This window comes from Streptomyces sp. NPDC028419, from assembly GCF_055565515.1.
Window position 1 is genome coordinate 1 of record NZ_JBVHUE010000054.1, and the last position, 42,507, is coordinate 42,507.

Genomic DNA, 42,507 nt, shown 5'->3' on the forward strand with positions numbered 1-42,507 from the left:
GTCGCAATCCACACCGAACCCGGAAGGCCCTCACCCATTCAAGACGCCTCAGCCGAGACCTCCATCACCCGTCCACAACCTCCCGAGGCAATACAACTAGGGCAGGGGGCCCAGACGCCAGCGGACCTCGCCGTCCTGCACTTCGGCGGTGGGCGCGAGTCCGCAGGCGGCGGCCACGGCCGCCGAGGCGTGGTGGTCCGGGTGGACGTGCGCGACCACGGTGTGCGCGAGGGCCGGGCCGGCGGGGGGCGCGGTCAGCGCGGCGACCAGCGCGCGCGCCGCCTCCCGGGCGTAGCCGTGCCCTTGCCAGGCGGTCCCGATGACCCAGGCCACCTCCGCCGTACCGTCCGCGACGGTGGCCTGTACGGTCCCGACCAGTCGCCCTCCCGCGTGCGACCGCAGCACCCAGTTGCCCCACAGGACGGCCGGGTCGGGGGAGCCGGCGACCTGGCGCGCGTAGCGGGCGCGCAGCGCGTCGAGGTCCGCCGGCGCACCGCCGATGAACTCGTGCAGCGCGGGATCGGCCAGTACGCCGACCATCTCCGGCGCGTGCTCGACCGCCAGCGGCACCAGGTCCAGCCGCCGGGCCGGGACCAAGCCGGGCAGTGCGGGAGGAGCAGGGGCGGTCCGCGGGCGGACCCGCTCCGCCGCGCCGGGACGCGGGACCCCGTCGACGCTCACGCAGATGCCGTAGACCCGCTCGCGGTCCGTCCAACCGTTGGTGTGGTCGCGGTCGTCGCCGATCCGCACCCGCCCCTGTGCCGGGTCCAGCGCCGAGACCAGGTGCAGCCAAACGGCGCCGTCGACCCGCGCCAGGACGAGGTCGCCGACCTCGATCCGGGACCGGTCCACCGGCGCCACGACCACCTGGTCCCGGTCGTGGACGAGCGGGTCCATCGAGGAACCCCCGGGCCGGAACCACACCGTCTCGCCGCCGTCGACCCGCGCCGCCAGGGCGTCCATCATGCTCATCCGGCCAGCGTGCACCACCGCCACCACGGGACGACACCGGATTTCCCGGCGCCGACCGCCGGGGCGCGCCGTGTTCAGCGCCGCGGTTCCACCTCCAGGAAGCGCCGGCGCCGCGGCCCCCGGTAGAGCAGGCACTCCCAGCCGTGCCGCCCGAGCACCTCGGCGCACGCCGACAGCCGCTCCTCCTCCGCGGCGGCGGCCCCGCCCCCCGGCGGCCCCACCCAACTCACCTCGACCCGCTCCGGTCCCTCCCCGGGCTGTACCCGGTAACCGGTGGCGGCCCGCCCGCCCGCCGCGTCCAGCGCCGACGGTGCGAAGCCGGCGGCTTCCAGTACGAGCGCCACCGCGCGCGGCATCCGCTGCCGCTCCCAGGGCGCGGGCACGGGGAAGGCGTCCGGCCCCTCGGCGGCCGCGGCGCCGCCGGCCAGGATCCGGCGCATCGTGAGCAGCCCTTCGTAGGCCGTGCGCACCTCCGCGGCCCGTGCCTTCGCCGCCGCCGCGCCGTGCGCCGGCGGCGGTCCGTCGCCCGTCGCGGGCTCGAAGCCGCCGGGTGCCGCGTCCGCCATGGTGTTCCGCCCTTCCGGTCCGCGCCGTCTGAGTACCTCACCCCCAACGACCTGAGTACGCCGCCCGATTCCCCGCGCGGTCGGTCCTGCTCGAATGAGGACATGACATCCGACGCCCTCAACCGAAGCCGCCACCCGCGCCTGCGGAACGTCACCACCGCCGGGTCCGCCGTCGCCGTGGCCCTGCTCCCGCTGATCGTGGGCGTGCTGGTGGCCAAGGGGATGGCCGCCGATCCGCACGCCCCGGTGAACGCGCTGATCACCGGTGGGGGGCCGCGCGCGGGGATTCCGCGGGCCGAGTGGCGCCGCCGGGGCCACCACGCCCGCACCACCCTGCGCCGGCTGCGGCGGGTCCGCCCGCTCCGCGCCCAGGAGCCGCTCCAGCCCGGATCCCCGCCGCTGCCCGAGCCCCCTCCGGGAGCCCCTCAAACGCCGGCGAGGCTGGAACGTCGGCCCCGCCCGGGGCTGCCCCTGCGCCGGGTCCGCGTGTAGGAGCGGGCCGTCGTCGGTGCCGGAGGTCCCCTCCGGGGGCGCCTCAATCGCCGGCGGGGCTGGAGTGGCGAGGCTGGAGTGTCCGGCTCGCCTGGGGCTGTCGCTGCGCTGGGTCCGTGTGTAGGAGCGGGTTGTTGTTGGTGCTGGGGGTCCCCTCCGGGGGCGCCTCAATCGCCGGCGGGGCTGGAGTGGTGGGGCTGGGGTGTCTGGCTCGCCCGGGGCTGTTCTGATTCAGCCGCGCCGGCGTTTGAGGCGCCCCCGGAGGGACCTCGGGGCTGGAATGTGGAGCTCGCCGGGGCGGCCCTGTGCCGGGTTCAGTTTCAGCCTCGCCGGCGTTTGAGGCGCCCCCGGAGGGTGGGTCGGGAAGTGGCGGGCGGGCTAGGCGGCGTCGGGGTGTTCGATGCCGCGCAGCCAGGCCGTGGCTTCGGCTTGGCCGCGTAGGCGGACCACGTGCAGCGGGGCGAAGCGGGGGTCGGCCGCGCGGCGGGCGATCTCCGCGCGCCGGGCGGCGTACCGCGACCACGCCCACCACACGGGATGGTCGGCCCGCAGCCAGCCGAGCCAACCCTCGACGTTGCCCCCGAAGACCCGCTCGCGCCGCACGGTCCTGCGCAGGGAACGCCGCAGCACCCGCCACATGACCACCCGCCGCGGGTGATCCAGCCAGACGATCGTGTCGGCCCGCTCCCACAACAGGTCGCGGACGGCGCGATAGCCGAGCGAGTCGAAGATCCACGCGTCCCGCTCGGCGAGGCGGGCCGTGTCCCGCACGAAGCTCCCGTTCACGCCCCACCGCGGCCCGGTGAAGTACAGCGCGTCCATCTCGTGGTGCGGCACTCCGAGCCGCCGGCTCAGCGCCGCCGCCAGCGTCGACTTCCCCGCACCGCTGATCCCGACCACCAGAACGCGTCTCATTCCGGCAGCCTACGCACGGCGCGCCCACGGGCCCCGACCGTTTACGCGATCGGTTCCTGGAGCTCGGTGACCCACTGGCTCCGGTCGGGCGGGCACGCGAGCGTCACCTCGCGGGCGTAGCCGACCGACCGCAGGTCCCGGGCGTCGAGCCAGCGCGCCAGCGCCTGCGAGGCGGGCATGACGTCGTCCATCGCGCCCCGGTGCACCACGGTGGCCGCGCGTTCCACGGCCGGGAGGACGACGATCCGCACCTGCCCGCCCAGGTCCTCGGCGCGGACCCCGGCCGCCACGGGCAGCGCCGCGTGCACCAGGATCGCCCCGCCGTCCTGGTCCGGCGCGTCCTCGTAGTACGCGACCCCGGGACCGGTGGGCGTCACCCGGGCCGCGTCCGCCCGGGCGCAGAGGTCGTCGAACAACGGCCCGATGACCGGCCCGATGTCCTGCGGGGCGTAACTCGCCGCGATCCCCGTCAGCTCGGCCACTCGCACGGCCGGCAGGCTCTTGATCACGATGTCTTCGGCGGACATGGTGCCCTCGCTCTCGATGGTCCGGAGCCTCGTCTCGACCTGGGCCAGCCGGTCCGCCGCGGCGGCCATGGCGCTCTCCAGTTCCGTACGGCGCAGCCGCAGCATGCCGCGCAACTCCTGCGGGTCCAGGCGCTCGTCGAGGATCGAGCCCACCTGCTGGAGGCTGAAGCCGAGGTCCTTGAGCGCGATGATCCGGTTGAGCCGCGAGAGCTGGGCCGCCTCGTAGTGGCGGTACCCGCTGTGGGGGTCGACACGTGCGGGGTGCAGCAGACCGATGGCGTCGTAGTGGCGCAGCATGCGGACCGACACCCGGCCGTGCTTGGCGAAGTCTCCGATGGTGAACATGACGTCTTCCAGTGCAAGGGCTGACACAGGGGGAGGGTCAAGTCATTGTCGCGAGCGGCCGCGGCGCGCCGCCGTCCGGGGCCGTACGCGCGGCTCAGAGCGCGAGGTTCATTCGCCGAAGCGGCCCACGCACAGGTCCACGACGGAGGGAGGGAGCGTGCCGTCGGCGGCCGAGCACAGGTCGTCCATCTCCTGCTGCCCGCTCACCCGGGCGGGCGGTGGGGCCGCGTACCGGCGGGGGTGGGACGGCGCGGTCTTGCGGGGGGACGTGCGCCGGGGCGCCGAGGGCCGCATCGCCCGTTCGCCGGCCCGGCGTTCCTCCGGGGACCCGGCCCCGGCCCCCGACTCGGACCCGGACCCGAGGTCGGCCCCGGGCGTGGGTGTGGCGGGCGACAGCGCGGGCCCATCGGTGCCGGTGCCCGTGTGGCCGCGGGTGTCGGTGTGCGCGCCGGGGGAGCGCCGGACGTTCCACGCCGGGCCCGGCACCAGGAAGAGCGGGCCGGGGGGCGCCCCGGAAGGCGAGGATCCGGTGCGGCCGCCCCGCGGTGGCGCGGAGGCGTCGGCGGACGGTGCGGCGGGGCGGGAGGAGGACGGAGCCTGGGCGCCGTCACCGACGGAGGAGCATCCGGTGCCCGCGAGGAGCACGACGAGGGACAAGGGGACGGCCCGGCGCAACTGCATCCCTCCACCATGCCGCACGCACGTCCTGGACGCGGGGGTCCTGTCCCGCTTACGGGTGACGACCCGTCGGCGCGCTGCGCGACCCGGCGACCGTTTCCGGCCGGGTGGAGCGGCATGTTCCGGCCCCGCCGTGGGGACGGCGTCTGGTTCGCGCTACTTTGGCCCCAGGGGCCACCCCCTGACCCTTGGCCCTGCCTGGAGACGACCGTGCCCCACCACCCCGACGAGAACGGCCCTGTCTTCGACGACCGGCTCCTCGTGCGCCCCTACGTCGCCCGCGGCGGGCGCTCCTCCCGCCGGGCGGGCCCGCGCCGCACGAGCACCCCGCTCTGGCCGCAGCACGACCCGGTCACCACCCCCTCGCCCACCGGGGCCGACCAGGGGACCTTCCCGGCGGACGCCACGGGCACGGCCCCCGTCGATCCGGTCCAGGTCGAGGTCCAGATCGAGGTCCAGGCCCCGGTACCGGTACCGGTACCGCCCGCGCCCGGGCGGCGCGAACGCGGTACCCGCTACTCGTTGGTGGCCCTCGGGCTCCTCGCGCTGCTCACCGCCGCCACCCTGCTCACCTTGCTCGACTCCCCGCCGGACGATCCGCCGCGCCCGGTCAGACCGCCCGAGGTGCCCGGCCCCGGCCTGCTGGCCCGCAGTCCGGGTGCCGGGGAACCCGACGCGTCCTCCACCGGGTCCACACGCCCCTCCGCGCCCGCCCCGTCGAGCTCCGCCCCGGCCGGTTCCGCGAGCCCGACGCCGAGCCGCTCCGTGCGGCCGGAGCAGCCCGTCACGCCACCGGGCACCCCGGCCCCGCCCGCCGGCGGCACCCTGCGGCCCGGGGACACCGGCGCCGAGGTGCGCGCCCTGCAGGAACGACTCTTCGCGCAGGGGTTCACGTACGTCTCCCTCACCGGCGTCTACGACGAACAGACCCGGCGCGGGGTCGGTCAGTTCCAGAGCGACCGCGGCCTGACCGGCGACCCCACGGGCGTCTACGGCCCCCAGACCCGCGCCGCGATGGGCGCCGGCTAGGCCGTCTCCTTCGGATCGTGTCGGCTTCAGACCGTGTCGGCCCGGCGTCGGTCGGGGTCAGCGGCCGCCGGCGACGCGCAGGATCGTGCCCGTCGTGTACGACGCCTCGTCCGACAGCAGCCAGGCGATGGCCGCCGCGACCTCGCCGGGCTGCCCGGGGCGTCCGAGGGGGATCCCGGGGCCCGAGCGGGCCGCGCGGTCCGGGTCGCCCATGGCCGCGTGCATGTCGGTGTCGATGATTCCGGGTGCCACGGCGTTCACCCGGATCCCGTCCGCCCCGAGTTCCTTGGACAGGCCCACGGTCAGGGCGTCGGTGCCGGCCTTGCTGGCCGCGTAGTGGACGTAGTCCCCGGACGCCCCGAGGGTCGCGGCGGCGGAGGACACGTTGACGATCGCCCCGCCGCCCGAGGCGGCCATGTCGCGGGCGGCCCGGCGGCAGCACAACAGGTACCCGAGCAGGTTCACGTCCAGCACCCGGCGCAGGTCCGCGGTGCGGGCGTCCGCGAGCCGGCCCAGCGGACCCGTCACCCCGGCGTTGTTGACCAGCCCGGTCACCGTGCCGAGTTCGGCCCGCGCGCGGTCGAACAGCCGGTCCACGTCCGCCTCCTCGGAGGTGTCCACGCGCACGGTCACGCACGCCGCGCCCCTCGCCCGCACCTCGGCCGCGACGCCCTCCGCGGCCGCGGAGTCGCTGACGTATCCGAGTGCCAGGCGGTGCCCGGCGGCGGCCAGGCGCAGGCAGGTCGCCGCGCCGATCCCCCTGCTGCCGCCGGTGACCACGGTGACCGGAACGGTCGGCCCTACGCCCATGTGCTGCCTCCCACGTGTCGGCCGGTCCGCGGACCGGAGCCTCCATGATCACCCGCCGCCGACGGCGTGCGGTCACCGGCCACCCGTCAACGACGGTCAGGTTTCGTCACATCGGGGTTCACTCCATAGGGTGAAGCCATGTCCGACGAGTCCCCCCTGATCCGGAGCCTGCGCACGGCCGTCGCCGCCGCGCCGGACGACGTCCCCCTGCGCCTACACCTCGCCGAGATGCTGCTCGCGTCGGGCCGGCCCGACGACGCCGTGGCCGAAGCGGCCGTCGCCCTCCAGTACGCACCAGCGGACGCCGACGCCCGCGCGCTGATGGTCCGTGCGATGGGCCTGCCCCCGGCCGGATCCGCGCCCGCGCCGGCCCCCGCGGCGCCGGCCCCCGCCACCCCCGCGGCCGAACCGCCCGCAGCCCCCGGCTTCGACTGGGCCGCGGCGGAGCAGGAACTCGACGGCGTCGTCGGCCCCCGCTTCACGGCGGACGCGGCGGACGCCGACGCCGGCGAGGACGGCCGCGAACGCCCCCTCACCAGCGAGGGCACGGGAGCGGACGGCGACGCGGCCGACTCGCCCTGGGACGTCGACGCGCCCGGGACCGTACGCCTCGCCGACGTCGGCGGCATGCAGGAGGTCAAGGACCGCCTCGAAGCGGCCTTCCTCGCCCCCATGCGCAACCCCGAGCTGCGCAAGCTCTACGGCAAGAGCCTGCGCGGCGGCCTGCTCCTCTACGGCCCGCCCGGTTGCGGCAAGACCTTCATCGCACGCGCCGTCGCGGGCGAGCTCGGCGCGAGCTTCATGTCCATCTCCCTCTCCGACATCCTCGACATGTGGATCGGCCGGTCCGAGAAGAACGTCCACGACATCTTCGAGACCGCCCGCCGTCAGGCGCCCTGCGTGGTCTTCCTCGACGAACTGGACGCGCTGGGCGCCAAGCGCAGCCGGACCGCCCACAGCGGTCTGCGCAATGTCGTGAACCAGCTGCTCACCGAGCTGGACGGGGTCGGCAGCGGCGCCCACGAAGGCGTTTTCGTCCTGGCGGCCACCAACGTCCCCTGGGACGTGGACATCGCCCTGCGCCGCCCCGGGCGGCTCGACCGGACCCTGCTCGTGCTGCCGCCGGACGCCGCCGCCCGCGAGGCGATCCTCCGCTACCACCTGCGCGAACGCCCCATCGAAGCCGTGGACCTGGGCAAACTCGCCAAGGCCACCGAGGACTTCTCGGGCGCCGACCTCGCCCACGTGTGCGAGAGCGCCGCCGAGACCGCCCTGCTCGACTCCGCCCGCACCGGCACCGTCCGCATGATCGGGATGAAGGACTTGCTCTCCGCGGCGAAGCAGATCCGCCCCTCCAGCGAGCCCTGGTTCGCCTCCGCCCGCAATGTGGCCATGTTCGCCAACGACGGCGGCATGTACGACGACCTGCTCGCCTACCTGAAGAAGAAGCGGAAGCTGTGACCGGACAGCACACCGGCCCCCCGCCCCAGGTGCGCGACCCGCTCGTCGAACAGGGCGTGGCCCTCGTCGACGCGGGCCGCGCCGACCGGGCGCTGGAGGTGCTCGGGCGACGCCTGGCCGAAGACCCGGAGGACCTCCTCGCCCGGGTCTGGTTCGCCCGCGCGCACTTCCAACTCCGGGACTACCAGGCCGCCTACGCTGCCGCCGCCGACGTGCTCGTCCGCGACCCCGAGCACTACGACGCCCACTTCGTCCGCTCCTTCTGCCTGCGCCGGGTCGGCCGCTACACGGACGCCCTCGAGGTGATGGAGCGGGCCGTCCGGATCGACCCGGACAACTGGCTCGCCCGCACCGCGCGCGCCGAACTGCTCATGCTCGTCGACCCCCGGCGCCCCGACGAGGCCTGGGAGGAGGCGCTGGCCGCCGCCCGGCTGGGCCCCGAGGAGCGGTACGTCTGCGAGGTACTGCTCTACGTCGCCACCGAGACGGGACGCGAGGAGGCCGCCGAGCAGGCCCGCCGGACCCTGCTCGGGACGGACCCGGCCAACACCTTCGCCGTGCCCTACCTCGCGCGCCGCGAGGCCGACAAGCCCGGGACCAGCGCGGCGCGGGCCGCCGACACCTTCGCCGCCGCGCTGGCCGCCGTACCGGGCTCGGCCGACCTGCGCGCGGGACTCGACGCCGCCGTCTACCGCATGCTGCGCGGCACCCGGTGGCTCGCCCTCGCCTGCCTGGCCGTCTCCGCGGTCGCCCTGGACGTCTTCCCGACCGAGGGCGAGGAGCCCAAGGCCCTGCCCCTGCCGATCGGCATGCGGCTGTGGGCGCTCGTCCTCATGAGCGCCGTCTGGGGCTTCGGGGCCTGGCGCCGCTACCGGCGGATGCGGGTCGGAGCGCGACTGAGCGTGCGTCCGCTGATCGCCCGTGAACCGTGGGCCCGGGTGGTGTTGGCCCAAGCGGCCTGGGCCACGCTCGCGGCCGTGCTCCTCGCGGTCGTCCCGTGGACCGAACGGGACGTCCCGCAGCTGGTGTTCTGGACCGGTCTCGTCCCGGCCCTGGTGACCGTGGTCCACGACCGGAAGAAGATCGGATGAGCAGCGAACCGTCCCGCCCGGAGCGCGTCGACGCGGGGGTCCTCGACCGGGCCGACGCCCTGCACGACCTCGGCCGCTTCGAGCAGGCCGCGGCGCTCGCCAGTACCCACCTGGCCGAACACCCCGACGACGCGGGGGCGTTGATCCTCCTCGCGCGCTGCCGCCGCTCGCTCGGCGACCTGGCCGGCGCCTTGCGGAGCATCGACGACGCCCTGCGCGTCGCGCCCGACAACATCTACGCCTGGCTGGTGCGGGTCGACGTCCTCAGCAAGCTGGGCCGCTTCGCCGAGGCCGAAGGGGCCGCGCGCCGCTGCATCGAGATCGGCCCGCTCTTCTGGGGCAGCCATCACTGCCTCGCCGTCGTCCTGGAGCAGAGCGGCCAGCGGAGCCGGCGCACCGAGGCGTACGTCGCCGCCCGGCGGGCCACCGAGCTGGAACCCGAAGCGGCCGCCGCCCACTTCATGGTCGGGCTGCTCGCCCACCGCCTCGGCGACCGGGCCACCGCCCGGCTGGCGTACGAGACCACCCTGCGCCTCGATCCGGAGAACAGCGAGGCCCACAACAACCTGGCCACGCTGCACATGCGGCGCAGCTGGTTCAGCCGCGCCGCCTGGACCCGCGCCGCGGAGGGCTTCGTCGACTCGGCCGCCCTCGACCTGGAGGACCGGCACGCCCGGTTCAACCTGGAGGCCATGGCCTGGGGGGTCGCGGCCGGCGCGCGCTGGCCCGCCCTGGTCGGATTCGTGCTCTCCCTCGGCTGCCGGGCCCCCGAGGGTACGGACGGCGCCACCCGGGCCGCCGTCACCGCCGTCGGGGCGGTGCTGATCCTCGCGCTGTGGGCGGGCTGGGTGCTGTGGCAGCGCGGGAAGATTTCGCCGCGGCTGCGCCGCCCGATGCTGCTCACCGCGCGCGGCTGCCCCCCGGTCGTGGCGATGGCGGTGGCCGTGGCGTCGATGGCGCTCGGTTCGGTGGCCGTCCTGGCGCTGCCGGTGCTCGGCGTCGGGCTCGTCGGCTGGCTGGCCGTGCCGCTCTTCTGGGGGCTGATCCTCACGTACTGGATCAGCCGCGCCGCGCTGAACCGGCGCGCGCCCTCCCGGCGCGGGCGGTAGGACGACCGCCCGCGGGCGGTGGGACGACCGCGCGCGGGCTGTGGGGCGACCGACCGCGGACGGTAGGACGATCGGGCGCGGGCCGTGGGGCGACCGACCGCGTGCCGTGGGACGACCAAGATCGAGTCGACACGCCTCGACGGATGTCCGTAGCATCGAACCCGCGTCAATCGCCCCATAGTGGGTGTTTTTGCTCCACATGGGAGAGTCCGTCACCACGGGAGTCCAATGTGAACGCAGCAACGAGCTACCTGCGCGGCCCGCGCGGTCCTCGCGGCCGAAGCGGTCGCCGGGTCCGGATGGCCGCCGTCGGCGCCCTCTCCGCAGCCCTGCTCGCGGCCGGAGCCGCCGGTACCTTCGCCTCCGCCGCCGCGACCCCGAAGCCGAAGCCGAGCCCCTCCGCATCCGCATCCGGCTCCGTGACGCTCACGGCCACCCCGACCACGGTGAAGGCGGGCGACAAGGTGACCTTCACCGGCCGGACCAAGGGCGTGCCGATCGGCACGAAGGTGGTGCTCCAGCACAAGTACGGCGCCAAGTGGACGACGCTGCGGGCGAGTACGACCGTCAAGCAGGGAAGCAGCTTCTCGCTGGACAACGCGTTCCGGGACAAGGGCAAGGAACAACTGCGGGTGATGGTCGGCGATGCCGTGTCGCCCACCGTGGACGTGACCGTGAACTGACCGCCGCGCAGGGCGGGTTCACATCCGTTGACAGCCTCCGCCCCGGCCCGGGATCATCTGGGAGAGCGCTCTCCCGCTCTCTCGGACGATCCGGACGAAGGGGCCCGCATGCGCGGCGGCGGTGGTGGCGGTGGCGTGGACGACGAGGAACGGCTCACGGCCCGGCCAGAGCCGCTGGATCTGCCGGACCTACTGGACCTCGACGGCCAGGTCCGGCTGCTCACCGGCGCGGACACCTGGCGCACGGTCGCCGAACCGGCCGTCGGGCTGCGGCCGATCGTCTTCTCCGACGGGCCGGCCGGGGTGCGTGGACCCGGCTGGGACGAGCGCGACACCGCGGCCCTGCTCCCGTCGGCGAGCGCGCTCGCCGCGCTCTGGGACGAGGACCGGGTGCACCGCCTCGGCGTGCTCCTGGGCGACGAGGCCCGGCGCAAGGGCGTCCACGTCGTCCTCGCCCCCACCCTCAACCTGCACCGCAGCCCCCTCGCCGGACGCCACTTCGAGTGCTTCTCCGAGGACCCGCTGCTCGCGGGACGCACCGGAGCCGCCCTGATCCGGGGCATCCAGTCCCGCGGGGTGGCCGCCACCGCGAAGCACTACGTCGCCAACGACTCCGAGACCGACCGGCTGACCCTGGACGCCCGGATCGACGAGCGGGTGCTGCGCGAGCTGTACCTCGCCCCCTTCGAGGCGGCCGTGCGGGCCGGGGTCTGGCTGGTGATGTCCGCGTACAACGCGGTCAACGGCGCGACCATGAGCGAGAGTCCGCTCCTCGCCGAACCGCTGAAGGGGGAGTGGGGCTTCGACGGCGCCGTCGTCTCCGACTGGGGCGCCGTCCGCTCGACGGCCGCCGCCGGATCCGCGGCGCAGGACCTCGCCATGCCGGGCCCGTCCGGCCCCTGGGGGCAGGCGCTGGCCGGAGCGGTCCGCGCGGGCCTGGTGCCGGCGGGGGCCGTGGCGGACAAGACCCGACGCCTGCTCCGGCTGGCGGCCCGGGTGGGCGCCCTCACCGCACCCGGAGCCGCCCCGGCGGAGGACCTCCCGGCCGCCCCCGGCGACACGGCCGCGGTGTTGCGCGACGCGGTGGCCGCCGGCGCCGTGCTGCTGGAGAACCGCGGTGTGCTGCCGCTCGCCGCGGGCCGGCTGCGCAGCCTCGCGGTCATCGGCGCGCACGCCGGCCGCCCGCGGGCCCAAGGGGGCGGCAGCGCCGAGGTGTTCCCGCATTCCGTGGTCAGTCCGCTGGAGGGCATCCGGGCCGCGCTGCCCGCCGGGGTACGGGTCCTGCACGCCCCCGGCCCGACCCTGCACGACGCGGAACCGCTGCCCGTCGCCGGGGGACTCTCCCGCGACCCGCGGACGGGCGCGCCGGGGGTGCGGTTGCGCGTCCTGGACGTCGGGGGAGTCGTGCTGTCCTCCCTGGGCCTGCCCTCGGGGCGGGTGCTGGAGCCCGAGCTGCCCCCCGGATCCGACACCGTCGAGCTGGCCGGCGTACTCCGTCCTCCTGTGAGCGGCGCATGGACGCTGGGCCTGGGCGGCTTCGGGCGGATGCGGCTCACCGTCGACGGCGAGGTGGTGCTCGACGGGGAGTTCCCGGCCGAGACGGACGACCCGGCCGTCGTGCACGTACGGCCCCCGCTGCGCACCGTCCGGGTGCGCCTCGTCGAGGGCCGGGAGGTACGGGTGTGCGCCCGCCGCCAGCTGGCGCCGGGGACCGGCCGGGCCACCGTCCTGGCCGCCGCACCGCCCGCCCCGGAACCGGCCGAGGCGCTCGCCGAAGCGGTGGCGGCGGCCCGCGCGGCCGACGCCGCGGTCGTCGTCGTCGGCACCACCGACGGCGGCGAGTGCGAGGGGCACGACCGCGCCGACCTGCGCCTGCCCGCGCCCCAGGACGCGTTGGTGCGCGCGGTGCTGTGCGCCAACCCGCGCACGGCGGTCGTCGTCCAGGCGGGCGGCCCCGTCGAGCTGCCCTGGCGCGCGGACGCCGGGGCCGTCCTGCTGTCCTGGTTCCCGGGGCAGGAGGCCGGCAGCGGACTGGCTGACGTCCTCTTCGGCCACCGCGAACCGGGCGGCCGCCTCCCGACCACCTGGCCGGCCGTCCTCGCGGACGCCCCCGTCCGCAGCACCCGCCCCGCCCCGGACGGCCGGCTGGCCCACCCCGAGGGCCTGCACATCGGCCATCGCGCCTGGCTGCGCACCGGCCGCGCGCCCGCGTACTGGCTCGGGCACGGACTCGGCTACACCGCCTGGGACTTCGAGACCTTGACCCGGCTCCCCGGCGATCGAGGCGCCCCCGTAGCCGAGTTCGCGGTGGTCCTGCGCAACACCGGTGCGCGGGCCGGCCGTCAGCTGGTGCAGCTGTACCTCGCCCGCCCCGACTCGGCGGTGGAGCGCCCGGTGCGCTGGCTCGCGGGCTGGGCCGCGGTCGAGGCCGGACCGGGGGAGCGGGCGACGGCGGTCGTACGGGTCCCCGCGCGCGCCCTGCAGCACTGGTCCCCGGGGGCGGCGACGTGGGTGACGGAACCGGGCCCGTACGAGGTCCTGGCCGGACCGACGGCGGGTGACCTCCCGCTCCGGGCGGTGCTGGAGGCGTGACGCGGGGCGCGACGCGGCCGGGGCGTGCGGCGGTTCGTGCGGCGGTTCGTGTGGAGCTCCTGCGGCGGTCCGCGCGGCGGTGCGCGGGGCGGTTCCTGCGGTGGGGCGCGGGGTCGGCCGCCCGGGGGCCGCGGATAGGGTGCCGCCATGGACACGGAGCGGGACGCGGGCCGGACCGGCGGCGCGGGGGTCGGGGCGGGCGCGGCGCCCACGCTGGAGGACGTCGCACGGGCCGCCGGGGTGTCCCGCGCCACGGTGTCGCGCGTGGTCAACGGCGTCCGCAACGTGGATCCCGCGATCCGGCGGGCCGTCCAGAGCGCGGTGGACGCCACCGGGTACGTGCCCAACCGGGCCGCCCGCTCCCTGGTGACCCGGCGGGCCGGGGCGGTCGCGCTGGTGGTCTCGGGGGCGGGCGCGGACGACCCGGGCGGCTTCGCGGCCCGGGTCTTCCAAGACCCCTTCTTCGGCCGGGTGGTCAGCGGCGTGGTGCGCGCGCTGCGCCCGCGCGGGGTGCATCCGGTGCTGATGTGCGCGGAAACGGACGCCGAGCGGACCGAGTTGCTCGCTTACCTCTCCCAAGGCGGCGCGGACGGGGCGTTGTTGGTCTCCACCCATCCGCACGACCCGCTGCCGGGGTTGCTGGCGCGGGCCGGACTGGCGGCGGTGCTCTTCGCCCGGCCCGAGCCGGGCGTGCCGTTGCCGTCGGTGGACCTGCGGCACCGGGACGGGGGCGCGCTCGCGGCGCGGCATCTGCTCGCCGGTGGCCGCCGCCGGATCGCGGTCATCGCGGGGCCCGGCGACGTACCGGCGAGCCGGGAGCGGGTGGCGGGCTGCGCGCAGGCCCTGGGGGAGGCCGGGCGGCAGCCGCTCGCCGTCGCCGAGGCCGACTTCACGGTCGAGGGGGGCGAGCGGGCCGTCCTGCGGCTGCTCGCCGAACACCCGGACCTGGACGCGGTGTTCGCGGCCAACGACCTGATGGCCCAAGGGGCCTGCCTGGTGCTGCGCGAGCACGGACGCCGGATCCCGGACGACGTGGCGGTGGTCGGCTTCGACGACTCCAGCGCGGCCACCGCCTGCCGCCCGCGGCTGACGACCGTGCGGCAGCCGGTGGAGGACATGGCGGCGGAGATGGTGCGGCTGCTGCTCGACGGCCCCGGGGCGGGCGGGAAGGCCCCTCGGGCCGGCACCCCCGACGGGCCGGTGCTGTTCGCACCGGAGCTGGTCGTCCGGGACTCGGCCTGAATCCCGACCACCCGCCGGCGCCCTGACCGGTTCCAGAAGCGCGGAGCCCGCCGTCCCGCGCGCGGAGCGCAACGATCCGGCGCGTGGCGCGCGGCGGGGGTGGTCGGCCCCGGTACGCTTCCCGCGACGTCGGAACCTGTCGTTCCGCCAGGTTCGGTCCCCGCGGGAGCCGTGGCGGCGGCCCGGCCGCAGACCCCGAGGGAGCGCCGCATGGAGTCCGAACCGCCGCCGCGTGGGAGCCCCGCAGCGCGGCGCGGGGTGCTGCACGTGCTGGGCGACCTGCTGTTCCCGCCCGGCCCCGGCGACGCGGGGAACCCGCACGGGGCGCTGCCCCCGCTGCTGATCGTGCTGACCTTCGTCAGCGGACTGGTCGACGCGGTCAGCTTCCTCGGCCTCGACCACGTCTTCGTCGCGAACATGACCGGGAACGTCGCCTTCCTCGGCTTCGCGCTCGCCGGGTACGGCGAACTGTCGGCCGGGGCCACGGCACTGGCCCTGGGGGCCTTCCTCGCCGGTGCGCTGATCGCCGGGCGGCTACGGCGCCGGGCGCGGCCGGCGGGCCTGGCGGGGCCGCTGGTGGCCGTGCAGGCGGTCCTGGTGGGCGCGGCGCTGGCCACCCGGGAGGGCGGCGGCGGGCAGCTCGCGGTCATCGCCGTGCTGGCCCTCGGCATGGGCCTGCAGAACGGCGTCGTGCACCGGCTCGCCGTGCCCGATCTGACCACCACCGTCGTCACCCGGGCGCTGGCCGGTCTCGCGGTGGACCGCTGGGGGCCGGCCTCGGTGCGCCGGCTGGTCACCGTGGTGACCCTGCTCGCCGGCGCGCTGACGGGTGGCGTCCTCACCCTCGACCACGGGCCGCGCCCGGCGCTCGTACTGGCGCTCGTGCTGCTCCTCACCGTCGCCCTGGCGGCAACCCGCGCCGCCCGCCCCCGGCCCGGCCCGGCGTCGTAGCGCCGGCCACTTGACCGTGGCGGCCAGCTTCAGCGGGCCGCTCGGCCGCCGCGGGTGGCCAGGGAGGCGTGCCAGCCGGGGGGTTCCGTCGTGGGGGTCGGGACGGGGCGGCGGCCGCCCGTGGTGAAGAACGCCGACAGCGGGAGGGTGGCGGCGCCCACCGTGACCGCGTCCGGGCCCAAGGAGCCGAGGTCGATGCTGACCCGGTCGGCGGGGTGGCGCAGCGAGTAGCGCCGGGCGTGCGCGCGGACCGAGGGCAGAATGTACGGCCCCAGCATCAGCCCGGCCCAGCCGCCGATCAGGATCCGCTCGGGCTGGAAGAGGTTGATGAGGTCGGAGAGCCCGGCGCCCAGGTACTCGGCCGTCTCCTCCAGCACCTCCACCGCCACCGGGTCCCCGGCGACACCGTGCGCCAGCAGCACCGCGAGGGCCTCCTCCTCGTCCTGGACCTCGCCGGCGCTCCCGCCCCGCTCGGCCCACCTGGCCAGCAGCGACTCGGCCCCGGTGTACGCCTCCAGGCAGCCCAGGGCGCCGCACCGGCAGCGCCTGCCGCGCACCGACACCGTCAGGTGGCCCCACTCCAGCGGGGTGCCGTCGGTGGACCCGCCCCCGGGGGAGCCGTCGGTGACCAGGCTGGCGCCCACGCCGGAGCCGAACAGGACGACGACCGCCTCGCGGGCGCCGCGCCCCGCCCCGAACCACATCTCCGCCTGACCGAGGGTGCGGGCGCCGTTGTCGATGAGGTACGGGACCTCCTCGGGCAGGGCCCCGGTGGCCCGCAGCAGGGCCTCCAGCGGGACCGCGTCCCAGCCGATGGTCTGGCCGTGCACCACGGTCCCGCCGGGGGCGTCGCGCTCGACGATGCCGGGGACGCCGATGCCGACGCCCAGGAGCCGGTCCGTACCGACGCCCGCCTCGGCGAGGACGGCGGCGATGCCGGTGCGGACGTGGTCGACGATCGGCCCGACGTCGTAGCAGCCGCGCGGCTGCAAGGGCAGTTCCGTGCGGGCGAGTTCGGTGAGGGTCAGGTCGAACAGCTCGACGCGGACCCGGGTCTCGCCGACGTCGACCCCGATCATGTGGGCGCTGCCGGGGGCCACCCGCAGCAGCGTGCGCGGCCGGCCGCCGTCGGAGTCGACGACGCCCGCCTCCTCCAGGAGGCCGTCGGCGACCAGTTCGCCGACCACGTTGCTGACGGATCCGGAGCTGAGCCCCGTGACGGGTCCCAACTCCTGGCGGCTCATGGGTCCGCCGAAGTACAACCGCTGCAGCACGGCGCTGCGGTTGCCGCGCCGCAGGTCCCGCACCGTACGTCCGTGACTGCCCGTCATGTGGCTCCTTCCGCCCTGACAACGATTCGCAACATACCCTTGCGCGACCCCTTGACGCGACCCTTTCCCGAGGCTTAACTCACGTCCTAAATTAAGGCCTGGACGTAACGGGCGGCCGCAAGGCGGCACCCGGCCTCCCTCCCGGCCGCTCGCCCGACCCTGTTGAAAGGGGCCGATCCGCCATGCGCAGAACCCGAGCCGCGGCCGTCGTCGTGGTCACCGCCTCCCTGCTCGCCGCCGCCACCGCCTGCGGCGGTGGTTCCACCGGCGACGAGGGCGGTTCCAACGCCGCCCCCAAGGAACTCACCTACTGGGCCTCCAACCAGGGCCCCGACATCGCGGCGGACCAGGCGACCCTCGGGCCGGAGCTGAAGAAGTTCGAGGAGCGGACCGGCATCAAGGTCAAGCTGGAGGTCGTGCCCTGGGCCGACCTGCTCAACCGCATCCTGGCGGCCACCGCCTCGGGCCAGGGCCCCGACGTCCTCAACATCGGCAACACCTGGTCCTCCTCGCTCCAGGCCACCGGCGCGCTGCTGCCCTGGAACGCCAAGAACTTCGACGCCATCGGCGGCCGCGACCGCTTCGTCGAATCCGCGATCGGCTCCGCGGGCGCGACGGGCCAGGACCCGGCCGCCGTCCCGCTGTACTCCATGTCCTACGCGCTCTACTACAACAAGAAGATGTTCAAGGACGCGGGCATCGACAAGCCGCCGGCGACCTGGGACGAGATGGTCACCACCGGCCAGAAGCTGTCCAAGGACGGCAAGTGGGCGCTGGGCGCGGAAGGTTCGAACCCCTCGAACAACATCCACCAGGCCTTCGTCCTCTCCCGCCAGCACGGCGCCGAGTTCTTCGACGCGGCGGGCAAGCCCACCTTCGACACCCCGGCCAACGTCGAGGCCGTCAAGCAGTACGTCGACCTGATGGCCAAGGACAAGATCATCGCGCCCGGCAACGCCGAGTACGACAAGAACCAGTCCCTCCAGGACTTCGCCAACGGCAAGACCGCCATGGTCCTGTGGCAGAGCGCGGCCAGCAGCTTCAAGGCCCACGGGATGAAGGAGGGCGACTGGGGCGTGGCCCCCGTCCCGGTCCCCGCGGGCGGCGCCCCCGGCCAGGGCAAGAACGTCAACTCGATGGTCGCGGGCATCAACATGGCCGTCTTCAAGAACACCGACAACATCGACGGCGCCCTGAAGTTCGTGCAGTTCATGACCAGCGACGAGGAGCAGAAGCTCCTCAACAAGACCTACGGGTCGATCCCGCCGGTCAAGGCCGCCCAGCAGGACCAGGCCTTCGCCACCGAGGACCTCACCGTCCTGCGCACCACCCTGGGCACCAGCGCCGCCCCGCTCCCGCAGGTCCCCGAGGAGTCGCAGTTCGAGACGGCCGTCGGCACCGCGGTCAAGGAGCTGTTCGCCGACGCCGCGGCCGGCCGCGCCGTGACCACCGAATCCGTGAAGGCCAAACTGTCCAAGGCCCAGCAGCAGATGGCGAAGTGAGCCCCTCCCCATGACTTCCGCCACCGCGGGGCGGGTACGCCGCACCGCCGCCCGGGTGCGCCGCACCGGACGGCTGCGCCGTACCGCCCTGCCCTACCTGCTGCTCCTGCCCGCCCTGCTGATGGAACTGCTCATCCACCTGGTCCCGATGGTGATGGGCATCTTGATGAGCTTCCGCCAGCTCACCCAGTTCTTCATCCGGGAGTGGTCGCGCGCCCCCTGGACGGGCTTCGACAACTACTCCCTGGCCGTCGACGTCGACGCACCCGTCGGCGAGGCCCTGCTCCGCTCGTTCCTGACCACCTGCGAGTTCACCCTGCTCTCGGTGGGCCTGTGCTGGTCGATCGGCACCGCCGCCGCCGTCTTCATGCAGGACGCCTTCCGCGGCCGCGGATTCCTGCGCGCCCTGTTCCTCGTCCCGTACGCGCTCCCCGTCTACGCCGCCGTCATCACCTGGGGGTTCATGTTCCAGCGGGACAACGGCCTGGTGAACCACGTCCTGTACGACCAGTTGGGCATCAGCGGTGAGCACACCTTCTGGCTGCTCGGCGACAACAGCTTCTGGGCGCTGCTCATCGTGTCCGTCTGGAAGGGCTGGCCCTTCGCCTTCCTGATCGTGATGGCCGCCCTGCAGAACATCCCCAAGGAGCTGTACGAGGCCGCGGCCCTCGACGGCGCCGGCACCTGGCAACAGGTCCGGCGGATCACCCTGCCCTCCATCGGGCCCGTCAACCAGGTGCTGGTGCTGGTGCTGTTCCTGTGGACCTTCAACGACTTCAACACGCCGTTCGTCCTCTTCGGCAAGTCGGCCCCGCAGGCCGCCGACCTGATCTCCATCCACATCTACCAAGCCAGCTTCGTCACCTGGAACTTCGGCACCGGATCGGCGATGTCCGTCCTGCTGCTGCTCTTCCTGCTGCTGGTCACCGCCGTCTACCTGCTCGTCACCAGCCGCGGAAGGAGCAAGGCCGATGCCTGAGGCCCGGCGCAGGTCCCCGCTCGCCCCGGCCCGCTCCTTCCGAGCGGTCCGGGCGGTCTTCCTCACGCTGCTCACCGGCTTCGTCGTGCTGCCCGTGTACGTCATGGTGACCAGCTCGCTCAAGCCGCTGGAGGACGTCGCCGGAGCCTTCCACTGGATCCCCAGCGGGCTCACCGTCCGCCCGTACGTCGACATCTGGCACACCGTCCCGCTCGCGAAGTACTTCGTGAACTCCCTGATCGTGGCCGGCTCGGCGACCGCCGCCTCCGTGGTCATCGCCGTCTTCGCGGCCTACGCCGTCAGCCGCTACCAGTTCCGCGGCAGGCGCGTCTTCACGGTCACCGTGCTCTCCACCCAGATGTTCCCCGGCATCCTCTTCCTGCTGCCGCTCTTCCTCATCTTCGTGAACGTCGGCAACGCCACCGGGATCGCCCTCTACGGCTCCCGCGGCGGGCTGATCCTCGCCTACCTCACCTTCTCCCTGCCCTTCTCCATCTGGATGCTCATCGGGTACTTCGACTCGGTGCCGCGCGACCTCGACGAGGCCGCCACCGTCGACGGCTGCGGCCCCATCGGCGCCCTGCTGCGGGTCGTCGTCCCGGCCGCGGTCCCCGGCATCGTCGCCGTCGCCGTGTACTCCTTCATGACCGCCTGGGGCGAGGTCCTCTTCGCCTCGGTCATGACCAACCAGGAGACCCGGACCCTGGCCGTCGGCCTACAGGGCTACTCCACCCAGAACGACGTCTACTGGAACCAGATCATGGCCGCCTCACTGGTCGTCAGCATCCCCGTCGTCGCGGGATTCCTGCTGCTCCAGCGCTATTTGGTGGCGGGACTCACCGCGGGAGCCGTCAAGTGACCACCGAACTCATCCGCCCCGGAAGGACCGACGTGAGCGAGCACCTGCCCATCGACCTCGGCGCGCTGCCCCGCGACTTCGCCTGGGGCACCGCGACCTCCGCCTACCAGATCGAGGGCGCCGTCGACGAGGACGGCCGCGCGCCGTCCATCTGGGACACCTTCTCGCACGCGCCGGGCAACACCGCCGGGGGCGACCACGGCGACACCGCCTGCGACCACTACCACCGCTGGCGCGAGGACGTCGCCCTGATGCGCGACCTCGGGACCAACGCCTACCGCTTCTCCGTCGCCTGGCCGCGCGTGGTCCCCGGCGGCGACGGTCCGGCCAACCCCAAGGGCCTCGACTTCTACGACCAGCTCACCGACGCCCTGCTGGCCGCGGGCATCGAGCCCTCCGTCACCCTCTACCACTGGGACCTGCCGCAGGCCCTCCAGGACCGCGGCGGCTGGCCCGAGCGGGCCACCGCCGAGCACTTCGCCGCGTACGCCGCCCAGGTGGCCGAACGGCTCGGCGACCGGGTCACCCAGTGGACCACCCTCAACGAACCCCTGTGCTCGGCGTGGATCGGTCACCTGGAAGGCAAGATGGCCCCCGGCCTGACCGACCTGACCGCGGCCGTGCGCGCCTCCTACCACCTGCTCCTCGGCCACGGCCTGGCCGCACAGGCCATCCGCGCCGCCGCCCCGGGCGCCCGCGTCGGCATCGTCAACAACCTCTCCACCGTCGAGCCCGCGAGCGGGAGCGAGGCCGACCGCGCCGCCGCCCGCCGGATGGACGGCCACGTCAACCGCTGGTGGCTCGACCCGGTCCACGGCCGCGGCTTCCCCGCCGACATGCGCGAGGTCTACGGCGTGGAGCTGCCGGAGCGCCCCGGAGACCTCGCCACCATCGGCGCGCCGCTCGACTGGCTCGGGCTGAACTACTACTTCCCCCAGTACGTCACCGACGACCCCGACGGCCCGGCCCCCCGGGCCCGCCAGATCGACCGACCCGCCGTCGCCCGCACCGGCATGGACTGGGAGGTCGACGCGGACGGGATCGAGACCCTCCTCATGCGCCTCACCGAGGAGTACGGCGCCCGCCGCCTCCACGTCACCGAGAACGGCTCGTCCTACCCCGACGTCGTCGCCCCCGACGGGAGCGTCACGGACCCCGAACGGACCGCCTACCTGCACGCCCACCTCGCCGCCTGCGCCCGCGCCGCCCGCCGGGGCGCCCCGCTGGCCGGCTACTACGCCTGGTCGTTGCTCGACAACTTCGAATGGGCCTACGGCTACGACAAGCGCTTCGGCCTCGTCCACGTCGACTTCGCCAGCCAGCTGCGCACCGTCAAGGCCAGCGGGCGCCACTACGCCCGCGTCATCGAAGCCCACCGCGCCGCCCACGACGAAGGCAGCTGACGGGCCCCCGCCGCGGCCACCGGAGCACGCCGTGCCCGCCCCGCTTCGGGGGACGGGCACGGCGTTTCGTGATGGGATGGGTCCGGGGGCCGTTCCACCAGCTCACGGAGAGGCGAGGCGCATGTCCGAGGACAACGAGGGCACCATGCGGGCGATGGCGTACGAGACGTACGGCGGGACGGAGGTGCTCACCGAGACCCGGTTGCCGGTGCCCAAGGTGGGACCCGGCGAGGTCCTGGTCCGGGTCAGGTGCGCCTCGGTCAACCCGGTCGACTGGAAGATCATGGCGGGCGGCCTGGACGGCCTCATGGACGTCGTCTACCCGGTGGTCCCGGGCTGGGACGTGGCCGGAACGGTCGAGGTCGTCGGCATCGACACCCCCGAGTTCGCCGTGGGCGACGAGGTCATGGCGTACGCCCGCAAGGACTACGTGCACGGCGGGACCTTCGCCGAGTTCGTCACCGTGCCCGTGCGCGCCCTCGCGCGCAAGCCCGCCGGCCTCGGCTGGGCCGAGGCCGCGGGACTCCCGCTGGCCGGGCTCACCGCGTACCAGCTGCTCACCCGCCTGGACACCGGCAAGGACGACACCGTCCTGGTGCACGGCGCGGCGGGCGGGGTCGGCTCCTTCGGCGTCCAGATCGCCCGGGCCCTGGGCGCCCGGGTCATCGGCACGGCCTCGCCCCGCAACCACGACCGGCTGCGCGAGCTGGGCGCCGAACCCGTCGCCTACGGGGACGGCCTCGCCGAGCGGGTCCGCGCCCTGGCCCCGGACGGGGTGAGCGTGGTCGCCGACTTCGTCGGCGGGGTCCTCGACGTCACCCGGGCGGTCCTGGCCGACGGCGGCCGGCACGCCTCGATCGCCGACCCGGGCGTGCTGGGCGAAGGCGGCGCGTGGATGTGGGTCCGCCCGGTCGGCAGCGACCTCGCGGAGCTGGCGCGCCTGGTCGAAGCCGGGCAACTGTCCGTCACCGTCGCCAAGACCTTCCCGCTGTCCGAGCTGGCGGCCGCCTTCGCGCTCAACCAGGACGGACACACCGCGGGCAAGATCGTCGTCGAGGTCTGAGCAGCGGTCCGGGCAGCCGGCCGCACGCACACGTGACCGCGCGCCACCCCGGCGGGAAGGAAGGGCGGCGCGCGGGGTTCACATGAGCGTGGCGGGGGCCGGAAGGATCAGGCGTACACGCCGAAGTGGAACAGCGAGTAGCCGTAACCGGTGCCGCGCTGGCTCATCTCCAGGCGTACGTAGCGCCCCGAGGCCGCGATGTCGAAGTCGTCGATACCGCCGTCCCCGGTGGACGTGGCGTACGCCGTGCGCCAGTTCTGCCCGTCGTCGGAGACCTTGATCGTGTACGCCTTCCCGTACGCCGTCTCCCACACCAGCTGGGCGTGCTTCAGCTGCTTCACCGCGCCCAGGTCCACCTGGAGCCACTGCGGATCGGCCCAACTGCTCGCCCAGCGGGTGTCGTTGCGCCCGTCGGTGGCCAGCGCGGGGGTGCACGGGCAGCCGCCCCAGGCGTCGTTCTGGAAGGTGGAGGCGCTGGTCGGTCGACCCAGCGCCACGTCCGTCCCCGACACCGGCGGCGGGACCACCCGTACCGAGCGCTGCTCCACGCCCACGTTGCCGCGCCCGTCCTTCACCTTGACGTACAGGATCCACACCCCGGTCTTCGCCGGGGCCGTGGCCCTGATGGTCCCGCTTCCCAGCGGGCCCGAGGCCACGGAGAGCAGCCCGCCGCCCCCGTCCACGTACGTGCCGCCCCAGAGCACCTCGTAGGACAGCGCGTCGCCCTCCGGATCCGTCGCCGGGGCCTGGACGGTGATCTCCTTGCCGGCCAGCACGGCCGACGCGTCGGCCACCGCGGGGACGGACACGGTCGGCGGCAGGTTGTCCCCGGCCGTGTTCCCGCCGTACATCCGCTTCACCGCGTAGTACGCCTTGCGGCGCTCCCCGGCGGGGGTCAGGTTGAACCAGTGCCCGCCGAAGTCGTACTCGGTGCCGTAGTGGAACACGGTCGCGCCCAGCGCCACCCCCCGGTGGCCCGTGACGCAGTTCCACGCGTTCGTGTAGCCGTCTGCCATGGCCTGGTCGCCGACCTGCCGGGGCACCCCGTTCGCGTCGTTCGGCACCTCCCACTCACCGGCCGGGCCGGTCTCGGTGATGATGTAGGGCTTGGTGTAACCGCCTTGTTCCCAGGCCTGCTTGACCCCGCAGACCTCCTTGTAGGAGTTGACGGCGTACAGGTCGAGGTCGGGGGAGTTGCGCTTGTAGTAGGTCCAGGCGCCCACCCACGCGTCGGTCGAGGTCACCGGGTGGTTGGCGTCGATGCGGTGGATGGCCTTCGCCACGTCGTTCACGAAGGTCGTGTAGGCATTGCGCTGGTTCTCCAGCTCGGTGCCCGCGTAGCAGTTCTGCAGCCCGAGCACGGATTCGTTGCCCACGTTCCACATCAGCACGCCCGGGTGGTCCTTGTAGGTCTGCACCCACCGGGTGAACTCGGCGAGCATGTTGTTCCTGTAGGTCGCGTCCGTGACGTAGTCGGTGCAGCCGCCGCTGCCCGGGCCGCCGCCCGGCTGGAGCCAGAAGCCGGCGACGACCTTGATCCCGTTGGCCGCCGCCGCGTCGAACAGCGGCTTGCTGCTCGCGTCGGTGCCCCAGGTGCGGATGGTGTTGGCGCCCAGCGATTTCACGTCGGGCAGCAGGCGCGCCGCGTCGGCCGGGGACGGACCCCAGGTGACGCCCTTGACCTGGTACGGCGAACCGTCCACCTGGAGCTGCCAGTTGCCCTGGGAGCCGGTCACCTTGACCACGCTGCCCGCGGCGTGCGCGGGCAGGGCGGGCAGGACCGTGACGGCTCCCGCGAGCAGGGCTGCCGCGGTGAGGGTGCGCATGCGGGAGAGCATGCAGGACCTCCTTGGAGGGGGTGGGGGAGGGGAGCAGAGCTAGGGGAGGCGGTAGTCCGGGCCGAGTACGGCGCCGGCCGCGGGGTGGGTCTCGTCGTAGCCGCGGGCGTTGCACTGGAGGCCGCCCTTGATGCAGTGCTCGACCAGGGCGTTCAGGGTCCGGTCGTCCCACGCGCTGAAGAAGTCGTAGTGGAAGGTGTGACCGGCCCCGCTGGAGAGCCGTACCTGCGACATGTCCCCGCTGACCGGGAAGGCCATCTTGAACTCGACCATCGGCAGCGCCACCGGGTGGTCGGCCGGGCAGACGTTGTCGTTGGTGCCGGGCTTCACGACCGGGTAGGCCATGTGCGCCTTGTGGTCCGGCGTGTCGAGGTTCTTCCCGTCCCAACAACTCGGGGACTGCATACGGATGTTGAGCTGGGTGCCGGCCGGGCAGTTCGCCGGGAACTCGACGTTCTTGAAGCTGTCGCCGCACTCCCAGCCCTCGACCCAGCCCTTGTGGGCCCGGAACTCGGCCGCGGTCTGGGTCGGGCTGCCGACGACGAACCGCAGGCCCTTGGGGAAGGGCCGCACGCTCGTGTAGTCGGTGACGCCCGTCTTGTAGTAGATCACCTGGGGTCCGGTGGGCAGGACCGGTTGGCTGCCGTTGTAGAGCGTCGGCATCCAGTAGCCGGACAGGTCGCCGGGCGCGTTGCACGCGGTGCCGCCGCCGCTGAGCGAGGCGGTGGTGCTGAAGGCGTCCGTCGTGGTGTTGCCCATGAAGGTGTGGTTGTGCGAGGCCCCGGGGCGGCCCGCGAAGACGATCGGGTCGTCCGGCGCGGTCCTGCTGACCGCGCAGTTGGCCTGGAACTCGTGGAAGTACCGGTCCGGGGGGTTGTTCCAGGACGGGGTCACGCCGGTGACCGGGGGTACGGCGGGGATGTAGCCGTCGCCGTCCGGGTCGTCGCCCCCGGCGAGCGGGGCCACGGCCGAATGGTCCATGCCCAGGTGGGCCGAGGCGCCGGAGTCGGTCGAGGCCCGGGCGGTCAGGGGGGTCAGCCCCAGACCGGCGGCGGCGGTCACGGCGCAGGCGACCGAGACGAGTAGGGCGGACAGGGCCCGCGGGCGGAGTTCCATCAGGTCGGCTCCTTCGGGTGGGGTGGTGGGAGAGCGCTCTCTCGGATGGCCCGGAAAACGCGGGGCGGCCGTCGGGCCGCCCCGCGTCCTGCGGGGGTCAGGGGTGGATCAGGGGAACGAGAGGACGGTGGACGGGGTCGTCGAGGTGCCCGAGGTCGCGGCGCCGGTGTTGTTGATGACGTGTTCGTACTGGCCGTTGCCGCCGAGCGAGACGACGAGCAGGTCGTGGAACTTCACGCCGGACTTCACCGGGACCTCGAAGCCGTGGTCCTGGCGGATCGACGGGTCGACGTTGTAGTAGCAGTAGCTGCCCAGGCCCCAGCCCTCGTGGGTGGTCACCGAGTCCGCGACCTTGTAGGCCGCGTAGCCCTTGACCGAACCGTTCTGCACGGCCGCCTGGTTGGGGGCGTCGTAGGCCTTCTCGTTCTGGAAGAAGATCGTGCGGCCGCGGTCGCCGTTCCACTCCACGTCGTACTTGTTGAAGTGCTCGACGAACAGGCCGGTGGCCAGGACGTCGTCGCCGTTGACCCGGAAGCCGTAGTCGGAGCGGTTGGTCTCCCAGCCCACCCCGTCACCGTGGTCGGCGCGCCAGATCCAGGTGTGGTCGACGATCGTGTCGTGGTTGTTGATCACCATGCCGACCGTGGCCTTGCCCGCGCCCGCGCCGCCGACCCGGATGAAGACGTCCTGGACGGTGGTCGGGTTCGCCGCGTGGTCCGTGGTGGTGCCGGCCGGGCCGACCTCCAGCAGGCTGGGCGAGTTGACGGTGCCCGCGTCCACGAGGAAGCCCGCGAGCTTGACCCCGTCCACGTCGGCCACCTTCAGCGCGGTCACGCCGTTGTCCGGGACGATCGTGGCGAGGCCGAGGCCCAGCACGACCGTGTCGGGGCGGTTGACCTGGATGGTCTGGTTCACGTGGTAGACGCCGGGGGTGAAGAGCAGGTGCAGGCCCTGGGCCAGCGCCTGGTTCATCGTCGCCGCGGTGGTGCCGGGCTTGACCACGTAGAAGCGGCTCAGCGGGATCGACGTCCCCTGCGGGGCGCCGTTCCCCCAGGACGTGCCGCGGGCGTTCACGCGCTTGGCGGGCACGAACACCTTGTACTCGGAGCCGTCCAGGTACAGGAACGGCTTCTCGCGGGAGACCGGGGTGGTGTCCAGCGTGGTGTAGCGCGGGTCGGGGAAGGACTGCGCGGGTGCGCCCTGGGTGCCGGAGAAGACCTGGTTCCAGACCGAGTTGCTCCACCCGCCGATGGAGCTGTCGCGGGTGTACCACTGCTGCTGCGAGTAGTTGCCGACCTGGCCGTCGATCCTGGAGTCGGCGATGTACCCGCCGGAGGCCCAACCGTAGCCGTTGGGGGCCAGGTTGAGGCCGCCCTTGACGTGCATCCGGCGGAACGGGGCGGCCTGGGAGACGGCCCAGCGGTCGGTGCCGTTGACCGGGTTCAGCGCGAGGTTCTCGGCCGAGCGCCAGAAGTTCTGGGTGGCGTTGCCGCCGAACCAGCCCGCGTCGACCGTCACGTCACCGTTGATGGTGGTGTCGTCCGGGTTCAGGCCGAGGCCCGAGATGGAGGTGTAGAAGCCGATCTGGGCGTTGAGGCCGTTGTAGGTGCCCGGCTTGAAGAGGAACTGGTAGCGCCCGGAGCCGAATTGGGCGGACTCCTGCTGGGCGAAGACCTGGTCCAGCTTGGCCTGGATGTTCGGCGTCGACGGATCGAAGACGATCACGTTCGGGCCGAGGTCGCCGCCGCCGGGCAGGGTCGGGCCCGTGTCCCCGCTCGTCCCGTACACCTGGAACTCGAAGAGCGAGTAGCCGTAACCGGTGCCGCGCTGGGTCCCGTACACCCGGACGTAGCGGGCCGTGCCGCTGAGGTCGTGCGTCTGGACCCCGCCGGTGCCGGCGGCCGTGGAGTACGCGGTGCTCCAGTTGGCGCCGTCCGTGGACAGCTCGATCCGGTACGCCTTGCCGTAGGCGGCCTCCCAGCGCAGGACGACCTGGCTGACCTGGGCCGGTGCGCCCAGGTCGACCTGTATCCACTGGGGGTCGGCGAACTGGCTGGACCAGCGCGTGTTGTTGTCGCCGTCGACCGCGGCGGATGCCGGGGTGCCCGCGCCCTCGATGCTGGACGCGGTCGCGGGCTTGCCCTGGGAGAGCAACGTCGGGGCGGCCTGGGCGGCGGTGGCGGGCAGCAGCATGAGCAGGGCCGCGACCAGCGCGGCGGCGAGCGCCGCCGCGGTGAACCGCGGCGGCCGATCGGAGAGCAATCGCATGGAGGTACTCCTGACGTCGGGGATCCGGGGGGATCGAAGCGTGAGTGAACTGCCCCCGGGTGGGGCCGTCAAGAGGTTCAGCGTTCATGAACTGAAGATCCGTCGATGCGTCACATAGGCGTCAGGCCCGTGAACTTGGGGTTTCTTCAATCCTTGTGAAAAGTATTGACGAAAAAAGTCGCGGGCGCTTGGCTAAGGCTCCCAACGGATCCGTCCGGCCGTGCCCCGAGGAGCCCCGGGAGGCCCGCTGTGCGCAGTGTGTTCGGGCAATGGCGGCACTGTCCCCTTTTCCGGGGACAGTGCCTTCGCTACTTGTCTGGAGAGGTTCGTGCCGGCCGCGGCCCGGCGGGCGTCGGTACGTCGCCGCCCGCGACCAGGGCCACCTCGACACCGGCCAGCCCGGCGGCCCAGCGCCCGCCGGCGGCGGCGATCCGCCCGGCGTCCGGCGGGGTCGCCCCCAGACCGATCGCGTACCGGATTTCGCCCGGCTCCGACGGGAAGGGGTGCGGCCAGGCGTGCGCGTCCACGGCGCCCGCCTCCTCCAGCGCGGTGACCAGCGCCCGCATCCGGCCCCGGACCTTCCCCGGCAGCGCTCCGGGCTCCCCGGCGCCCGTGCCGCGGACGGTGACCTGGGCCCAGGCCGCGTGCCGCCGGTGCAGCGGCGGCGGGTCGAGCAGCTCGGGCCACGGCCCCGGACCGCTCTCCGTGATCTCCCAGGCCCGGTACAGCTCCCGCACCAACAGGTCGCGGAAGCCGGCGCCGACCTGGCCCGTGCAGCTGCGCACCGGCGCGGAGGGCGTCAGTACGGTGACCGGCGCGCCGCTCCCGTCACCCGGGCCGGCGTCGTCCGGCCCCGCGCCGGCGGTGCCGCGCAGCGTCACGGGAATCCGCCAGTCCCAGGCGGCCCACCCGCCGAAGAACTCCCGCAGCAACACGTCCCCGCCGAGCCCCGGGGGGTGGTGTGCCACCGTGCGGGCGGCCAGTACGGACCAGGCCAGACCCGGGAGACCGCCGAAGGGGGCGCAGTCCAGGCCGCGGGAGCGGGCCCATTCCTTGACCCGGCGGGCCAGTTCGGCGAAGGCGGGCCCGTGGTCCGGGCCCACGGCGAGGCGGACCGCCTCGGCGTCGCTCACCGCGCTCAGCGCGAGCGCCGCGCCGCCGCCCAGCTCCGCCCGCCGGGCCACCGCGGCGTCGGGCGCGATCCCCGCGCTCGCCACGACCGCGAGGTCCACGTCCAAGGCACCGACCCGCAGCCGCAGCCCCGGGACCCGGGCCCCGTGCACCTCCCGGACGTCGACCGCCTCCGGCAGCGCGGCCAGCACCCGCTCGCGCAGCCGCGCGGGATCGACCCGCCCCGCCAGCGCCACGACCAGGTCCAGGTCCGCGCCGGGCAGGGCGCAGCCCATCCGACGCGATCCGGTGACCTCCACGACCCCCTCCGGCAGCGCCCGCGCCAGCCGTTCCGTGACGGTCGGCGCGAGGCCGTCAGTGGCGTCGGGGTGGTCGGGGCGCGCCGGACGATCGTGGTCCTGCGCCGGCCACCGGACCTCGCCCGTGCCCAGGTCCACCGTGAAGCGCACCCGCATCGGTTCCCCGCCCCGCCGGGACAGTACGGCGAGCGAACCGACCCGCACGGACCCCATCGGGGTCGCGGCCAGCACGTCCGCGCAGCGGGCCGCGGCGCGCCCGGGGTCCGTGCTGCGCCCGAGCGTCAGGTGCGGGGTGAAGCCGTCGGCGCGGCCCCGACAGCGGGGGAACCGCCGTACCAGCGCCGCCCGCAACTCCTGCCAGGGCGCCTCCCCGCCCGCCGCCGGGTCGAGCCACAGCGTCGCGTCCTCGCGCTGCCCGAAGGAGTGCACCCCGGCCGGGCGCGCGGTGAAGGCGGGCACCTCGGCCACGGCCTCGGCCAGCAGGACGGCGGCCCGCTCGAACGCGGACTCCGGGACGAACCCGAACAGCAGGTTCACGTGCGGCGGCCAACGGTCCACCCGCGGATCCAGTTCCCGGCGCAGTTCCTGGAGGGCCGGCCACGACTGCTCGGGCGGGATCCAGGCCACGGCGGTCCGCGCGGTGGGCGCCAGGTCGAGCACGGCCGGTCGGCCCCGGTCCGCCCCTTCGGGTACGTCGCCCCCTCCCGGTACGTCGCGACCTTCGGGTGCGTCGCTCCCCGCCGGCGCGGCCGCGCACGTGCCGAAGTCCAGCGCGGCCTCCACGCCGTAGTGGTCGGACACGAACAACCCGTCGGAGGTGGCGGGCCGGTCCCCGCGCAGTGCCGCCGAGACCGTCACGGCCGCGCCCCGCAGCAGGATCCGGTCCAGCCGGGCCCCGCGCCCGGTGAGCGAGCCCACGGCGGCCAGCGGATTGACCGTCGGGTCGAAGGTCGCGGTGGTGTCCGCCTCCCCGTGCACCTCGGCCCACGCGTCGCGCAGCCCGAGCGCCGCGGCGGGACCCGCGGGGCCACCGCGCCCGTCGTTGAAGTCGCCCATCAGCACGACCTGGCCGTCGATCCCCGCCAAACCCTCGGCGAGCCGGGCCAGTTCGGCGGTACGGCGACCCGCGCCGTCCGTGGAGTGGTCGCTGCTCAGGTGGGTCGCGGCCACCACCAGCGGGCCCGCCGCCGTCTCCACGGTGACGGCGGTGACCCCCTTGTGCGACCCCAGCGAGTGAACTCCCGTCTCGCGCACGGGAATCCGGCTCAGCACCAGCAGGCCGGTGTCGGCCACGTCACGAGCCCGCGGCGAACCGCCCAGGGTGTAGGAGGCACGGACCCAGGGCTCGGCCAGGACCATCTCCAGCAGCCGGGGCTCGACCTCCTGGAGCGCGATGACATCGGCGTCGGCGGCCGCCAGCTCGGCGAGCAGCAGCGGGCGCCGCCGCTCCGTCTCGATGAGGGGCCCGTCGTAGCGGTCCCACAGGGTGTTCCAGGTGAGTACGCGCACCAACGCGGCCGTGGGCGGGGCGTGCACGGCGTCACCGACCGGCGCCCAGCCGTGCGCCGGATCCCACGTGTGCGCCGTCCGCGCCGTGAAGAAGGGCGCGCGCAGCAACCGGGGGGCGCGCGCCCGCCCGGCACCCGAGCTCTCGATCCGGTCCACGCCGGTCGCCCGGTCCCACACCAGCTCGCCGTCCGCCTCGACGAACAGCACCCGGTGCCAGGGGACGTCGCCGCCCGGCACGAAGGAGGGCAGCGCGACGCGCTTCGGCTCGGCCCCGCGCTGGAGCAGCCCCAACACGAACCGGGCGGGATCGAAACGGGGGTCCCAGCGGACCTGGTGGTACAACTCCTCACTGGTCCGCATCACGCCTCGCCGTCGTACAGGTCGCCGTCGTAGGCGTCACCGTCGTGCAGGCCGCCCGCGGTGTCCTCGACCGTGCCGCCCGTCCCGACGTACCACGTCCGGTGTGCCCGACCGGGGTACGGCGGATCGAACCGGCGCAGCTGGGTGTCCAGGACCGCTGCCGGTACCGGATGCGCGCGGGTGCCGTTGCGGCGGCGCAGCGCGTCCTCGTCGGCCAGGACGATGACCTGCGTCACCAGTGCGTCACGCCGGCGGGCCACCGACCCGACCAGGGCGCGCTGCGGGGCCACCAGCGAGGTGGCGTCCCACACGACGGTGCCCCCGGCCCCGAGCGCCGCGTCGAGCCGGTCCAGCCCTTCCCGCAGCACCTCCGCGTTGGCCCGTTGGTCGCCGCGCGCGCCGCGTGCGGAGCGCAGCTCGTCCAGCGAGACGTACGCGTCCACCCCGGCCAGCGCCCGGCCGAAGGTGCTCTTCCCGCTCCCCGAGGGCCCCACCAGCTGGATCAGCCGCGGGAAGCCGCCGCCGCGCCACCGCCAGGTCGCGGCCACCGCCTCCTCCACCCCGCTGACGCGCCCCTCGGCCCACGCCTGCAGGGCCTGCGCCCAGCACCGGTCCGCCGCCGTCGCGTCGAGCCCGGCCAGCGCCTCCCGCAGCCCCGAACGCAGTGGCCCGTAGGGCCGTTCACCGAGCAGACCCGCCTCCTGCGCCCACAGCGCCGACCACTCCACGCACGCGCGCGCCCCGGCGCCCTCCGCGTCGGCGCGCGCTCCCGCGACGGCCCCGGCCACCGCGTGCAGCACGCCGAGGTCCGCGGCGGCCGACATCCCCGCCAGCCCGGACCGGCGAGCCTCATCGGGGAAGGGCAGGTGCAACCGCCCCTGCAGCCCGACCAGATCGGCCACCCGGCGTGCGAGCGGCAGGCCGAGCGCCGCCGCGAGCCGCGGCGCGAGGAGCCCCCGGTGCGCACCGTGCAGCGCGGTGGCGAGCACCCCGGCCAGCCGGGCGTCCCCCGACCGCCCCAGCACGTCGAGCCGGGCCGCGACGTCGGCCACCGCCTCGATCACGGCGTCGGACACGGCCTCGGGCATGGTCTCGGGCACGGTCTCGGCCGACGAGGTGGGCCGTACGCCGGCGGCCGCGAGCACGGCCGGTACGTCGGGCTCCGCCCCCGAGCGGACCGCCCACAGCGGGGCGGCCGGGCCGAGACCGTTCTCCACCACGGACGCGAACATCCAGTGGGTGCCGGTCTGCACGTGTCCCCCGCGCACCCACTTGGCCACGTGCCCGGCGAAGGCCGTACGGTCGAAGCCGGCCACGGAGCGCACGACGTACCCCTCGTGGCGGCCGGTGTCGAGCTTCAGCTTGCGCAGCGCGCGCTCCGCCGGCGCGTCCAGGACGCCCCGCCAGAGCACCCGCGGCACCGGCACGCCGAGCCCGGTCAGGAACCGCACGGTGCGGTCCCAGTCGAGGCAACGGTCGCCGTCCCAGACCGAGAAGCCGTAGAACCAGCTGTCGAGCGCGTCGTAGGCGAGGGAGTGGCGGGCGTAGAGGTTCTCGCCGCAGATCCGCCAACCGGCCGGGATGCCCGGGCCGATGCGCCCCTGGAGGGCCTTCACCCAGGCGCGCGAAGGGTGGTGGGCGGAGTCGAGGGAGCGGGCGTGCAGGCCGTCGGCATAGAGGGTCGTGTTCTCGCCGTCGAGCTTCTCGGTCACCACCACCTCGCGCCCGCAGAGCCCCGGCAGCCCCGACAGGTCACCGGCCCGTACGTCGTCGGGCGTGGCCCCCGGGGACCAGGGGAGGTGCGGGGTGCGGGGGTAGTGGGTGCGCATGGTCCGCTCCGGTCGGTGACGTGTCCTCGCCACTGTAGGAAGGGGCACCGAACGGATCCACCCAATATCCACCGACCGGTTCGAGCCACTCGCGGCCGCCGCTCAGCGGCCGTACTGCTCCGCGCACAACTGCGCGATCGACGGGGACACCGTGCCCTCGGCCGCCGCGCACAGCGCCGACATGTCGTACGCCCGCCCCGGAGCGGGTCGGCTCTGGGGGCGTGGCCGGGCCCGTGGCGTGCGGGCCTTCGCCGGGGCGGGTGCCCGTACCGTCCCGGACCGGCGCGGTGTCGACCGCCGGGTCCCGTCGGCGTCCGGGGCCTCCTCCCGGTCCGCGGACCCGGCCGCCGGCGCCGCCGCGGCCTCGGCCGTTGCGGGCGGCCCGGGGGTGGGCGGGGCGGCCGCCTGCGCCGGGTCCTGCGGCATCCGCCCCAGGGGGAGCACCGCGCGCGGGGAGGGCGTACGGACGATCACGGGATCCGGTGTCCGGGCGGCCGGGGCGGCCGGTGCGACGGTCGTACATCCGGTGGTACCCGCGCCCAGGAGGAGCACGGCGAGGGACAGGGGCAGGACCCGACGCAGCTGCATCCGCCCACCCTGCCGCATGCGGGGACCGGGAGCGGCGCGCCGTCACGCGTACGGGTGAGCGCGAGCCGCACCCGTGCCGGAGCGCGCGGCGTGCGAGCCGGCGCGCGGTGTGCGCGGGGGCGCGCCTTCCCGGTCAGGTACCGGCGTGGGCGCGGGGCGCGGTGGCCAGCCGGAGGGCGTGTTCCAGCGGCCCGCGGCGCAACGGCGAGTGCGCCCAGGCGCGCTGCCACCCCCAGGCCGCGGCCAGGGCCACGGCGCAGAACGCGGCCAACGCGCCCCAGGACGCCGCCCCGTTCGCCGGACCGGCCAGCACCAGCGCGTGCACGACGTAGGCGCTGAGCGCCATCGCGCCCAGCGCGGTGAGGGGCCGCAGCAGCCGGGCGGCCAGCCGGCCGCGGGCCAGCAGCACGAAGCCGCCGATGAGCGCGGCGCCGACGCCCGCGTTGCCGAGCGTCTCCAACGGGGTCTGGCTGTAGGGGGAGGCCAGGAGCAGCCAGTCCCACGAGGTGCTGGGTATCGCGCCGTACTGCTGGGCGAGCACGGCCCGGACCGGATCGCCGGCCGCCAGGGCCTCGGGGTGGTGCGCGGCGATCGCGGCCAGCAGGCGCTGCCGCCCGCCGAGCACCTCGATGGCCAGCCACGCGGAGCCGTACGCCACCGCCGCGACGGCCGCGCCCCCCAGGGCGAGGCGTCGGGCGACGGCCGTCTCGCGGACGTCGCACAGCCGCCCCAGCGCCATGCCGGCCAGCACGTACGGCAGGTAGGTGACGACCGGGTACGCGCCGGTGAGCAGCAGCCCGCGCAGGACGTCGCCGAGCCCCGTCCAGCCGCGGGCCAGGTCGGTGAGGTCGGGCACCGTACCGCGGCCCGAGGCACCGACCCCGAAGAGCGGGCCGAGGACGTACGAGAGCAGCGGCCCGACCGCCACGCCCGCGGCCGCTACCACGGCGAGCGCCTTGGTGGAGAGGCGGGTGAAGGGCTCGGCGGCGAGGAAGTAAAGCGCGAAGAAGGTCAGGATGACCAGGATCCCGGGCCAGAGCGCGGCCAGGGACAGGCCGAGCGCGGCGAGCACCGCACAGCGGATCAGCAACGGCCGCAGCCGCCCGGGCGCCCCGACCCCGGCGCCCTCGCCCGGGCGCTGCCGCTGGGCCAGGGCCAGCGAGAAGCCGGCGAGGAGGGTGAAGACGGCGGGCGCACGTCCGTCGGCGGCCAGGACCAGGTAGTTCGCGCCGGACGGGCGCGCACCGGGCCCGACGTGCACCGCGAACATCCCCAGCACCGCGAGGCCGCGCGCGGCGTCGACACCGGACAGCCTGCTGCTGGTGCTCATCGGTTCCTCGGGGCGGGGGAGGAGTACGACATCATGCTCAGGTAGAGGTAGATAGTGGAACAAAGGTTCCGTTTCGCCCCGACGAGCCGCCCGGATCGTGCGGCTCAGCCGCAGGTGACGGTGTCGCGCGGGGTGTAGCGCGTCGTGAACTTCTCGCGCTTGACCTCCTTGCCGCCCTGCTCGAAGATCCGGTCGACGGTGACGTCGAAGCCTTCGAGCGGGGTCTGCGCCTCGCACCGCGGACCGCTCCCCGTCCGGGTGCCCGGCTGCTTGACGTTGGTGCGCGGCCCCTTGACCGCCTTGACCGCGTCGTACTTCTTGGTGCCGAGGAAGGTGATGGTGACCGAGGTGTCGGTGGCCGACGCCTGGATGTAGAGGGCCTTGCCCGAGTCGTTGCGGAAGCTCTGGTCGAGGCTGCCCCAGGCCACCGTGGCCTCGCGGCCCTCCGGGTAGCGCTCTATGTAGAAGGAGTGCGCGCCGTACTCCACCGGCTTGACCCCGGCGAAGAACACCGCGTTGAAGACGGTCGTGGCCACCGCCGAGACCCCGCCTCCCGCGGCCTTCTCGTACTGGCCGCCATTGATCATGATGCCGTCGACGAAACCGTTCTCCTTGGTGCGTTCGCCCACGGTCCGGTTGAAGCTCCAGGTCTCGTCGGGCAGCACCACCGAGCCGTTGATCAGCTCGGCGGCCCGGCCTATGTTCGTCGTGCGGTAGTCCGCGACCGGGAAGTCGACGGTGAAGGAGGACACCTCCTCCTTGATGCCGAGCTCCGCCACGTTCTGGCGGGTGAGCTTCGGCTGGACCGCCTCCGTGGCCACCGCGCCGGTACGGGCCCCCGCGCCCGACGTCACCAGCAGCGGGAGCACGGCCTCGCCCAGGGTCCGCTCGGTGACCCGGCGGCCCGCGCGGCCGTCCTCGGCCACGGAGACCCGGCCCGGTCCGTCGAGCCGCAGGCGCGCGTCCACCGGACCCGGCGCGGCCTCGCGCAGCGGGCCCGCGAGCGCCGGATCGGCGAGCAGCGCCTTGGTGTCGAGGTCGGGGACCAGGCGGCCGCCGTCGCCGGCCTTCATGGCCAGGTGCCGGGCGAGGACGCCGGGCTCGACGACCACGCGCCGCCCTTCGAGGGTGAGGGTTATGGGGGCCGACACCGCGGGTCCGGCGAACTCCTCGAGGGCCCGCTCCGTCTCCCGCGCCCCGATCCGGGGCTCGGTGGTCCGCACCGGCAGCTCGACGGGGTCCGCTCCGGCGCGCGGGTAGGCGGCGCGCAGGACGTCGAGCGCGCCGTCGGTGCGCAGGGCGACGCCGCTGACCGGAGTGACCGCCTTGGGCTTGCCCTTCTCGAAGGTGATCGCCCCCTCGACGACCGCGCGCCCCGTCTTCTCGCCGAGGCCGTCCAGAGCGGCCCGCGCCACCCCCTCGTCCACCCGGACCACCGGCTGCACCTCCCGACGGTCCGGACCGAAGAGCCGGCCGAGCACGGTGATCGGATCGGATCCGGCCCGCGCGGCGCGCTCGGCGGTCGCGGCGGAGTCGAGGGAGAGGCCGAGGGCGCTCGGCCGCACCTGCTCGACCCGGTCGCCGACGCGCACGGAGAAGCCGGATCCGGCCTCGGCCGCGGGGCCGAAGGCGCGGTCCAACGCCCGGCGCGCCCGGTCCTGGTCCATGCCGCCGAGGTCCACACCGCGGACCGTGGTGCCCCGGCCGATCTCGTCGCCGGCCAACGACAGGCCCGCGACGTACAGCCCGGCGCATCCGATGGCCAGGGCCCCGCCGGTGACGGCGAGCGGGCGCGGCAACCGCCGCCGTCGGTTCCCGGTGGCCGTCGCGGTCCCGGTGTCACCGGCGTGTGGCATCGCTGTCCCCCTGGTCGGTCGCGTGTGGACGGGCCGGTGGCTTTCACGCCGACCGGCCCGCGCCCCGAAAGCTACCAAGAGGTACATAACCAGGTAATAAACGGTCATAGGTCAGGTAAAACCGGCAGGTCGCGGCCGTATGCGGCCGCCTCGTGTGCGCGGTGTGCGCGCCGTGCGCGCGGCGCCGTAACCCGGGGGCCGCGCGCGCTGTTGCACAGGCGTCGGGACGGCGCGACGAGCCCCGACCCGGCCCTCGCCCACCCACGGTGAACGGAGTACCGATGCCGCAGCTGACCGACACGGACCACACGGACCGGGCGGACCACGCGATCCCGGAGCCCGCGACCCCGGACCATGCGCTCCCCGACCCCGACCCCGACCTCGCCCCCGAGCCCGCGTTCCCGGATGCCGCGCCGCGGGTGGACGGGACACCGGTGGGCGCACCCCGGGCGCAGGGGCCCGTAGTGGCCGGCGACACGTGGATGACCCCCGCCGAGTACGGAGCCTCGCGCGCCGCGCTCTGGAGCGGAGCCTGCGTCCTGATCACCGACCCCGACGGACGGGTGCTCGTACAGACCGTGGACTACCGGCCCGACCGGCTGCTGCCCGGCGGCGCCGTCGACGCGGGGGAGGCGCCGTCCGCGGCGGCCGCGCGCGAGGTGTACGAGGAACTCGGCATCCGCGACCACTACCCGCGCGGGCTCGTCGTGGACTGGATCCCCGCCGACACCCCGGGCTTCGAACCGGAGATGCGCTTCCCCGGCGAGATCCTGCACGTCTTCGACGGCGGCACCTGGGACGCGGAGCGCATCGCCGCCATCCGACTGCCCGCCCAGGAGATCACGGGGGTCCACTTCGCCGAGCCCGCCGATCTGCCGGGCCTGATGCACCCCGGCGACGCCCGGCGCGCGCTGTCCGCGCTGCGGGCCCGCATCGACGGCGGCGGTCCGGTCCTGTTGGAGGACGGGCGGCCCACCGTGCCGGGCGCGCTCGACCGGCTCGGCGTGCTGCGCACCCGGCGCGTTCCGCAGCGGGGCGACTGGTGGCAGGGGCCGGCCCCGGAGACCTCCGTGGTGCACGACCGGGCGTCCTGGCTGTTCGCCCCCGACGGGCGGGTGCTGGTGCTGATCGCCCGCGACACCGGGGCCGCACGGCTCCCGGAGCTCACCCCCGACCTGGTCACCTCCGCTCCCGAACCCCTGGGCCACCTGCGCGCGGCGGACGGCGTGCGCATCCGTTCCGCGGCCCGGCTGCACGCGCTCGGCCCCGCCGTCGACCCGGCCCACGTCCGCCTGCTGGCCGCGCCCGAGCAGGTCCGCGACCTGTGCGACTGGGGGCCGGCCGCGGCGGACCAGCTGGCGGCCGTCCACGCGGCCCGCGTCCGCCTCGCCCTGCCCCGCCCGCCGCGCCGGCCGTGCACGGAGCTGCCGGCGGAGGGTATGGCCTGGTGAACCCGGGTCCCCGTGCCGGGCGCCGCGTATGGTTTCAGCGGCCACGCGCCAGGCGGCGCGGCACGGGGACCCGCATCAGGACCCCTGTGCGAGGACGACGACGGGGACGGGGAAGACGGCATGGGACGGACACTGGGGGAGATCCTCGACGCGGCGGCGCGCGGAGACTTCCCGCCACCGGACGGCGGGACGACCGTGGTCGCGCAGGAGCGGCACAGGGACGCCGGGGTGATCGCCTTCACCGCGCACTCCGTGGTCTTCACCGACGAGGATCCCGCGTGGGTGCGGGCGACCCTGGCCGCCGTCGACTGCGACGGCCTGGCCGCCACCATGAACCCCCGCTTCCTCGCCGCTCTCCTGGACCGCACCGGCCGGGGCCACGACACGATCGACCTGATGACCGTGGCCGACCCGTTGCCGGGGGAGCCGCCGCTGGCGCTGCGGGAGATCGCCGACCGTGACCATCCCCGGGTGGTCCGTGCCCGCGCCCGGCGCGACGACGTGCGCGTCTGGGCGGCCGACGGCGGGGTGGTACTCCTCGGCCGCGGGATCGCGGGCCGCTGGGAGACCGCGATCGAGGTGGACGAGCGGGCTCGCCACCGCGGCCTGGGCCGGGCCCTGGCCACGGCCGCCCGTCACCTCGTCCCCGCGGGCGCCCCGGTCTGGTCCCAGCAGGCGGCGGGCAACGCCCGCAGCATCCGTGCCTTCCAGGCCGCCGGTTACCGCCCGATCGGCTCGGAGGCCCTGCTGGTCGCCGGCCGCTGACCGGCCGCCGGCGGGCCGATCCCGGGTGATCGAAAGAGAAAATGATCAAGTCTTCACCTCGCCGTGAAACGACCCGGCGGGTCGCTCGGCGGCCGCGCGGTGGGAGCCCGACGGCCCGCTGCCCGGGTGGTTCGACGGCCGTGGCGAGGCGCCCGACACCGGACCTGGGCCAATGGAACGAGCGGGGACCGTATGCGTGGACCATTGGCCCAGTGCTCCACAGGTCGGCCTTCCCGTTCGTGAAGAGCGCTCCGTGGGTCCGGTCGGTGCGGAGGGGTTACTCGTCCCCATGCCTCAGGAATCCGTGAGGGCCCCACGGTGGGCGAGGGGCCCGGGCGTCGTACGCGGCTCGTTCGCTTCCGCAAGGGAGGGTGGTCGCAGATCGTGTACCACCGGCTCTCCCGACACCCTCGCGGGCGCGTGCCGGCGGGCCCCACGCATGGTGTCCCCGCTGGTCAGGCGTGGAGGCCGGGGGCGTCGCGCGGCCGCCGCCCGACCCTCTGCCGGCGACGGCCCGAGGGGCGCCACGCGTTCCTCCGGCGCTCCGCTCCGGTGTTTTCGGCATCTCCACAGCCTCGTCATGTACCCGTCCTGTGGTCTAAGGTCTGGCTACCCGGCCAGGTGTCAGTGCTGATCCCATGCCATATCCCCGGAGGACGACTCTCCATGTCGCAAGCTGCGCGTCTCCCTCTCACCGACCCCGAGGTGCTGTCCACGGCACCGGTTCCCGCGGGGTTCAACGACGTGGAGGGATGGTTCTGGAACGTCGACCAGGTGTTGTTCGACTGGTTCCTGGGGCACCAGAACGCCGATGCCGAGCACCGCGGTGACCTGCTCGAACTCGGCTCGTACATGGGTAAGAGCGCGATCTTCATGGGCAAGTACCTGCGCGACGGCGAGGAGTTCACGGTCTGTGACCTCTTCGACTCGCCCGCCGAGGACGAGTCCAACCTCGCGGAGACGCAGTCCTCCTACGCCTCGCTGACCCGCCAGGCCTTCGAGACGAACTACCTCGCCTTCCACGAGGCGCTGCCCACCGTCATCCAGGCCCCGACCTCCGTGGTCGGCGACCGGGTGCGCGCGGCCAGCTGCCGCTTCATCCACGTGGACGCCTCCCACCTCTACGAGCACGTGCACGGGGACATCGAGGCTTCCCGCGTCCTCGCGGCGCCGGGCGCCGTCGTGGTGTTCGACGACTACCGCTCCGAGCACTGCCCGGGCGTCGCCGCCGCCGTGTGGGGCGCGGTCACCACGTCCGACCTGCACGTCATCTGCGTGTCCGGGACGAAGCTCTACGCGACCTGGGACGACCCGGCCCCGCTGCAGAAGGCCCTGCGCACGTGGCTGGAGGGCCGCGAGGACCTCTGGCACGGCATCGACACCGTCGTGGACGCCCCGCTGGTGCGCATCGGCGGCCAGAAGGCGATCGCGCCGTCCGCGCCGAAGCCGCTCCGGGCTCCCGAGGTGCCCGTCCTCGCGGCGGTGCCGGCCCAGCCGAAGCCCGCGCCGCGCTCGCGCCGGGCGCGCAAGCTGGCGAAGGACCTGCTGCCGCCGATCGTGACGCGGGCGATCGTGGCGAGCCGCCGCCGCTGACACCGGACTCCGGTCCTCAGGCCCACGGGAAGGGGCCGGGTGCGCGCATCGCGCACCCGGCCCCTTCCTCTTCCGCTTCCTCGCGGTGGACGCTCAGACCCCGCGGCGCACCCGTGCCGCAGCGCGCGCTTCGGCGGCCTGGCGCGCCTCGGTGGTCTTGCGGGACTCCTTGGCCTTGCCGCCCGGCCGTCCCGGCCGGGTGCCCATGCCGCGGAAGGCGAGGGTGCTGTTCCCCTTGCCGCCCTTGGCGTCCTTGCCGCCGTCGGCGGACCCGGCTCCGGCCAGCGGGACGCCCGACGGCTTCTTCGCCCCGGTGATCTTGCTCAGCAGCGAGTCGCCCGAGCGCACCTGGGTGATGGTGGGGCGGATCTTCGCGTCGGCCAGCAGTCGCGTCATGTCACGGCGCTGGTTCGGGGTGACCAGGGTGACGACCCGGCCGGACTCGCCCGCGCGGGCCGTACGGCCGCCGCGGTGCAGGTAGTCCTTGTGGTCGGCGGGAGGGTCGACGTTCACGACGAGGTCGAGGTCGTCGATGTGGATTCCGCGCGCGGCGACGTTGGTGGCGACCAGCACGGTCACCGCCCCCGTCTTGAACTGCGCGAGGGTGCGGGTGCGCTGCGGCTGCGACTTGCCGCTGTGCAGGCCCTCGGCCCGTACGCCGTTGGCCCGCAGGTGCCGGGTGAACTGGTCCACGCCGTGCTTGGTGTCGAGGAACATCAGCACCCGCCCGTCACGGGCCGCGATCTCGGTGGCGGTCTCGTACTTGTCGGCGGCGTGGATGTGGAGCACGTGGTGCTCCATCGTCGTCACCGTGCCGACGGAGGCGTCGACCGAGTGGACGACCGGGTCCTTGAGGTAGGTGCGCACCAACTGGTCGACGTTGCGGTCGAGGGTGGCGGAGAAGAGCATCTTCTGACCGTCGTGGTGCACCTGGTCGAGGATCTCGGTGACCTGCGGCATGAAGCCCATGTCGGTCATCTGGTCGGCCTCGTCGAGCACGCTGATCTTGACGCGCTCCAGGTGGCAGTCGCGCCGCCCGACCAGGTCGCTGAGCCGCCCGGGGGTGGCCACGACGATCTCCGCGCCGTTCTTGAGGGCGCTGACCTGACGGCCGATGGACAGGCCGCCGACCACCGTGGCCATGCGCAGCTTCATGGCGTCGGCGTAGGGGGTCAGTGCCTCGGTGACCTGCTGGGCGAGTTCGCGCGTCGGTACGAGGACCAGCGCGAGGGGGCGCTTGGGCTCGGCGCGGCGCCCGGCGGTGCGCACGATCATCGCGAGACCGAAGGCCAGCGTCTTGCCGGAGCCGGTGCGCCCGCGGCCGAGGATGTCGCGCCCCGCGAGGGCGTTGGGCAAGGTGGCGGCCTGGATCGGGAACGGCTCGCGCACCTCCTGCTCCGCCAGCGTCGCCATCAGCTGCTCCGGCAGCCCCAGCTCGGAGAACGCCTCCACCGCGGGCAGGGCCGGGGCGATCGTCTGCGGCATCGCGAACTCGCCCTGCGGCGCGAGGGGCCGCGCGGACTTCTTGGGGGACTTCGCGGTCTTGGGGGGCCTGCCGGGCTGGACGCCGAAGCGGCCACGGGCTGACGGATTCAAACGGAGAGCCTTCCTCGATACGGAGCACGTCGTCGAGGACTCCCGGACCGGGCCGACGGGCGGCCGGACGGGCATGCGCGAGAACGAGCCGGAACGAGCCGGGGCCCGTACCCAGCGGTACGGGCCCCGGCTTCGTCGTGCGTCGGCGACCGGTCCGAATGCCGTTCGCCGCAAGTAACCAACCCATTTTACCACCGGCGCCCGAAGGGCCCGCGGCCGGTTCGCGCGCCCGGTGCGCACGCCTGGTTCCGGTCGCCGTACTGGGCGCGTTTCGAAAGTAGCGCCTGGCTCGCGACGCCTGGTACCGCACCTCGCGGCGTTGTCGGAACGCCCGATTACGTCCAGTAGGCGGGCGATCCTCCGCCTTGCGATGCACGG

At 74.5% G+C, this 42,507-nt stretch carries 33 protein-coding genes; 17 read left to right on the plus strand and 16 right to left on the minus strand.

All coding sequences use genetic code 11. The features are described from left to right. Nucleotides 1-96: 96 nt before the first annotated feature. Together ACZ4UB_RS37135 and ACZ4UB_RS37140 are read right to left on the minus strand one after the other, a co-directional pair. A complete protein-coding gene (locus tag ACZ4UB_RS37135) occupies nucleotides 97-606 on the minus strand; it encodes a GNAT family N-acetyltransferase (protein ID WP_468077389.1) in 510 nt (169 codons plus the stop codon). A 440-nt stretch (nucleotides 607-1,046) separates the two neighbouring features. Further along, nucleotides 1,047-1,538 carry a hypothetical protein gene (locus ACZ4UB_RS37140; protein ID WP_468077337.1) on the minus strand — a complete coding sequence of 164 codons (492 nt, stop codon included), beginning with the start codon at nucleotides 1,536-1,538 and terminating at the stop codon, nucleotides 1,047-1,049. Nucleotides 1,539-1,640: 102 nt separating this feature from the next. Between ACZ4UB_RS37140 and ACZ4UB_RS37145 the strand changes: the two genes are divergently transcribed. After that, complete coding sequence (locus ACZ4UB_RS37145) at nucleotides 1,641-2,030, plus strand: hypothetical protein (protein WP_468077339.1); 390 nt, start codon at nucleotides 1,641-1,643, stop codon at nucleotides 2,028-2,030. Nucleotides 2,031-2,408: 378 nt separating this feature from the next. Here the strand turns inward: ACZ4UB_RS37145 and ACZ4UB_RS37150 are convergent, their stop codons facing one another. The 3 genes from ACZ4UB_RS37150 to ACZ4UB_RS37160 form a co-directional block, all read right to left on the minus strand. Further along, the gene (locus ACZ4UB_RS37150) at nucleotides 2,409-2,945 is read right to left on the minus strand and encodes an AAA family ATPase (RefSeq protein WP_468077341.1); all 537 of its coding nucleotides are present in this window, start codon (nucleotides 2,943-2,945) and stop codon (nucleotides 2,409-2,411) included. A gap of 41 nt (nucleotides 2,946-2,986) precedes the next feature. Then, nucleotides 2,987-3,817, minus strand: coding sequence for a MerR family transcriptional regulator (locus tag ACZ4UB_RS37155; protein WP_468077391.1), 831 nt, complete (start codon nucleotides 3,815-3,817; stop codon nucleotides 2,987-2,989). Between the two features lie 108 nt (nucleotides 3,818-3,925). Then, nucleotides 3,926-4,498 carry a hypothetical protein gene (locus ACZ4UB_RS37160; RefSeq protein WP_468077343.1) on the minus strand — a complete coding sequence of 191 codons (573 nt, stop codon included), beginning with the start codon at nucleotides 4,496-4,498 and terminating at the stop codon, nucleotides 3,926-3,928. Between the two features lie 207 nt (nucleotides 4,499-4,705). On the opposite strand from ACZ4UB_RS37160, the gene ACZ4UB_RS37165 reads away from it, so the two are divergent. Further along, nucleotides 4,706-5,524 (plus strand): peptidoglycan-binding domain-containing protein, encoded by an 819-nt coding sequence (locus ACZ4UB_RS37165; RefSeq protein ID WP_468077345.1) that lies wholly within the window; start codon nucleotides 4,706-4,708, stop codon nucleotides 5,522-5,524. 57 nt (nucleotides 5,525-5,581) lie between these two features. Here the strand turns inward: ACZ4UB_RS37165 and ACZ4UB_RS37170 are convergent, their stop codons facing one another. After that, a complete protein-coding gene (locus ACZ4UB_RS37170) occupies nucleotides 5,582-6,334 on the minus strand; it encodes an SDR family NAD(P)-dependent oxidoreductase (RefSeq protein WP_468077347.1) in 753 nt (250 codons plus the stop codon). A 138-nt stretch (nucleotides 6,335-6,472) separates the two neighbouring features. On the opposite strand from ACZ4UB_RS37170, the gene ACZ4UB_RS37175 reads away from it, so the two are divergent. The 7 genes from ACZ4UB_RS37175 (at nucleotide 6,473) to ACZ4UB_RS37205 (ending at nucleotide 15,463) form a co-directional block, all read left to right on the plus strand. After that, nucleotides 6,473-7,795 carry an AAA family ATPase gene (locus tag ACZ4UB_RS37175; RefSeq protein WP_468077349.1) on the plus strand — a complete coding sequence of 441 codons (1,323 nt, stop codon included), beginning with the start codon at nucleotides 6,473-6,475 and terminating at the stop codon, nucleotides 7,793-7,795. Beyond that, nucleotides 7,792-8,886, plus strand: coding sequence for a tetratricopeptide repeat protein (locus tag ACZ4UB_RS37180; RefSeq protein ID WP_468077351.1), 1,095 nt, complete (start codon nucleotides 7,792-7,794; stop codon nucleotides 8,884-8,886). The genes ACZ4UB_RS37175 and ACZ4UB_RS37180 overlap by 4 nt, the downstream gene beginning before the upstream one ends. After that, nucleotides 8,883-9,995: a tetratricopeptide repeat protein gene (locus tag ACZ4UB_RS37185; RefSeq protein WP_468077353.1), complete on the plus strand. Its 1,113-nt coding sequence runs from the start codon at nucleotides 8,883-8,885 to the stop codon at nucleotides 9,993-9,995. The genes ACZ4UB_RS37180 and ACZ4UB_RS37185 overlap by 4 nt, the downstream gene beginning before the upstream one ends. Nucleotides 9,996-10,225: 230 nt before the next feature. Next, the gene (locus tag ACZ4UB_RS37190) at nucleotides 10,226-10,678 is read left to right on the plus strand and encodes a hypothetical protein (protein ID WP_468077355.1); all 453 of its coding nucleotides are present in this window, start codon (nucleotides 10,226-10,228) and stop codon (nucleotides 10,676-10,678) included. 108 nt (nucleotides 10,679-10,786) lie between these two features. After that, nucleotides 10,787-13,270, plus strand: coding sequence for a glycoside hydrolase family 3 C-terminal domain-containing protein (locus tag ACZ4UB_RS37195; RefSeq protein WP_468077357.1), 2,484 nt, complete (start codon nucleotides 10,787-10,789; stop codon nucleotides 13,268-13,270). A gap of 147 nt (nucleotides 13,271-13,417) precedes the next feature. Beyond that, entirely contained in the window at nucleotides 13,418-14,512 is a 1,095-nt protein-coding gene (locus tag ACZ4UB_RS37200) for a LacI family DNA-binding transcriptional regulator (RefSeq protein WP_468077359.1), read from the plus strand. A gap of 210 nt (nucleotides 14,513-14,722) precedes the next feature. Next, entirely contained in the window at nucleotides 14,723-15,463 is a 741-nt protein-coding gene (locus tag ACZ4UB_RS37205) for a YoaK family protein (protein ID WP_468077361.1), read from the plus strand. Nucleotides 15,464-15,492: 29 nt separating this feature from the next. Here ACZ4UB_RS37205 and ACZ4UB_RS37210 read toward each other — a convergent pair whose 3' ends face one another. Continuing rightward, nucleotides 15,493-16,794, minus strand: coding sequence for an ROK family transcriptional regulator (locus ACZ4UB_RS37210; RefSeq protein ID WP_468077363.1), 1,302 nt, complete (start codon nucleotides 16,792-16,794; stop codon nucleotides 15,493-15,495). A 182-nt stretch (nucleotides 16,795-16,976) separates the two neighbouring features. On the opposite strand from ACZ4UB_RS37210, the gene ACZ4UB_RS37215 reads away from it, so the two are divergent. The 5 genes from ACZ4UB_RS37215 (at nucleotide 16,977) to ACZ4UB_RS37235 (ending at nucleotide 22,600) form a co-directional block, all read left to right on the plus strand. Then, on the plus strand, nucleotides 16,977-18,296 hold the full coding sequence (locus ACZ4UB_RS37215; protein WP_468077365.1) for an ABC transporter substrate-binding protein: 1,320 nt from the start codon (nucleotides 16,977-16,979) through the stop codon (nucleotides 18,294-18,296). A 10-nt stretch (nucleotides 18,297-18,306) separates the two neighbouring features. Further along, the gene (locus tag ACZ4UB_RS37220) at nucleotides 18,307-19,275 is read left to right on the plus strand and encodes a carbohydrate ABC transporter permease (protein ID WP_468077367.1); all 969 of its coding nucleotides are present in this window, start codon (nucleotides 18,307-18,309) and stop codon (nucleotides 19,273-19,275) included. Next, the gene (locus tag ACZ4UB_RS37225) at nucleotides 19,268-20,134 is read left to right on the plus strand and encodes a carbohydrate ABC transporter permease (RefSeq protein ID WP_468077369.1); all 867 of its coding nucleotides are present in this window, start codon (nucleotides 19,268-19,270) and stop codon (nucleotides 20,132-20,134) included. Before ACZ4UB_RS37220 ends, ACZ4UB_RS37225 begins: the two co-directional genes overlap by 8 nt. Before the next feature lie 44 nt (nucleotides 20,135-20,178). Continuing rightward, nucleotides 20,179-21,537, plus strand: coding sequence for a GH1 family beta-glucosidase (locus ACZ4UB_RS37230; RefSeq protein ID WP_468077393.1), 1,359 nt, complete (start codon nucleotides 20,179-20,181; stop codon nucleotides 21,535-21,537). 145 nt (nucleotides 21,538-21,682) lie between these two features. After that, entirely contained in the window at nucleotides 21,683-22,600 is a 918-nt protein-coding gene (locus tag ACZ4UB_RS37235) for an NADP-dependent oxidoreductase (RefSeq protein WP_468077395.1), read from the plus strand. 107 nt (nucleotides 22,601-22,707) lie between these two features. Here the strand turns inward: ACZ4UB_RS37235 and ACZ4UB_RS37240 are convergent, their stop codons facing one another. The 8 genes from ACZ4UB_RS37240 to ACZ4UB_RS37275 form a co-directional block, all read right to left on the minus strand. Continuing rightward, the gene (locus ACZ4UB_RS37240) at nucleotides 22,708-24,438 is read right to left on the minus strand and encodes a discoidin domain-containing protein (protein WP_468077371.1); all 1,731 of its coding nucleotides are present in this window, start codon (nucleotides 24,436-24,438) and stop codon (nucleotides 22,708-22,710) included. Nucleotides 24,439-24,477: 39 nt separating this feature from the next. Next, a complete protein-coding gene (locus ACZ4UB_RS37245; protein ID WP_468077373.1) occupies nucleotides 24,478-25,554 on the minus strand; it encodes a DUF1996 domain-containing protein in 1,077 nt (358 codons plus the stop codon). A 108-nt stretch (nucleotides 25,555-25,662) separates the two neighbouring features. Then, entirely contained in the window at nucleotides 25,663-27,822 is a 2,160-nt protein-coding gene (locus tag ACZ4UB_RS37250; protein WP_468077375.1) for a discoidin domain-containing protein, read from the minus strand. A gap of 308 nt (nucleotides 27,823-28,130) precedes the next feature. Further along, complete coding sequence (locus ACZ4UB_RS37255; protein ID WP_468077397.1) at nucleotides 28,131-31,121, minus strand: poly(A) polymerase; 2,991 nt, start codon at nucleotides 31,119-31,121, stop codon at nucleotides 28,131-28,133. After that, nucleotides 31,121-32,950, minus strand: a complete 1,830-nt coding sequence (locus ACZ4UB_RS37260) for an RNA ligase family protein (protein ID WP_468077377.1) — start codon at nucleotides 32,948-32,950, stop codon at nucleotides 31,121-31,123. Before ACZ4UB_RS37260 ends, ACZ4UB_RS37255 begins: the two co-directional genes overlap by 1 nt. Before the next feature lie 102 nt (nucleotides 32,951-33,052). Beyond that, a complete protein-coding gene (locus tag ACZ4UB_RS37265) occupies nucleotides 33,053-33,538 on the minus strand; it encodes a hypothetical protein (RefSeq protein ID WP_468077379.1) in 486 nt (161 codons plus the stop codon). 133 nt (nucleotides 33,539-33,671) lie between these two features. Then, complete coding sequence (locus ACZ4UB_RS37270) at nucleotides 33,672-34,868, minus strand: DUF418 domain-containing protein (RefSeq protein ID WP_468077381.1); 1,197 nt, start codon at nucleotides 34,866-34,868, stop codon at nucleotides 33,672-33,674. Nucleotides 34,869-34,972: 104 nt separating this feature from the next. After that, nucleotides 34,973-36,724, minus strand: a complete 1,752-nt coding sequence (locus tag ACZ4UB_RS37275; RefSeq protein ID WP_468077383.1) for a VanW family protein — start codon at nucleotides 36,722-36,724, stop codon at nucleotides 34,973-34,975. Between the two features lie 281 nt (nucleotides 36,725-37,005). Here ACZ4UB_RS37275 and ACZ4UB_RS37280 point away from each other — a divergent pair, with 281 nt between their 5' ends. The 3 genes from ACZ4UB_RS37280 (at nucleotide 37,006) to ACZ4UB_RS37290 (ending at nucleotide 40,533) form a co-directional block, all read left to right on the plus strand. Then, nucleotides 37,006-38,175: an NUDIX domain-containing protein gene (locus tag ACZ4UB_RS37280; protein WP_468077385.1), complete on the plus strand. Its 1,170-nt coding sequence runs from the start codon at nucleotides 37,006-37,008 to the stop codon at nucleotides 38,173-38,175. Nucleotides 38,176-38,295: 120 nt separating this feature from the next. After that, nucleotides 38,296-38,940 (plus strand): GNAT family N-acetyltransferase, encoded by a 645-nt coding sequence (locus tag ACZ4UB_RS37285; RefSeq protein WP_468077387.1) that lies wholly within the window; start codon nucleotides 38,296-38,298, stop codon nucleotides 38,938-38,940. A 666-nt stretch (nucleotides 38,941-39,606) separates the two neighbouring features. After that, the gene (locus ACZ4UB_RS37290) at nucleotides 39,607-40,533 is read left to right on the plus strand and encodes a class I SAM-dependent methyltransferase (protein WP_467958051.1); all 927 of its coding nucleotides are present in this window, start codon (nucleotides 39,607-39,609) and stop codon (nucleotides 40,531-40,533) included. Nucleotides 40,534-40,626: 93 nt separating this feature from the next. On the opposite strand, the gene ACZ4UB_RS37295 is transcribed toward ACZ4UB_RS37290, so the two are convergent. Next, a complete protein-coding gene (locus ACZ4UB_RS37295) occupies nucleotides 40,627-42,018 on the minus strand; it encodes a DEAD/DEAH box helicase (RefSeq protein ID WP_468077399.1) in 1,392 nt (463 codons plus the stop codon). Nucleotides 42,019-42,507: the final 489 nt, after the last annotated feature.

Coding starts and splice junctions, on each gene's coding strand:
- ACZ4UB_RS37140 (WP_468077337.1), bottom strand. CDS start 1,538: ATGGCGGACGCGGCACCCGGCGGCTTCGAGCCCGCGACGGGCGACGGA.
- ACZ4UB_RS37145 (WP_468077339.1), top strand. CDS start 1,641: ATGACATCCGACGCCCTCAACCGAAGCCGCCACCCGCGCCTGCGGAAC.
- ACZ4UB_RS37150 (WP_468077341.1), bottom strand. CDS start 2,945: ATGAGACGCGTTCTGGTGGTCGGGATCAGCGGTGCGGGGAAGTCGACG.
- ACZ4UB_RS37155 (WP_468077391.1), bottom strand. CDS start 3,817: ATGTTCACCATCGGAGACTTCGCCAAGCACGGCCGGGTGTCGGTCCGC.
- ACZ4UB_RS37160 (WP_468077343.1), bottom strand. CDS start 4,498: ATGCAGTTGCGCCGGGCCGTCCCCTTGTCCCTCGTCGTGCTCCTCGCG.
- ACZ4UB_RS37170 (WP_468077347.1), bottom strand. CDS start 6,334: ATGGGCGTAGGGCCGACCGTTCCGGTCACCGTGGTCACCGGCGGCAGC.
- ACZ4UB_RS37175 (WP_468077349.1), top strand. CDS start 6,473: ATGTCCGACGAGTCCCCCCTGATCCGGAGCCTGCGCACGGCCGTCGCC.
- ACZ4UB_RS37185 (WP_468077353.1), top strand. CDS start 8,883: ATGAGCAGCGAACCGTCCCGCCCGGAGCGCGTCGACGCGGGGGTCCTC.
- ACZ4UB_RS37195 (WP_468077357.1), top strand. CDS start 10,787: ATGCGCGGCGGCGGTGGTGGCGGTGGCGTGGACGACGAGGAACGGCTC.
- ACZ4UB_RS37200 (WP_468077359.1), top strand. CDS start 13,418: ATGGACACGGAGCGGGACGCGGGCCGGACCGGCGGCGCGGGGGTCGGG.
- ACZ4UB_RS37205 (WP_468077361.1), top strand. CDS start 14,723: ATGGAGTCCGAACCGCCGCCGCGTGGGAGCCCCGCAGCGCGGCGCGGG.
- ACZ4UB_RS37210 (WP_468077363.1), bottom strand. CDS start 16,794: ATGACGGGCAGTCACGGACGTACGGTGCGGGACCTGCGGCGCGGCAAC.
- ACZ4UB_RS37215 (WP_468077365.1), top strand. CDS start 16,977: ATGCGCAGAACCCGAGCCGCGGCCGTCGTCGTGGTCACCGCCTCCCTG.
- ACZ4UB_RS37220 (WP_468077367.1), top strand. CDS start 18,307: ATGACTTCCGCCACCGCGGGGCGGGTACGCCGCACCGCCGCCCGGGTG.
- ACZ4UB_RS37225 (WP_468077369.1), top strand. CDS start 19,268: ATGCCTGAGGCCCGGCGCAGGTCCCCGCTCGCCCCGGCCCGCTCCTTC.
- ACZ4UB_RS37235 (WP_468077395.1), top strand. CDS start 21,683: ATGCGGGCGATGGCGTACGAGACGTACGGCGGGACGGAGGTGCTCACC.
- ACZ4UB_RS37240 (WP_468077371.1), bottom strand. CDS start 24,438: ATGCTCTCCCGCATGCGCACCCTCACCGCGGCAGCCCTGCTCGCGGGA.
- ACZ4UB_RS37245 (WP_468077373.1), bottom strand. CDS start 25,554: ATGGAACTCCGCCCGCGGGCCCTGTCCGCCCTACTCGTCTCGGTCGCC.
- ACZ4UB_RS37250 (WP_468077375.1), bottom strand. CDS start 27,822: ATGCGATTGCTCTCCGATCGGCCGCCGCGGTTCACCGCGGCGGCGCTC.
- ACZ4UB_RS37255 (WP_468077397.1), bottom strand. CDS start 31,121: ATGCGGACCAGTGAGGAGTTGTACCACCAGGTCCGCTGGGACCCCCGT.
- ACZ4UB_RS37260 (WP_468077377.1), bottom strand. CDS start 32,950: ATGCGCACCCACTACCCCCGCACCCCGCACCTCCCCTGGTCCCCGGGG.
- ACZ4UB_RS37265 (WP_468077379.1), bottom strand. CDS start 33,538: ATGCAGCTGCGTCGGGTCCTGCCCCTGTCCCTCGCCGTGCTCCTCCTG.
- ACZ4UB_RS37270 (WP_468077381.1), bottom strand. CDS start 34,868: ATGAGCACCAGCAGCAGGCTGTCCGGTGTCGACGCCGCGCGCGGCCTC.
- ACZ4UB_RS37275 (WP_468077383.1), bottom strand. CDS start 36,724: ATGCCACACGCCGGTGACACCGGGACCGCGACGGCCACCGGGAACCGA.
- ACZ4UB_RS37280 (WP_468077385.1), top strand. CDS start 37,006: ATGCCGCAGCTGACCGACACGGACCACACGGACCGGGCGGACCACGCG.
- ACZ4UB_RS37285 (WP_468077387.1), top strand. CDS start 38,296: ATGGGACGGACACTGGGGGAGATCCTCGACGCGGCGGCGCGCGGAGAC.
- ACZ4UB_RS37290 (WP_467958051.1), top strand. CDS start 39,607: ATGTCGCAAGCTGCGCGTCTCCCTCTCACCGACCCCGAGGTGCTGTCC.
- ACZ4UB_RS37295 (WP_468077399.1), bottom strand. CDS start 42,018: ATGCCGCAGACGATCGCCCCGGCCCTGCCCGCGGTGGAGGCGTTCTCC.